Here is a 56,321-nt window from a genome sequence, read left to right on the forward strand (position 1 = left end):
ATTTAATCCTTCCATAGCTTTGTTGTAATCTACAAACTCCCATTTTATCTTTTTATTATCCTTTAGTTCTTCTACAATTTCATTTCCATAGTTAACCTTATCTCCATCCTTTATACTTCCTTTATCTAGGTTAACTACAGCAACTGGCATCCTATCAAGTTTACTATACGGATCCCAGAAGGCATAAAGGTATAAGAAGCTATAAAGTAGTGGCATTAAAGATACTACCAATAAAGCAACCCGATTGAACCTACTTGTAAAAAGCCTTTTTAAGTCATTTTTTGCAATCTTTAAAGCTCTCACATATTTCACCTCCCTATTTATACTCGTTAGTATAATAATATAACTTTTGTACTGACTAGTCAATATATTTTTGTACTGGTTAGTTTAAATTTATGTGAACATTTTATGAATATATGTACAATAAAAAAAAAGATGAACATTCGTTCATCTTTTCCCTATACCCCTCATCATAAATTCAATTGTCTCTTCAATCATATCATTTGTGTCCATATCCTTATGTATTAAACTATATACAACTGTTGATGCCATTACTCCAAAGAAATTAAATGCCTTTACCTTTATATCATTTCCATCAATAAGCCCTGCATCTGCCGCTTCCTTTAAATAACCCTCTATCAGTCTAAAGTATCTATTTAATATTTCTCTAAGCTGGCTTTGTCTCTCCTCATCTCCCCACATTTGACTTAATATTGTTTTAAAGAATTCTATGTATTTGATAACTAAATCTAACTGTACTTTGCAAACCATTCTCAATTTTTCTATAGGGTTATCAAGATGTTTAGTCCTATCAACTATCTCATCCTCAACCATCTTTAATCCTTCATCTATTATAAACCTAAATATATCCTCTTTACTTTTAAAATGGTAATACAATGTACCCTTTGCTACACCTGCAGTTTCTGCTATTTCATCCATAGTAGATTTATGATATCCCTTTTGTGAAAAGGCCTTTATTGCTGCTTCAAATATTATTTTTTTTGTCTTATTCATATGCTCACCTCTCCCTAAGTATTCCAAAATTTATTATTGCATATTTTTTTAAATTAAACAATATAGTATAAAATTTTTTATTTTTCTTATTGTTATTTATTTAAATGGCATTAAATATACTTTACTAGATAAATATAGGGGGATAATATTTATGCTGCTTTTCATTTTTTACCTAATTTTTTATATTTCATTGTATACAAAAGAAGTTTATTTATCTAGAACCAATTCCGAAGTCATATCCTTATGTAAAACTGACTACAAAATTAATTCTGAAAACAAGATAAATGATTACATAGAAGATGATGTTTACATAAAATATATTTATGACAAGTTAAAATCAAGCAAACAAACAAATTCCCAAAACACTAACTTAAAACCTAAAAAAAATAGAGAAAAGATAATATACCTTACCTTTGATGATGGACCAAGTAAATTAACATTAGATGTACTTAAAGTTTTAAATCAATATGACATAAAAGCAACATTTTTTGTAGTTGGAAACAATGTTAAAGTATATCCTGAAGTTATAGTTAAACTTAAAGAACATGGACATGCTATAGGTCTACATTCATACACCCATAATTATAAACACATCTATGCTAATTACCAAAACTTCATTGATGAAATGATAGCTACTCAAACACTTATATATAACATAACACAAGAGAAAGTAGATATAATAAGGTTTCCCGGTGGTAGCTACAAAAGATTAAATAAAGATTTTTATTGTGAATTAAAAAAATACAACTTTAAGATTTATGATTGGAATATTTCAAGTCAAGACGGTATTAGCTCACAATCTGATGAAGATACCATTTTAAAAAGCGCAACAGAAAATAGCTCTCGATCAAATATTATACTGCTTATGCACTGCAGAGAAACAGATAAAAAGACACTTCATGTTCTTCCTAAAATTATTGAATTTTATAAAAGCAAAGGCTATAAGTTTGAAACAATAAATCAATCAACACCAGAATATATTTTTCCTTTTAAGTAGGTTTTAACCTACTTTTTTTGTAACAAAAATTCATTTTTATACATAGATTATTATTAGAAATACATTAATTCGACAAGAAAGAAGGTGAATACATGGATATATCAAATTTATTATCAGTATGTCCAACAGGTCAACCAACAACTACTAATACTTGGGCATGGTTTATTATACTTTTAATAATATTAGGGTATGGAAATCAGGGATATGAATGCTCATGTAGAAGATGCAGAAGAAGAAAACATCGCAGATGCTGTAACGACTTCTTTGGTGGAGACGCTCTATTTGCACTGCTAATCTTAGCATTGATATTCCTGCTTTCCAAATCCCCATGCACCAACACCACAACAACTTGTTAATATTCTATAGGTAAAGGGGGGTTTGCCATGTCAAAGAAATGTTGTGGTCTTAACAATATGTGCAGCTTGATCATCCTACTTCTCATCTTACTACAATTCGGTAGAAGAGGTGGCGGCTGCCAACATCATGACGGTCCAGTAGACTTCATGGGAGCTAATACTACAATTGACAACAGCGTACTATTCGTTATTGTACTCTACTATCTAATTTGCTGCGGCTGTGGCAAGAAATGATGATATGCTGCTAATATTAGAAGCATGTGGGGATGGCTAACCATCCCCATACATAGAAATTAAAGGAAGTGATTAGATGGGTCATCATAAAAAGCATCACAAACATAAACATCAAAACGAAGATTTAAATCAACTCGATTTAAATAATGTCGATATGTCTCAAATTCAAAACATAATGCAGAATATAGACATGAACCAATTAAATTCCTTACTATCCAATTTAAACATTCCAAAACAGAATAATAATTTAACCAATTTAAATTACCCTCAAAATAATGTTATAGCAGTTTTATCTGCATTAAAACCCTTCTTACCAGAACACAGATGTATGATCATCGATAGGATTATAGAAAGCCTTTCAAACATAACATTTTAAACTTGCTTATAAATACTCATAAATTTTATTTATTAAAAACCCCATGAATGGATTTTTACATTTAAATCCATCCATGGGGTTATCTATTTTTTATTGCATTAAAACTGGATTTACAATTTTAAGAGCAATTATAACAATAGTAGAGGTTAAATTAAATATAAAATGATTTAAAACAGCAGCACGATATCCATACTTTTCATATAAAATACAGTTCATAATTCCCAATGAGAAGGTTCCAATAGAACTGGCAATATTAAAATGCAATATCATAAATAATACACTTGTCAATACTGCTGAAAGTGTTTTACCAATTTTTTTGCTAAACCCTCTATAAAATATATGTCTAAACACATATTCTTCTAAAAATGGAGCAAACAAAACCGTTATAAGTGATAACCAAATAACCCTTCCCCAACTGCCTTCATAAAACATTTTAACAACATCTTGTGACTCAGGATTTATTCCAAATTTCATTAAAAGAATAACAAATAGAGCTGTAACTAATAATATTATAAATTTAAACGTTATGCTATACAGAACTATTTCAAACTTTTTACTGCCTATTGGTTTAGTTAAATTATCTCTATAATCACTCTGCCTTTTATTATGCCAGTGTAAAATCAACATAACTAAAATAAATGGAGCTAAATTTTGAGTAAATATTGTTAATGCCATATAAATAATAAATATTATAAATGACACTAATTTATTAGCTCTTTTTAATATCCTCCTTCTAAATGCAATAAAGGGAGGTATGGCTAAAAAAGTTAGTATTATTAAATCCTTTAACAAATCAACTAATTTTATATTATTCATATTAATCCCCCATATATTAAAATTAACTAAAGCTGCCCTTAATATTATATTAAAAAGGGCAGCTTATTATAACTTTATTCAACAATACCACAGGTAGATTTTATAACTTCCCAAAGTTCTTCTTTGCCCCTTCTTGTTTCAGAAGAAAATAATATAAATGTTTCATCCTGTGTAAGCTTTAATGCTTTCTTTATTACAGGTACCTGCTTTGCTATTTGATTGTTGCTTAATTTGTCAGACTTAGTAGCTACTACAACTACCTTCTTTCCTGTTTGTCTCATCCATTCTAACATCAATTTATCATCCTGTGTAGGTTCATGCCTTATATCAACAAGCAATATGACTAATTTTAATTCATCTCTAGAATTGAGGTACCCCTCTATCATGCTACCCCATTTCTTTTTTTCTTCCTTTGATACCTTTGCATATCCATAACCAGGTAAATCCACAAGATAAAGGTTATCATTAATATTGTAAAAATTAATAGTTCTTGTCTTACCTGGTTTACTACTTGTTCTAGCTAATGATTTTCTATTTACAAGAGTATTTATTAATGAAGACTTTCCTACATTTGATCTTCCTGCAAAGGCCACTTCAGGATAACCTGTTGTTGGGTATTGCGATTTTAATGCTGCAACACATTCTATTTCTGCCTTTCTTATAATCATAGGCTACCTCCTTAGTGCAATATCTAGCACTTCCTCAACTCTCTCTACAAATTTAAATTCTATTTTTCTTTTTATGTTTTCAGGTATCTTTTCAATGTCCTTTTTATTATCCATAGGTAATATAACTGTTCTTATACCTGCTCTATATGCAGCTAGTGTTTTTTCTTTAACTCCACCTATTGGAAGAACCCTTCCAGTAAGTGTTATTTCTCCCGTCATAGCTACATCACTTCTAACTGGTATTTTAGATAATGCTGAAACCATTGCAGTAATCATAGTAACACCTGCTGATGGTCCATCCTTTGGAACTGCTCCCTCTGGCACATGTATGTGTATATCTGTATTTTTATAGAATTCTTCATCTATGTTGAATTCTTTTGCATGTGCCCTTACAAAGCTATAGCCTGCTCTTGCTGATTCCTTCATTACATCTCCTAATTTACCTGTTAATTCAAGCTTTCCGCTTCCAGCCATAGGTATCACTTCAACAGGTAGAGTATCTCCACCATAAGCAGTCCATGCTAAGCCCATTACTACACCAATTTGATCCTTTTTATTCATTTCTTCGTACTTATACCTTGGAATACCAAGATATTTACTTAAATTTTGTTGAGTGATTTTAATCCTTTTATCACCCTTTTCAAGTAGCTCAATAGCAGCCTTTCTACATATAGTTCCGATTTTTCTCTCAAGGTTTCTTACTCCTGATTCTCTTGTATATAGATTTATTACATCCTTTATTGCCTTATCACTAATACTTAATATTCCCTCTTTTATTCCATTTTCCTTCATTTGTCTTGGAATTAGATAATCTTTGCATATATGGAGCTTCTCTTCATCAGTATAACCTGACAATTCAATAACTTCCATTCTATCAAGAAGAGGTCTTGGAATTGTATCTAGAGTATTTGCTGTTGTTATAAAAAGTACCTTAGACAAATCAAATGGAAGTTCTAAATAGTGATCTCTGAAGCTATGATTTTGTTCTGCATCTAAAACCTCTAGTAGTGCATCTGCAGGATCACCCTTAAAATCTGAACTCATTTTATCTATTTCATCAAGTAGGAATACAGGGTTTTTAGAGCCTGCCTGCTTCATTCCATTTATTATTCTACCTGGCATTGCACCAATATATGTTCTTCTATGCCCTCTTATTTCAGCTTCATCTCTTACTCCTCCAAGAGACATTCTAACAAATTTTCTTCCCAATGAATTTGCAATTGATTTTGCAATAGATGTCTTACCAACTCCTGGAGGACCAACTAAGCAAAGAATTGGACCCTTCATACTTTTATTTAATTTAGTCACAGCAAGATATTCAAGTATTCTCTCTTTTACATCTTCTAAACCAAAATGTTCCTTTTCAAGTACTTCTCTAACCTTCTTAATATCATCTTCATCCTTTGTTTCCTTACTCCATGGAAGATTTACAACCCAGTCCAAATAAGTTCTTATAACTCCTGTTTCTGGAGACTGAGCCCCTAATCTCTCCATTCTTGAAAGTTCATATAACGCCTTTTCCTTTGCTTCCTTTGGCATTTTAGCCTTTTCTATTTTCTTTTTATATTCCTCTATTTCAGCCTGTATTCCATCTCTATCTCCAAGTTCCTCTTGTATCACCTTAAGCTGTTCTCTTAAATAATACTCTTTTTGCATTCTATCAATCTTTTTCTTAACCTTAGCACTAATTTTTCTTTCTATCTTTAAAATTTCTATTTCTCTAGCTAAAATCTCAAGAAGTTTTGTAAGCCTTTCCTTTGGTTCAATTGCCTCAAGTAATTCTTGTCTATTTTCCTGCTTAATAATTAAATAAGATGTTATTACATCTGACAATTTACTTGGATCATCTATATCTATAACTGTTGCTAATACATCTTCTGGAATTGTTGGATTTAAAGATATGTACTCCTCAAACTCATCTATAACCTGTCTCATTATTGCCTCTATTTCTACATTTACATTTACCTTCTTTTCTTCAAACACTAAAGCCTTAGCCTCAAAATAAGGCTCTGTCTTTGTAAATTCAAGTACCTCTGCTCTATTTAAACCCTCTACTAAAACCCTAATGCTGTCTCCTGGAAGTTTTAGTATCTGCTTAATCTTTGAAACTGTTCCGATTTTATATATATCATCAAAAGTTGGGTCCTCTACCTTTAAGTCCTTTTGTGTAACAAGTAGTATTGTTTGATCATTAACCATTGCCTCTTCAAGTGCTGCAATGGACTTCTGTCTTCCAACATCAAAATGTAAAACCATATGAGGAAATATTGTCAGTCCTCTTAAAGGTATAAGAGGTAACTTTACTTCTGTCATAGTTTCAACTCCTTTCTAGGACGTTTCAATTAATATATTATAACCTATAATATACAATTTTTTCAACTTATCTTTTACTTTATACAAAATTAAAGGTATGCGAGCAGTTTGCATACCTTTAAAATTCATTTATAAATTGCTTGCAGTTAATATTCCATAGTCTGGTGTATCTTTATCTATTATAATCTTTTTGTTTTCGAACAATATAGCATGTTCTATAACCTCTGTTATAAATTCAACAGGAACAATCTCTATATCATAATCTTTAAAACTGTCTTGGTAATTATCCTTTGGTATTAAAACCTTTTTAACACCTGCTCTTTTTGCAGCCTCAATCTTTGCTAGTATTCCACCTACTGGCTTTACAAAACCTCTAATAGATACCTCACCTGTCATTGCAACTTCATTATTTATAGGAAGTTTTGTTATTGCACTGTATATTGCAGTTGTTATAGTTACACCAGCAGAAGGCCCATCAACTGGCATTCCACCTGGGAAATTTACATGTATGTCATATTGACGCGTATCAATATTAAAACATTTTCTTAAAACAGTCAACACATTTTCAACTGAACCTTTTGATGTACTCTTTCTTTTATATTTCTTACCATAGCTTCCTGTTTCCTCTTCATCAATAATTCCATTAACCACAAGCTTTCCTGTAAATCCATCCTGCTTTATTGCAACTGCCTCTACTTCTAATAAAGTTCCCATATTTGGACCATATACAGCAAGCCCATTTGCAAGTCCAATTTGAGCCTCTGGTTCTATCTTTTTATCTGGCCTTGGGGAATAATTTCCACTCTCTATTACCCACTCAACATCTTCTACAGTTATCTCTTTTCTTTTTTCATTTATAGCTATTCCTCCTGCTATTTGTATTATATTAACTGCTTCTCTACCATTTGTTGCATATTTACTTACCAGTTTTGCTGCATCTCTTTGAATTTCAAAACCACCTTTTTTTGCTGCATTTAATGAAATTTTTTCTATTTCATCTTGGGTAAGAGCCCTAAAAAATATTTCAACGCATCTTGAACGAATTGCAGGTGGTATATCCTCTGGATTTTTAGTGGTTGCACCAACTAATCTAAAATCAGCTGGTAAACCATTTTCAAATATATCTCTTATATGTACAGGTATATTGGGATCCTCTGATGAATAATATACGCTATCTAGGAATACCTTTCTATCTTCTAAGACCTTTAGAAGTTTATTCATCTGAACTGGGTGTAGTTCACCTATTTCATCTAAAAACAATATACCTCCATGGGCTTTAGTTACTGCACCAGGTTTTGGCTGTGGTATTCCTGCAACTCCAAGAGGTCCTGCACCTTGGTATATTGGATCATGGACAGAACCAATAAGAGGATCTGCTATCCCTCTATCATCAAATCTTACTGTTGTTGCATCTACTTCTACAAACTTTGCATCTGATTTAAATGGAGAAAGAGGGTTCTTTTTTGCTTCTTCAAGCACAAGCCTTGCTGCTGCTGTCTTACCAACTCCAGGTGGTCCATAAATTATAACATGCTGAGGATTTGGACCACAAAGTGCTGCCTTTAGGGCCTTTATTCCTCTCTCTTGACCTACAATATCTTCAAATGTTGTTGGTCTAGTTTTTTCTGAAAGTGGTTCTGTTAGACTAGTAGTTCTCATTTTGTATAGCTTTTCTAACTCCTTCTTACTCTCCTTTTCAATATATACTTTACTGCTCTGTTGATTTTTTAGAGCATTATAAAAATAAAGTCCTATTATAGCAGTAAAAATTAAGTTTACTATTACCAGCAGCTGAGAAGCATATGCCATATTATCCCCTCCTTTGTTTACATATAGTATGTGTTTATAGAATCTTTTTATTCAAAAAAAAGAAAAGTGGCTAAATTTAGCCACTTTCTTAGGAAACAATTTCATTTTTTAGTTTATTTTTTTTAGCAGCTGTCTTCTTTACCTTTTTTAGATTTTCTCCAACTATTAATGTAGGTGGTTGCTTTTTCTCTACAGTATCAAGAGTAACTATACATTTAGCAATATCATCTCTAGATGGTATCTCAAACATTATGTCCATCATTATCTCTTCTATTATTGCTCTTAATCCTCTTGCACCTGTTTTTCTCTTTATAGCCTCATCTGCTATTTTATATAGCGCTTCCTTTTCAAACTCTAACTCTACACCATCTAGTTCAAGAAGCTTTTGGTACTGCTTAACAAGTGCGTTCTTTGGCTCAGTTAAAATCCTAATTAGTGCTTCTTTATCTAGCTGATCAAGAGTAACAACAATAGGAACTCTTCCTACAAACTCTGGTATCATACCAAATTTTAAAAGGTCCTCTGGAAGAATATTCTTTAGAAGCTCTCCAACATTCTTTTCTTGCTTACTCTTAATCTCAGCACCAAATCCCATTGCATTTGTATGCATTCTCTTTTCAATTATTTTTTCAATTCCTTCAAATGCTCCACCACAAATGAAAAGTATGTTTGTAGTATCTATTTGTAAAAATTCTTGATGAGGATGCTTTCTTCCTCCTTGAGGTGGAACATTTGCTACTGTACCTTCTAATATCTTAAGTAATGCCTGTTGAACACCTTCACCTGAAACGTCTCTTGTAATAGAAGGATTATCTGACTTTCTTGCTATCTTATCAATTTCATCTATATATATAATTCCTCTTTCTGCCCTTTCAATATCATAATCAGCATTTTGAATAAGTTTTAGAAGGATATTCTCAACATCTTCTCCAACATATCCTGCCTCTGTTAAAGTAGTAGCATCTGCTATTGCAAATGGAACATTTAAAAGCTTTGCAAGTGTTTGGGCAAGAAGAGTTTTTCCAGATCCTGTTGGACCTAAAAGAAGAATGTTACTCTTTTGAAGTTCAACATCCTTATTCTTAAGTTTTGGCATATTTATTCTCTTGTAATGGTTGTATACAGCAACAGAGAGTGCCTTCTTGGCCTCCTCCTGACCTATTACATATTGATCAAGATATTCCTTAATCTCCTTTGGCTTAGGAAGATCTGTATATTCAACTTCTTGTTCTTCAAATAATTCTTCCTCTATAATTTCTGAACAAAGCTCTATACATTCATCACATATATATACCCCTGGGCCTGCTATTAGCCTTTTTACTTGTTCCTGAGTTTTTCCACAGAAGGAACATTTAAGTTGTTTTTTGTCATCTAATTTTGGCATTTTTACACCTCGCATTACTTACTCTTCTTTGTTATAACATCATCTATAATGCCATATGCCTTAGCTTCCTCAGCTGTCATGAAATAGTCTCTTTCTGTATCTCTTTCTATTTTATCTATCGGTTGACCTGTTCTTTCACTTAATATTTCATTTAATCTCTTCTTTATTCTTAAAATATGTTCTGCATGAATTTTAATGTCTGTTGCCTGACCACGAGCACCACCTAATGGTTGGTGTATCATAATTTCACTATTTGGCAATGCAAATCTCTTACCCTTAGCTCCTGCTGCAAGTAAAAATGCTCCCATTGATGCTGCCATACCAACACAAATAGTTGAAACATCAGGCTTTATGTACTGCATTGTATCATAAATTGCCATTCCTGATGTTATTTGACCACCAGGGCTGTTTATGTATAAATAAATATCCTTATCTGGATCTTCTGCTTCTAGGAAAAGAAGCTGTGCTACAACTAAACTTGCTGTTTGATCATTTATTTCATCTGATAAAAATATAATTCTTTCTTTTAATAGTCTTGAATAGATGTCGTAAGATCTTTCACCCCTACTAGTTTGTTCAACTACTATTGGTACCAAACTCATAAACATAACCTCCTTTTAATGAAGGCTAGCAGATGCTAGCCTTTAATATATTATTCTATTATATTGCTATTGTTAACAAGAAATTCAACAACCTTATTATTTACTATTTCTTCTTCAATCATATATCTTTCAGTCATTAAAATAGCTTGCTTCATCTTTTCAACATCATCTTTTGAATACATCTTTGCTATTTCTTCTGCTCTATTTTGAACTTCTTCTTCTGTTGCTGAAATGTTTTCTGCCTTAGCAATTGCTTCAATTACTAGGTTAATCTTTACTCTCTTTTGAGCTACTTCTTTAAAATCATTTCTTAGTGTTTCCATTGTTATGCCTAACATATTCATGTAGCTGTTTATATCCATTCCTTGATATCTTAATCTGTAATCAAGGTCCTTTATCATGTAGTCTATTTCATTTTCTATCATAACTTCTGGAATTTCAACTTCGCAAGCTTCTACTGCCTTTGTTAATACTTCTTCTTCTAAATCTCTCTTTGCTCTTTCTTCATTTTCTTTTTGTAACTTAGCTCTTATATCATTCTTTAACTCTTCTAATGTATTGAATTCTGAAACTTCACTTGCAAATTCATCATCTAACTCTGGAAGAAGCTTTACCTTTATTTCCTTTACAGTTACCTTAAATAGAGCTGGCTTTCCTTTTAACTCTTCAGCATGATAATCTTCTGGGAATGTAACATTTACATCAACAGTTTCTCCTACTTTTGCACCTACTAGTTGTTCTTCAAAACCTGGTATAAAAGTTCCTGAACCAATAGTTAGATTATAGTTGTCAGCCTTTCCTCCTGGGAAAGCAACACCATCTACAAATCCTTCAAAGTCAATAACTGCTATATCACCATTTTCTACTGTTCCTTCTTCCTTTGTAACTAGTCTTGCACTTCTTTCTCTTAATACATTTAATTCAGCTTCAACATCTTCATCAGTTACTGGATATTCAATCTTCTTTACTTCTATTCCCTTATAGTTTCCTAACTTAACTTCAGGCTTTACAACAACTTCTGCAGTGTAAACAAAATCTTCTCCCTTACCAATCTTAACTATGTCAATAGTTGGTCTATCTACTGGTTCAATGTTGTTTTCCTTAATAGCAGCTGGATATGTTTCATCAAGTATGTAGTTTACAGCATCTTCGTAAAATACGCCTTCACCATAGTACTTTTCTATTATTGCCTTTGGAGCCTTACCTTTTCTAAAGCCTGGAACATTAAATCTTGAAGCATTCTTCTTATAAGCCTTCTCTACAGCTTCATTGAACTTTTCACTTGGTACAGTTATTTCAAGCTTTACTTTATTATTTTCTAATCTTTCAACTTTAGTATTCATTTTATTTCCTCCTATCAAACTATATTTATACTGCATTTATAATGTACCTACTCTATTGAAAATTACAGCTTAACATTGTAATAATAACATAATTAAATTTTATATTCAATAGCATTAATAAATAATTTGACCATTTGATACCTTAGCGATTATTTTATCATTTGATCTTTGTAAATCTACTTCATTTAATATTTCCTCATCTGCACTATTTAGTAAATCTATATCATAATACTTTGAAGCATTAAAAACTCTAAATCCTATGAAATTGCCCTCTCTATCAAAGATATCAACCATGTCTAATAAAAGTGAAGCTGCCTCATCAAAGGAATAATTTCTGTCAATATCCTTTAAATTTGAATGATTTATTTTTTTTAAATTTGATTCTTGTTTTTCTAAGTATAAACTTACAACGTCATGCACTCTATCATAATACACCTTCAAGCTATCACCTACACCATTTATTTTGTTATCTCCTTACATTATATCCAATTTATAATAAAAATTAAACACCCTTTATTATTTTTTTATCTCTAAATTTAATCCGTCACTTAAAAATACAACATCACCAGCTTCATCGGTTCTTAAAACTTTAATCCCATACTTCTTCATAAGAAGCATAGTTTCTTTATGTGGATGACCATAGCTGTTATCCTTACCAACTGATATTACAGCAAACTTTGGATCAACTGTCCTAATAAATTCCTCCGAACTTGAAGATGAACTGCCATGATGTCCAAGTTTTATCACATCAGCTTTTACATCAAATCCTCTTTTTAACATCTCGCTCTCTGAAAATTTTTCTGCATCCCCCATAAAAAGAAAGGTATTATTTCCATATTTTAATTTTACAACAGCAGAATAATCATTTAGATCCTCATAGTAGCTGCTATTAGGTGCTAAAAATTCAACTTCAACATCACCAACATTAAATTTTATACCTGATTTTGCAGTTTTTATTTTTAAATTTTTGTTCTTTATTTCATTCATCATGTTGATAAAAGTCTTTGTGTTTGTTGTAACCTTTGGCATATAAATTTCCTTTATATTAAAGTTCTTTATAACATCATCCATATTACCAATATGATCTTCATGTGGGTGAGTTGCAATTAACACATCAATATCTTTAACTCCATTTTCATTTAACTTATTCATTAATGTTTCTTTTACACTATTTGAACCTGAATCAATCAAGATAAATTTGTTCTCTTTTGTTCTAATTAAAATTGCATCACCCTGACCAACATCTAAAATTGAAACCATAAGCTTATCATTGGTACTTGTATTGCTCTCAACCCCTATTATGCCACAGGATGAAAATAAAATTAACAAAGCAAACAATAGTATATAAAATACTTTTTTCACATTCTATACCCCCAAATTCAACATATATTCATAACTTTTAGATATCTCCTCTACTTCACCAAAGTTATCCCTATATACTTCAATTATAAATTGGCAGTTTTTATTAAATTTTAGAACCTCCTCTACTGATCCCCTAATATCATAGTTTCCATATCCAGGTAATAGACAGTCACATTTTTCATTTGAATCAGAGACATGTACATTTACAATCCTATCTTTGAAGACATTAATATATTCCTCAACCCTTCTTCCACTTCTTAATGCTTGTTTAAAATCTAAAACAAAATACAAATCTTCCTTCATAAACCCTATAACTTCTTCAATAAACTTAGGATTTGACCCCATACACCACGATACATTTTCCCATGCAAGTGCTATATTATATTCTGATGCTACTTTACACAGGTAATCCATAACCTTAGCTGTCCATTGTGCATCTTTAACCTGTTTGTTGTTTCTCTCTCCATGAAAGACATAATACTTTGCTCCAAGCTCCCTAGCTGCATTACATGCAAGCCTGAATTTTTCCTCCATCTCAAGTCTTCTTCTTTCATATTTATCAAATAAATATGGCTCAAAGGGAGATGGAAAGGGATGTATAGTATTTATTTTTAAGCCACTTTCATCCATGCCTTTCTTTATAGCCTTTAAATAATCTCCTGTCATCTCAGAAGCTGATTCAAAAAACACTTCGCATAGCTCAAATCCAATATTCTTAATAATCTTTAATGTTTCTTCAGTATATACTTCAGGATAAAAACATGCAGTTGAAATACCAAATAACATAATTTCCTCCTAAATTTTTTGTTATAAATGTATATTTGCCCAAATTTGAGGCAATATTAATTAATGTGATGAATAAGTTAAAAAAGGCAATCCCAATCTCCTGTTTGTTAACTCCTGTTTCGTTCTGTTTTAATGCTGCCAAATTTAAAAAGGGGTTGCCTTTTTTATTGTCTAAAATCAATTTATTTTTCTTAATTTATTACTTCCCTTCTCTAATATATATACCCTTTCATCAGATATAATTCTTAATGCACCCTTTTCGTCATATCCATCATACTTTATGTTATTTATATCATTTGAGAGTTCAGCTATTCTCTTAGCTCCTTTTCCATTATAATCTGCATACCATAGAAATATACCTCGTTTTGTTGCGTAATATGGAAGTCTAGTTAAAAAAACAATCCTATCATCAGAAGTAAAATGTGGTTTTTGAGCCCAAATGTAATCCTTATTTCTTTGAATAACCTTATCCTTAACAAATACATAATTTGTTACCTTTAGACTCTTTATAGTAATATCCTGAAAATTTCCATTTTCATCGCATACTATAATATTTTGATTTTCCTTATCATCAAAAACTATTTTCTTTCCATCAGTTGATATATCATAATCTACAGCTAACCCCTCAGTTTTAACCTCTATAAAAACTTTGTTACTATTTTCCTCTTTATATACTACTCTAAACTTTTTTTGAGTATCAGAAGTATATATGTATTCTTTTAATACTTCTTTCTTTTTATTTTCATTATTTGTTGGAACATTAATGTTGTTATTATTTTTTGCTTCTTTATTTGTTTCTTCTTTTTGTTTTTTAGGAACTTTTATTTTGTTTAAGAAGCTTATTTTTTCTTTAATATTAAATGTTATTCCTCTTTTATTTAAATGATATTTTGTATAAAAAAATCCAGCTGATATCAATATTAATATTATCAAAGCTATGTTTATTCTTCTTCTTCTCATCTGTTCTTCATAGTTTCTACTAAAAATACTTGGTCTACCCAAGGCTAATCTCCTCCTTATTTATGTTCCATCATTAGCTATTATACCCTAATTGATAAATAAAAAAAAGCCTTCAAATGAAGGCTTTTTGGTGGGCCATCGGGGACTCGAACCCAGGACACCCTGATTAAGAGTCAGGTGCTCTACCAACTGAGCTAATGGCCCATATTGTATCTTTCTGGTGCGCCCAGTAGGACTCGAACCTACGACCTCCAGATTCGAAGTCTGTAACTCTATCCAACTGAGCTATGGGCGCACTGAATTGCGCCTAAAAAATAAAAAAACTGGTGCGCCTTGAGAGATTCGAACTCCCGACACACGGCTTAGAAGGCCGTTGCTCTATCCAGCTGAGCTAAAGGCGCATATCATGGAGCGGGTGATGGGAATCGAACCCACACAACCAGCTTGGAAGGCTGGGACTCTACCATTGAGCTACACCCGCATATTATGGAGCGGGAAACGGGACTCGAACCCGCGGCATTCACCTTGGCAAGGTGACGCTCTACCAACTGAGCTATTCCCGCATACATGGTGCGGGCGGAGGGACTTGAACCCCCACGCACTGGGCACTAGATCCTAAGTCTAGCGCGTCTGCCAATTCCGCCACGCCCGCATATTATGGTGGGCCATCGGGGACTCGAACCCAGGACACCCTGATTAAGAGTCAGGTGCTCTACCAACTGAGCTAATGGCCCATATGTATTTAAACTCAGAACTGGTGAGCCACCGGGGAATCGAACCCCGGACACCAAGATTAAAAGTCTTGTGCTCTACCGACTGAGCTAGTGGCTCATATGGCTGGGCAGGCTGGACTCGAACCAGCGAATGCAGGAGTCAAAGTCCTGTGCCTTACCGACTTGGCGACTGCCCAATAGTTGGGGTGGATAGTGGGACTCGAACCCACGACCTCCAGAGCCACAATCTGGCGCTCTAACCAACTGAACTATACCCACCACATGGTGCGCCTTGAGAGATTCGAACTCCCGACACACGGCTTAGAAGGCCGTTGCTCTATCCAGCTGAGCTAAAGGCGCATATTATGGAGCGGGTGATGGGAATCGAACCCACACAACCAGCTTGGAAGGCTGGGACTCTACCATTGAGCTACACCCGCAAGTGGTCGGGGTGACAGGGATTGAACCTGCGACCTCATGGTCCCAAACCACGCGCGCTCCCATCTGCGCCACACCCCGACTGACATAATAAAGTATAATACATATTTTTTATTTCGTCAATACCTTTTTTTAAATGTTATTTTTTACTCTATTGTAAATCTTATGGTATTAACTTCAACTTCTCCATCTTCTTTAATTTCAAGGAGTGCCGCACCTGGCATCCCATCACGAGGGCGTGAAGTACTTCCTGGATTTATAAATAAAACGTCTCCTTCTCTTTCTATCATTTGAACATGTGTGTGTCCAAACAAAACGATGTCGACCCTTTCTTCAAGAGCCTTAAGATATAATTTTAACACATTATAATACACATCATACCTATGTCCATGCACTAAAAGAAGCCTTTTTCCATTCACTTCAATAATCTTTTCATACTTTACATCTTTACCATAGTCATTATTCCCACAAACATACTCTATAGGTTTTTTATATTTCTCATTGACTTTTATAACATCATTAAAATGATCCCCAAGATGAACAATCATATCAAACTCACCTAATTTGCTTAAGGCCCTATCTAAAGAATACAAATTCCCATGTGAATCACTGACCACAGCAATTTTCAAAATTTGTTCCCCCCTACGCTCTCTTATTAAAATAATCTTCCAACAGTCCTTTTAAGTTTTCTAAAGCCCTTGCCCTATGACTTATTTTATTTTTTTCCTCCTCCGATAGTTCAGCAAATGTTTTGTCAAGTTCAGGTACAATAAACAGTGGGTCATATCCAAAGCCATTTGTACCTCTTGGTTCTTTTGAAATTACACCCTCAACCGTTCCAACAGATTTTATAACTTCGCCTTCCTTTGTTATTAAAATCATTGTACAGACAAATCTTGCCCCTCTTTTATCATCTGGCATATCCTTTAAAAGCTCTAATAGTTTTTCATTATTTTTTTTATAATTACATTCTTCTCCTGCAAACCTCGCCGAATATACTCCAGGTGCATTATTTAGTGCATAGACTTCTAAACCAGAATCATCTGCTAAAACTGCTTCTTTAGTTATATCGTATATTGTCTTTGCTTTTTTATAGGCATTCTCCTCAAATGTTGTTCCATCCTCGACAATTTCTATACTAATTCCTGCCTCCTTTAAAGAAACCGCCTCAATACCAAGGGGTTTTAGTATCTCCTTAATCTCCTGTACTTTGTGATTGTTGTTGCTCGCAACTATCAACCTCATCATTTATTTCCTTCCTTTCCCCTATTCTATTCCCATCTATTCCTAATACTTCTTTTTGTAGTGTGAAAATCTTCTTAAGACCTTCTTCTGCTAATTCTAATAATTTATTTAATTCTTCCTTAGAAAAAGGCCTATCTTCTCCTGTACCTTGTATTTCTATGTACTCATCTTTATCTGTCATAACAATATTCATATCAACTTTTGCACTTGAATCCTCTTGATAGCATAAATCAATCATTGGAACATCATCAACTACTCCAACGCTTATTGCTGCAACATAGCTTTTAATTGGATAAACTTCAAAATTTATTTCTTTATCAAGCTTATTCACTGCATCAACAAGGGCAATAAATGCACCAGTAATTGATGCTGTTCTTGTTCCACCATCAGCCTGAATAACATCACAATCAATCCAAATAGTTCTTTCTCCTATAGCTTTCAAATCAACTACTGAGCGTAGTGCACGTCCTATTAGCCTTTGAATTTCCACAGTTCTACCATCAGGTCTTCCTTTACTTACTTCTCTTGGCTTGCGTGTTTGAGTTGATCTTGGTAACATACCATATTCACAAGTTATCCATCCCTCTCCTGTTCCCTTTAAAAATGGTGGAACTTTATCTTCAAAGGAAGCTGTACATATAACCTTTGTATCCCCAAATTCAACTAAAACAGAACCTTCTGCGTATTTTGTATAGTTTCTAGTAATTTTAATAGGTCTTAATTCGTTAAATCCTCTTCCATCAATTCTCATAGATATCCTCCTTAAGACTTACCTTATAAATTTCATCTGAGTAGGGCTGATTTAAAATCTCTATATTACCATTTGTTTCAATAATTCTTTCACATTCAATAATTTTCCCAACAACCTCAGCATTAATACCATTTTCCTTAAGTTTTGTACATAGGCCTACCCCGTCTTTACAGGTTATCACCATACAACCACTTGAAATTAGTCTATATGGATCTAAATTTAATACTTTACAAATATCAATTGTCTCCTTCAAAATTGGAATATTTTCTTTAATTATGTATATTCCTTTACCTGCTGCTTCAGCAATTTCCCAGAGTGCACCTAATACTCCACCTTCAGTTACATCATGCATAGCTGTCACACCAAACTCCGATGCTATTTGTGAAACCTTAAGGACACTAATATCTTGTAATAAATTTTTAGCTTTCTCTATTATATCACTACTTAAAGATTTCTTTAAATAATTTTCGTATTCATGTGCTATTATACTTGTTCCCTCAAGTCCTGCATACCCTGTTAAAATAACATCATCACCTATTTCTGCACCACCTGTTTTAATAAATTTTTCTCTTTTACCTTTTCCTATAGCTGTTACTGAAACAACAACTCTATTTACAGCATCAGTAATCTCCGTGTGCCCACCTAAAACATCAATTCCAAACCTTTCACATGTATTATTAATCTCTTCTATAATCTTTTTTATATCATCTACATTTGTATTAGGTGGAACTAATAATGTTACAAGTATTCCTATTGGTTTTATTCCCGATGACGCTATATCATTTATATTTATATTAACAGCTAACTCACCAATATTTTTTGTAGCAGCTGTTATAGGATCCGTAGTTAATACACAAACATCACTACCAAAACTAATAGCTGCACAATCCTCCCCAAGACTTGGTCCAACCAATACATCTTCATTTTTTATTTTAAATCTATTAAGCACAATTTCCTTTAATATGTCGTTTGGAAGTTTACCAATATCCATAAAATCCCCTCCTAAAGCTTCTTCTATAATTATACAGTTTTTATATGTAAAATTACAAATTATTTTTATTTTTTTAAGCACTTACCATGTCCACCTTTCATAATATATATATAAAGAAAACTTGATGGTGGTGAATTCATGGAAAATAACAGCGATTTATTATTACAGGTAGGCGACGCAATCAAAGATCTTAAAACCTTCAGTGAGATTTCTGTACTTAATATTTGCCTGTTATCAGGATGTGGGATAATTAAAGATTCTGATGATAATACTGTTGAAAAAATATTTAAGCATTCCGACGGAAGCCTACACCAGCTTTTTGACAATACTGTAGTATTACAATGTATATATAAAAAAGCAAAACCTGTGTTTTTAGTTCCTACTGAAGATAATATAAACTATGGTATATACATGTGGGATTATTCTAGCTTTAACAAGTCAATAAAGGTTGAAACTCAATGCTACGCTATTTTATCTATGTTAAAGCTAGCTGAAAAATATGTAGAAATATATCCTCATCTATCTCAGCTTTTGATCTATTGTTCATCAGAGCTATATGAATTTTTAAGTAGTTTTATGCGGGATGAAAATGGATTGTTTGTAGATGTTAAAAATAAAACTAAAAGCTATGACGATAAAATTAACCTAAAAATAAATAAAAATAATATTAAATTAGCAAATCAACTACTAGTATTTAATGCACTTTTATATTTAACAAAGTTATATAATAGCGAAATTTATAAAAAATATTCTAAGGAATTAAATATTGAAAGATATAGGTCAGAGATATCCAATATATATGCCTTTCTATCTAACTCCTTAGATCAAATAATAAGTCTTCCTTCAAGACAGCTAGCTCAATATATAAACATACTCTCTGATTGTATTGAACTTGATGAGGATAATGAAAGAATTGAGGACTATAAAGAAACTATAGCACTTCTATGCGATGAGCTTATAAATAGAATCAAAGCAAATGGTGAAGTTGAAAAGGGAGAAAATAATTTTATACCTGTCTCCTTCTATACAAATATAAGATGTGCAAATGCTTTAATAAATGGCTATAAATCGTCACAAATAGTTAAATTCCTTGATTTCTCAAAAAAGATTTTTGAGTATGTCCTATCATACTATAAGGAGGACCTTTCACTATTTATCAAAGATTATGACGATAAAATTAGCATATCAATTCGAGATATTGCTGAGACATTAAAACATTTAGAACAGATGTATATAATAAATAAAACAGAAAAATATCTAGATATGATTTTAAACTTCTATAATAAAGCAGTAAAAACTTCAAATATAATGCAAAACGATATAATTGTAACGCGCGACTTTGAAAAGCTTTTTGAAAATATGAATGTAACAACAAAACCACCTGTACTTTTAAGAAGTGTTAGATTTAACAACAAAAATATATTACAAGTTAAACCTTCTAAATATGTTAATAATCAATATGCTCTCTACAGTTCATATATTTTCTTAAATTTATTTGAAGCGCTAGATTAAAAGTTCTGTTTTGTAACATACTAAAGATAAGGAGGGGATTATTTATGACAAATATTAACTGTTCGGCCAATTGTGTACATGAGAAAAACGGAAAATGTACACTAAGCCACATTAGTATTATTGTAAATGCAATAGGACATGGCACCGATTGTGCCTATTATACACCAAGAAACGAGACTCCTCCTGAAAAATAAAAAGCCCACATTAAGTGGGCTTTTTAAATTACTTTTGAATGTAAGCCTTGTCAAAGAATACGAATCCAAGTGGTGACTTGTGTACATCCTTTACATAATCCTTCATACATACAACGTTTACATAGTAGTAGATTGGAATTACTGGCATATCTGCCATTAGGATGTCTTCAGCTTCATGCATTAATTGAATTCTCTTTATTGGATCTGCTTCTCTCTTAGCAGCGTCAATCTTCTTGTCATATTCTGGATTCTTGTATCCAGCATCGTTTTGTCCGCTGTTTGAAGTCCACATATCAAGGAATGTCATTGGGTCCATGTAGTCACCTATCCAACCATGTCTAGCAATTAGGTAATCCTTATTATGTCTTGTTGTTTGGAATACCTTCCATTCTTGGTTAGTTAGTTCTACTTCGATACCTAGCTTTTCCTTCCACATAGCTTGAATAGCTTGAGCAATATTTTGGTGTCCTTGTGATGTGTTATATGTTATAACAAGTTTTGGGAATCCTTGTCCGTTTGGATATCCAGCTTCAGCAAGTAACTTCTTAGCTTCTTCTACATCGCCTTCAGCCTTGTAGTAATCCTTGTTCTTAAAGTCTTTGCCATCTTGCATTATAATACTGCTTGGAACAAATGAAGTTGCAGGTTCTTGTCCTGCCTTTGTTACAGTTTCAATTAGAGCCTTTCTATCTATTGCAAGAGCAAGTGCCTTTCTAACTCTTACGTCCTTTAGAGCCTTAGCAGCTGCTGGGTCAATCTTTTCTGCCTTATCTGAAACGTTAATTACATAGAAATAAGTTCCAAGATATGGATACTTCTTAGCTATACCCTTGCTTAATAGGTCTGGAATTTGTTGTGTTGGTGGAGCTTCAATAAAGTCTAATTCTCCTGATTGGAATGTAGCAAGAGCAGCTGTTTGATCTTCAATCATTCTCATTTCAATTCTTGATAGCTTAACGTTAGCTGCATCATAGAAGTTTGGATTCTTTTCAAGAACTATTCTATCCTTTTGCTTCCATTCAACTAGCTTAAATGGACCATTTCCAATGTATGTTTCTGGCTTAGTTGCCCATGTATCCTTATTAGCTTCAACAATGTCCTTTCTTACTGGCATTAATGTTGGGAATGCAGTAAGTGATAGGAAGTATGGTGTTGGGTATTCTAATGTTACTTCTAATGTATAATCATCAAGAGCCTTTACTCCAACATCTTCAGCCTTTGCCTTACCAGCATTGTAAGCTTCACCATTCTTTATGTAATATAATTGATATGCATATTCTGCAGCAGTTTCAGGAGCTAATGCTCTCTTCCATGCATATTCAAAATCATGAGCAGTAACTGGCTTTCCATCTGACCACTTAACATCTTTTCTTAAATAGAATTTGTAAGTCATACCATCAGCTGAAACATCCCACTTTTCTGCAACACCTGGAATTGGCTTATCTTGGCTGTCTAATCTTGTTAAGCCAACAAATGTGTTTACGATTACTGTTGCACCATCGATTGCACTGTTAAGTGCTGGGTCTAGAGTCTTTGGTTCTGAGCCTAGGTTGTATCTAATTACCTGCTCAGAAGTTTGGCCTGACTTAGCGCAGCCTGCAAATAGTGAAACTGAAAGCACTGCAGTTAGCGCCAAAGTCAATAGCTTAGCTGCTTTCTTCCTTAACATTTTCATTCCTCCCCTTTAATATAGTTTTAATATAATTTTATTATCTTTCGGCAGCATTTATGCTGCCGAAATAAACATAATATTAATATAAATGACAGGCAACAAAGTGTCCCCCACCTACATCTTTAAATACTGGTTCTTGTTCACTACATATTGGTTTTGCATATCTACATCTATTTTTAAACCTACATCCAGGTGGTGGATCAATTGGTGAAGGTATTTCACCCTCTAGAACTATTCTCTTCTTCTTTGCTGATTCATCTGGATCTGGTATTGGTATCGCTGAAAGCAATGCTTGTGTGTATGGATGTAGAGGTTTAGTATATAATTCATTGCTTTCTGCTAATTCAACCAACTTTCCAAGGTACATAACTCCAACCCTATTTGATATATGCTTAACCATTGATAAATCGTGTGCTATGAAAAGGTATGTTAAACCTAAGTCTGCCTGCAAGTCCTCAAGCATGTTTACAACCTGTGCTTGAATTGAAACGTCAAGTGCTGAAATTGGTTCGTCACAGATTATAAACTCAGGTTGAACAGCAAGTGCTCTTGCAATACCTATTCTTTGTCTTTGACCTCCTGAAAATTCATGTGGATATCTACTTGCATGTTCACTATTTAATCCTACTCTATTTAATAAATACTGTATTCTTTCTTCTCTTTCCTTTGGACCCATAAGTTTATGGATATCTATTGCTTCACCAATTATGTCACCAACAGTCATTCTAGGGTCAAGTGAAGCATATGGGTCTTGGAAAATCATCTGCATCTTCTTTCTATATTCAAGCATTTGTTTATCACTAAACTTTGCAATATCAACACCATCATATATTATTTGACCATCTGTTGGTTCATATAACTTGATTATTGTTCTACCACAAGTTGTCTTACCACAACCTGATTCACCAACAAGACCTAAAGTTTCACCTTTATTTATAGTAAAGGATACATTGTCTACTGCCTTTAAATAATGAGCTGTTTTATTAAAAAGTCCCTTCTTTATTGGAAAGTACTTCTTTAAATTTTTTATCTCTAAAAGAGGCTTATTCATCATAGGTCCCCCCTTCTTATTGGTGCTTCAACCTTTGGTGCATCCTTATGATTTAACCAACATGCTGCTTTGTGTCCTTCTCCAACTTCAAATAGAGGAGGCCTGTGTGTCATACAAATTCTCATTGCATATTGACATCTTGGTGCAAATGGACAGCCTGCAGGTGGCTTTAGAAGGTCAGGTGGTTGACCATCTATTGGTTTAAGTCTTTCTTTAACAAGATTCTTTGGATTTGGAACACTATTTAATAATCCCCAAGTATATGGATGCTTTGGATTATAGAATATATCCCTTGTTGAACCTGTTTCTGCTATAAGACCACCATACATAACATTAATTCTACTGCAAAGGTCTGCAACAACACCAAGGTCATGTGTAATTAATATGATTGAAGTATTTATTTTTTGCTTTAATTCCTTCATAAGCTCTAATATTTGAGCTTGTATTGTAACATCAAGAGCAGTTGTTGGTTCGTCTGCTATAAGTAGCTTTGGTTCGCAAGCTAGTGCCATTGCGATCATAACTCTTTGTCTCATACCACCTGAAAACTCATGTGGATATTGGCTCATTCTGCTCTTTGGGCTTGGAATTCCAACAAGCTCAAGCATGTGAACAGCTCTTTCAAATGCCTTTTCCTTTGTCATTTTTTTATGTTTTATAAGAGGTTCCATTAATTGATCCCCAATTGTTAAAACAGGGTTTAATGATGTCATTGGATCTTGGAATATCATTCCTATTTCATTTCCTCTTATCTTTTGCATTTCATTTTCTGAAAGCTTTGCAAGATCTCTGCCTTCAAATAATATTTCACCTTCAACTATCTTACCATTGTCAGCAAGTAGTCTCATAACTGACATCATTGTAATACTTTTTCCACTACCTGATTCTCCAACTATACCTAAAGCTTCACCTTTATCTAAATGAAAGCTAACTCCTCTTACAGCTTGAACTTCTCCCACATGTGTAAAAAAGGAAGTTCTTAAGTTTTTAATTTCTAGCAATCTCTCCATCATGTTACCCCCTAACTACTTACGCATCTTTGGATCTAGAGCATCTCTTAGACCATCTCCAAGGAAATTAAATGCAAGTATTGTAAGTGATATTGCAAGTGCTGGGAACAATAATTGGTAAGGATATAATAAGAATCCTTCCAATGCCTCTGATGCTAAAGTTCCCCATGAAGCCCTTGGAGCTGAAACCCCAAGACCTATAAAGCTTAAGAATGATTCTGTAAATATTGCTGATGGTACAGATAGCGTAAGTGTTACTATAATTGGTCCCATACTATTTGGAACTAAGTGTCTTAATAATATTCTTGAGTTGCTTGCTCCAAGTGTTCTAGCAGCAAGCACGAACTCCTGTTGCTTTAATGCAAGAATTTGTGCTCTAACTATTCTTGCCATTGAAAGCCAATATGCTATTGCAAGTGCAATTAATATACTTGTTAAACCTGGTTTAAATATAAGCATTAATAGTATTACGTATATCATCATTGGAATTGAGTATAGTATATCTACTATTCTCATCATTACTAAGTCAACTTTTCCACCAAAATAACCTGAAATACCACCATATAAAACTCCAATAACTAGGTTTAATATACTTGCTGCATATCCTACTACTAATGAAATTCTTGCACCATAAAGTATTCTTACAAATATGTCTCTACCAAATAGGTCTGTACCAAACCAGAATTGCTTATTTGGTCCTAAATTTGATTTAGTTAAATCTTGTGTTGAATAATCTATGTTTCTAAAGTATTTAAATAGTGGTGGTCCAAATATAGCTAAAAGTGTAATAAAGATTACAAAGTATAAACCAAACATTGCAAGCTTATTTTTCTTCAATCTTCTCCAAGCATCTTGCCAATATGTTTCGCTTGGTCTAACGATTGTATTTAAATCCTTTTCACTATCAGGAACTCTTTCAAACATCTCCTTAGTTATTTCCATTTCCATCTAAATCACCCCTTATGCCTCTAGTTTAATTCTTGGGTCAATTACAGCATATAATAAATCGACGATTAAATTACATATAACAAGAAGGGTGCTGTAGAATACTGTTATACCCATAATCATCATGTAGTCTCTATTTGTAATACTTGTTACGAACTCTCTACCAAGTCCTGGTATTGCGAAAATCTTTTCAATTACGAAACTACCTGTTAAAATACCCGCAACAAGCGGTCCTAAATAAGTAACAACTGGAATAAGTGCATTTCTTAAAGCATGCTTATAGATTACAACATTTTTTGAAAGTCCCTTTGCCTTTGCTGTTCTTATATAGTCTTGTCTTATAACATCAAGTAAACTTGAACGAGTAAGTCTTGCTATAAAGGATAGTGAATATCCACTTAAAGCTAATGCTGGCATTATCATGTACTTAGGTCCTGAAAAACCTGTTGGTGGTAATACTTTAAGCTTAACTGCAAATACATACATTAAAAGTATTGCTAGAACAAAGCTTGGTACTGTTACTCCAAGTGTCGCTAAAACCATAACAAAGCTGTCTTGCCACTTTCCTTGATTTAGTGCAGCAACAACTCCAAGATAGATACCTAAAATTAATGAAAATATTATTGAAACTACCCCAAGCTTTGCTGAAGCTGGGAATGAGTATTTTATAATTTCATTAACAGTTTTACCCTCATATTTTAATGTTGGACCAAGTTCTCCTCTACTTAAATTCTTTAAATACATAACGTATTGTTGATGTATTGGCTTGTCTAAGCCGTATTTTGCTTCAAGATTTGCTTTAATTTGAGGTGGTAAAGGTTTTTCACTGTCAAATGGCCCGCCTGGTAGCGCATGCATTAAAAAGAATGTTGCAGTAATTACTACAAACAGTGTTATAATGCTGGCTACCAATCTCTTGATGATGTAGTTAATCATTTCTCTCTCCTCCTTTAAATAATGTTCCCCCTAGTAGGTCAAGTCWAGTCATTTTAAATAAATATTAAAACAAAACCTAAAAAAAATCAATAAAATTTTTTGTATCTTGTGACACTTGAATTTAACAGTAACCATTCTTTCTATTTTGTAATTAAATTATACTACATTTTTTTATAATATCCTTCTGTATTTTTCTGTAAATTTTAGAAATTATAATCGTTACCGAAATTTGTTAATATGTATTATTGCATATAAATTATTTTTATGCAATACATTTGCTAAATTTTACGTTATTTTTATGTATAAATATACTGTTTAATAAATTTATAAATTAAAATATTTCATATTACGAATTGTTAATTTTTCTTAAAATTTTTAATTTACAGTAAATGAGTCTTGTTCGTGTATCTGAATATTTGAAATTATGTATAAAAATAAAAGATAGGGTGTTCATACCCTATCTTTTTTGCAACTCTTCTTCCACTAGTTTGTTGACAAGTTGAGGATTTGCCTTTCCCTTTGAAGCCTTCATAACTTGACCTACTATAAATCCCATAGCCTTTGTCTTTCCTGCTTTGTAATCTGCAACAGATTGAGGATTTTCATCAAGAACCTTATTTACTATATCTCTTATTGCATTTTCATCTGAAATTTGAACCATTCCCTTTTCCTTAACTATCTTTTCAGGATCATCGCCTGATTCAAACATATCCTTAAATACCTTTTTTGCAATTGTACCTGTAATAGTTCCATTGTTTATAAGTTCTATAAGTTTTGCTAAATGTTTTGGTTGAACTTTAATATCCTCAATGCTCATTTCTCTATCATTTAATGTTCTTAGAACTTCACCCATTATCCAGTTACTTGCATCCTTTGGTGAAGCACCTTCTTTAACAACGTCTTCAAAATACACTGCAAGTGCCTTTGATGATGTAAGTATTGATGCATCATACTCTGGAAGCCCATATTCACTTATATATCTTGCCCTCTTCTTATCTGGTAGTTCTGGAAGTGTATTTTTTACATTTTCTATCCATGCATCATCAACCACTAAATATACCATGTCTGGCTCTGGGAAATATCTATAATCATGGGCCTCTTCCTTACTTCTCATAACTACAGTTTCGCCCTTTGCTTCATCCCATCTTCTTGTTTCTTGAACTATTTTTTCTCCTCTTTTTATTGCCTCTATTTGCCTTTTAATTTCATATTCTATAGCCTTTTCTACTGCCTTAAAGGAGTTCATATTTTTTATTTCTGTCTTTACTCCAAATTCAGTTGATCCCTTTGGTCTTACTGAAACATTTGCATCACATCTTAAGGAACCTTCCTCCATCTTACAGTCCGAAACTTCTGTGTATTGAAGTATTGCCTTTAAGTTCTCTAAATACATCTTTGCCTCTTGAGGAGTTCTCATATCTGGCTTTGAAACAATTTCAATAAGTGGTACACCAGAACGATTAAAGTCAACGTATGTGCCATCTTCTCTATGTAGTGCTTTTCCTGCATCTTCTTCAATATGTATTCTTTGAATTCCTATTCTTTTTACTCCCTCATCTGTTGTAATTTCTATATAACCGTTTGTACAAAGCGGAGTTTCATCCTGTGTTATTTGATAATTCTTTGGACAATCTGGATAGAAATAATTCTTTCTTGCCATATATGTTTCTTTATTTATTTCGCAATTTAAAGCAAGACCTGCCTTCATTGCATATGTTACAACTTCTTTATTTAAAACAGGTAAAGCACCTGGAAGTCCCATACACACAGGACAGCAGTGGGTATTCTGTTCTCCACCAAACTCTGTTGTACAGCCACAGTAAATTTTTGTTTTAGTTGAAAGTTCAGCATGAACTTCAAGTCCAATTATAGCTTCAAACTCCATTTTTACACCTCCCATTAGATGCTTGGTCTAACCTTTGAAAATTCTGTTTCTCTTTCAAAGGCATGACCTACCTTAATTAGTGTTCCCTCATCAAAGTAATTTCCTATAAGTTGCATTCCTACAGGAAGCCCTCCAACAAATCCTGCAGGTATTGATATTGCTGGAACTCCTGCAATATTTATTGGAACTGTATAAATATCTGATAGATACATTTCAAGTGGATTATTTGATTTTTCCCCAATCTTAAAGGCAACAGTTGGTGAAGTTGGAGTAAGTATTACATCAACATCTTCAAAGGCCTTTTTATATTCGTTGATAATTAATGTTCTAACCTTTAGAGCCTTTTTATAATATGCATCATAATATCCTGCTGAAAGTGCATATGTACCAAGCATTATTCTTCTCTTAACTTCATCTCCAAATCCTTGGCTTCTTGATTTTACATAAAGATCAACTACATCTTCAAATTCTTTAGCTCTATATCCATATCTTATTCCATCAAATCTTGCAAGATTTGAGCTTGCCTCTGAACTTGCAAGAATGTAATAAACTGCAAGGGCATACTTTGACATTGGAAGGCTTATTTCTTTAATCTCTGCTCCAAGCTTTCTTAAAACTTCAATTGCATTTTCTATTTCTTTTCTTACATCATCATTTAAACCTTCTGCAAAATATTCCTTAGGTATACCTATCCTTAACCCCTTTATATCTTTATTTAAATACTTTGTATAATCTTCAACTTCCTTTTTTGCACTTGTTGAATCCATTTCATCATATCCTGCAATTGCCTTTAAAACATGTGCACAGTCCTCAACATCCTTTGTAAATGGACCTATCTGATCTAGGGATGATGCAAATGCAACAAGTCCATATCTTGACACTCTACCATATGTTGGCTTTAACCCTACAACACCACATAAAGATGCAGGCTGTCTTATTGATCCACCTGTATCTGAACCTAGTGTATAATATGCTTCTCCTGCTGCAACAGCAGCTGCAGAACCACCTGATGAACCTCCTGGAACCCTTTCTAAATCATATGGGTTTCTTACCTTCTTAAAGGCTGAATTTTCTGATGAAGAGCCCATTGCAAACTCATCCATATTAAGCTTTCCTAAAATAACAGCATCGTTTTGTTTTAAAAGCTTTGTAACGTGTGCATCATATGGTGCCACAAAATTTTCAAGCATCTTTGAGGCACATGTAGTCTTTAAACCTTCAACACATATATTATCCTTTATTGCCATTGGAATTCCTGCAAGAAAGGAAACCTCTTCGCCTCTTCTTATCTTTTCATCAACTTCCTTAGCCTTATTTATAGCGCCCTCTTCATCTATTTGTAGAAATGCACCTATCTTATCATCAATCTTATTTATTCTATCTAATGCATTTTTTGTTAGCTCAACACAGCTAACTTCTCCTTTATTTATAAGCTCTCTAATCTCATGTATTGTTTTAGTATGCACCTATATCCCTCCTATTCTATAACCTTTGGTACCTTTACAAACCCCTCTTGAGCATCTGGGGCATTTTTGAGTAGAGCTTCTCTATCAAAGGATGGTTTTACAACATCTTCTCTTAGAGCATTTTCTACTCTATATGCTCCTATACTTATTTCTACATTTTCAGTGTCAACCTCTTTTAGCATCTCAACATAGTTTAAAATACCATTTAAATCCTCTGTAAATTTTTGCTTTTGTTCTTCTGTAAACTCTAGTCTTGCTAATTTGGCAACGTACTCTACATCACGAATAGTAACTGACATGTAAACACCTTCCCTTCTTAATAAATTCCTAGTATCAAGAAAATTAAAAGTAATGCCCCTAAAATAAAGCTTATATAAAAATTATTTTTAGTATAACAAACCTCTTCATTGTGTCTGCAGTTTATTCCCCAAAGTATTAATGACACTGCAAGAGAAATTTCAAGTGGGACAAATGTTGAAAATTTACTTATATACACTATACCAAAGGAAACGATAATGGTAAATATTGAAATTATCCCCGTAATGCTAAAACTGACCCACATAATAAAATCTAAAAGCCTCATATCAATACTCCTTCATTAATCATTTTCTCAAAGTCCTCTTCGGATATAATCTTAACTCCAAGTTCTTGTGCCTTCTTTAGCTTGCTTCCAGCATCTTCTCCACAAAGTAGATAGTTTGTTTTTTTAGAAACACTTGAAGACACTTTACCTCCAAACCTCTCTATAAGATCACTAGCTTCATTTCTTGTATATTTTGATAATGTTCCAGTTAGTACAAATGTTAGTCCTTTGAATAAGTCTGATTGAGTGTTATCATCCTTTGCATAAAAATTCACTTCAGCTCTTCTAAGCTTTTCTAATAATGACCTATTATGCTCTTCTTCAAAGAAGGCTACTATACTTTTAGCCATTTTATCTCCAACTTCTTCAACTTGAATTAGTTCTTCATATGTTGCATTCATTAAAGCATCAATGCTTTTAAAATGCTTTGCTAAATTTTTAGCCGTTTTGCTTCCAACATATCTTATACCTAATGCAAATATTAACTTATCTATGTCATTTTGCTTTGAATTTTCTATTGCTTTAAGTAGATTTTCCGTTGACTTTTTACCCATTCTTTCAAGCTTTACCACATCATCAAAATTTAAATAGTACAGATCTGCTGCATCTTTAATTAACCCATTATCAATCAAAAGTGCCACAATCTGAGGCCCTAGCCCCTCTATATTCATTGCATCCCTTGAAGCAAAATGAATTATACTTCTTTTAATCTGTGCAGGACAGGACATATTTGTACATCTTAGGGCAACTTCCCCCTCTTCCCTTACAACATCTCCACCACACTCAGGACATTTTGTAGGCATCTTAAATTCAACTTCATCTCCATCTCTATCTTCAAATACAACTTCAACAACCTCTGGTATTATATCTCCTGCCTTTTGAATTATTACACTATCTCCAATTTTAATGTCCTTCTGCCTTATATAGTCTTCATTGTGCAGTGTAGCTCTTGATACTGTTGAACCAGCTATTCTAACTGGCTCTAAAATTGCAGTTGGGGTTATTGCTCCTGTCCTACCTACTTGCACAATTATATCAATAAGCTTTGTCTTCTTCTTTTCTGCAGGATATTTATATGCAACTGCCCATCTTGGAGCCTTTGCTGTTTGACCTAACTTTTCTCTATCCTTTAAGTTGTTTACCTTAACAACTATTCCATCTATATCAAAAGGAAGTTCACCTCTTGTTTCTCCAAGTTCCTGTATAACCTTAATTACTTCTTCAACATTTTTACAAACAATTCTCTTAGGACTTACTTTAAATCCAAGTTCTTTTAAAAATTCAAGAGCCTCTGAGTGTTTTTCAAACTCCTTACCTTCTATTCTTTGTATATTAAAAATAAATATATCAAGTTTTCTCTGGGCAGTAACCTTAGGATCAAGTTGTCTTATTGAACCTGCAGCTGCATTTCTTGGATTTGCAAATAGAGGTTCTTCCATTTCCTCCCTCTGTTCATTTAGCTTTATAAAAGCTTCCCTTGGCATATAAATTTCGCCTCTTACTTCAAGTGGAAGTTGATAATTTATCTTAAGTGGAACACTTTTAATCGTTCTAACATTTGCTGTTACATCCTCTCCAACTATACCATCTCCACGTGTTGCAGCAGTTTTTAATAAACCATTTTCATAGCTCAAGCACACAGAAAGACCATCTATCTTAAGCTCAACTACATATTCAACATCAGGAACTTCATTTCTAACCCTTCTATCCCAATCCTTTAACTCTTCAAAACTAAACACATCCTGAAGGCTAAGCATTGGTACATTATGTCTAACTTCCTTAAACTCCTTTAAAGGAGCTCCACCAACCCTCTGGGTTGGGGAGTTTTCATCAAAGTATTCTGGATGTTGCTTCTCTAACTTTTCAAGCTCCTTCATTAGCTTATCATATTCTGCATCAGAAATTTCAGGATCGTCCAAAACATAATATCTATAGTTGTGGTATTCAATTATTTTTCTCAATTCCTCTATTCTTGCCTTAACATCCTCCATAAAATCACCTCATCATATTTTTTCAAGGGGTGCAGTAGATGCAAGTAAGTTTTTTACTCCAACTTTATCAAACTCAACAGTAATCATTTTATCTGCTGCAATTTCCTTTACTGCCAAAACCTTTCCTACTCCAAATACTTTATGTTTTACTAAGTTTCCTATCTCAAAATTAGTAGTTTGTTTGTTAACGCTAGTTTTTTGAACAATAGGATTAGAATTTATTTTGTTAACAGTTGTTATAGTTTTTCTTGGTACTTGATATTCATCATAGCCATATACTCTATTAAAGCTCATCTTTTTTGGCGTTATATCATCCACTAAGTGTTCAGGTATCTCTTCAATAAAGCTGGATACACTGTTAAACATTGTTCTTCCGTACATTAATCGTGATTGAGCACAAGTTAAATAAAGTTGCTTTTTAGCTCTTGTTATACCAACATAACATAACCTTCTTTCTTCTTCTAGCTCATCATTATCGTCCTTTGCTGAAAAATGAGGGAATATTCCTTCCTCCATACCTGCTATAAATACAATATTAAATTCAAGTCCCTTTGCAGTATGAAGCGTCATTAATGTTACTGCATCTGCATTTTCAATTTGATCCTGATCTGATACAAGTGCAATTCTCTCTAAAAATGCTGCTAAACTCTTATCTTCACTCTGTTCTTCAAACTCAACAGCTGCAGATTTAAATTCATTTAGGTTTTCTATTCTATCTTGACTCTCCTTGGAGTTGTCCTCTAAAAGTTCTCTAATATATCCTGTTGTATCAAGTACTTCATTGATTAGGTTTGAAACTGTCATTCTATCTTTAGTTACAATAAAATAGTTCATCTGGCTTATAAATTTCTCTATTGCACCTGCTGCACGCTTATTAATTCCTTCTATATTGTTTACTTCTAAAAGTGCAGTATATAAACTTATATCCTTTTCATTTGCATATTCCTTTACCCTATCAATAGTAGTTTGACCTATTCCCCTTCTTGGAACGTTTATTATTCTTTCAAGGCTTATACTATCTAAAGGATTATTAATAACCTTAAGATATGCTAAAATGTCCTTTATTTCCTTTCTATCATAGAACTTAAGCCCTCCAACCACTCTATACGGAACAGAGGATGTAACAAAGGCTTCTTCTAGAATACGCGACATAGCATTTGTTCTATAAAGAACAGCAAAATCAGATAAACTTCTTCCCTCTTGAACTAGCCTTTTAATCTCTTGAACAATAAACACTGCTTCTTGTTCTCCAGTCTCAGCTTTATAAAATTTTATATTTTCTCCATGCTCATTTTGTGTCCAAAGCCTTTTTTGTTTTCTCTTTTCATTATTTTGTATTACATAGTTTGCAGCATCTAGTATCTTCTTTGTACATCTGTAGTTTTGCTCAAGCTTTATTATCTTAACTTCAGGAAAGTCCTTTTCAAATTCTAGTATATTCCTTATATCTGCACCTCTCCAACCATATATTGAATTATGAACAACAACATCATTACAAATATATTGTCTATAATATTCAACAGATAGATCATATACATAACCTTTATAGTGCTCAAACTCTACACTCTCAACAATATCTTCAACAATTTTCCCATTTTCAAAAACTGCTATACTCATAGTTGGTCTTAAGTGTGAAAATGGCATAAATCTTAAGCTTTCATTTTCTGTTAACTTTGCTCTTCTTAAAATTTCAAAATCTCCATCTGTTTGTTGAAGCCTTTTTACAAAATCTTCAGCATCATCATATACTTTTCGTTCTGTTTCTATTCTCCATGTATTTCTTTGACCATCTCTCACACAAAAGCCTTTACTTATAAACTTTTGTTTTACATCTTCTCCAGATGTGTTTAATGAAATTCTATGTCCATAATATCCATCTTTATAGTATCTATATCCTGAGAAAAAGTTTAAATTTATTATCTTTCTAACAGTTCCTCCCCTTATTACTGCATTAGGCATATGATGAGGGTACTCTTCAAATAATAAGTTTTCCTTCATCAATTTTTCTGCTCTTGTATAGGTATCTATCTCCTTATATAACATATCAACTTGCTGTTGAGTCATAGCCATATTTCTTCCTAATGTATGGAAAACTACAGTTGGTATACCATACTTGATTGAAAAATATTGTTCATAATATGTGGCTTCTTTTTTATCTTTACATACCTTTAATATCCACATTTTATCTCCATGTTCTTGATTAATACGAACTAACATTCCATTTACTATTTTTTCATCTCTTGTTCTTGAACCCTTAGTTTGACCTATTCTATATCCCTTACCCTTTTTATACATTAAATACACAATATGATACTCTGAAGAAAAATTTAAATTCGCAAAAGTTAAATGGTTAGGCGTAGCTTTTATTACTCTTCCACCTTTGGTAGTTACTTTAACTACCACTCCATCATATTCTTTCTTCATAACTTTACTTACATTACCTTCACCAATTTGTCCATTTCCTGCGGCACAAATTACACTTTCATTCTCATTAATTTGTTCTATGTTTTTGTACCCATTACTTGTTAGAACCATTTGGCCTTCAAGTAGGCACTGGTCATCATCGCCAACGACACAAAGATTTCTGTGCTCCTTTGCAAGAATATTTACAAACTCATATTGAGCCCTATTTGTATCTTGATATTCATCTACTAAAATATATCTAAATTTTCTTCTATAATAATTTAAAACATCTTGATTTTGCTTAAATAACTTTACAGTAAGCATTATTATATCGTCAAAATCAAGTGCATTATTCTTTTTTAACTTCTTCTGATACAGCTTATATATATTAGCAAGGTTTCTTGTTTTAAAGTCCATACCATATCTGCTGTAGTAAGTTTCTGCATCCATTAGTTCATTTTTTAATGAACCTATTTTAGATAATATATCCTTTGGTGGCATAGCCTTTTCATCTATATTTAATTCCTTTAGGCACTCCTTAACTATCTTTTCTTGATCACCATCATCATAAATAACAAAATCTTTATTATAACCAATTTTATCTATATCCTGCCTTAAAATTCTTACACAGGCTGAATGGAAGGTGCTTATCCAAATATTTTTAGCATCATCTCCAACAAGCTGAATTATTCTCTCCTTCATCTCCTGTGCAGCTTTATTTGTAAATGTTATTGCCAAAATATTTCCTGGATATACTCCATTTTCTATTAAATTTGCAATTCTATATGTTAATACCCTCGTCTTACCACTACCTGCACCCGCAAGTATTAAAAGAGGTCCCTCTAAAGTTTCAACTGCTTCTCTCTGTTCCCTATTTAAAACGCTTAAATCTAACATGGTCTAATATTCCTCCCAATATAACTTCAATATTATAGATTATACCATTAATTTAAATTTGCTGCTACTTATCAAACTGTTTTACAATTTAAAAGGGCAGCCTATGCTACCCTCAATTATTTCTGTTTTAATTTATCAAAAACAATTTTATACCCATCTTGTCCATAATTTAAGCTTCTATTTACTCTACTTATGGTTGCTGTACTTGCACCTGTTGTTTCAGCTATATCAATATATGTTTTCCTTTCTAGAAGCATCTTTGCAACCTGAAGCCTTTGGGCCATTGCCTGAAGTTCATTTATTGTGCATAAATCCTCAAAAAATCTATAACATTCTTCAAGTGTCTCTAATTTTAATATTGCATTAAATAAATAATCCATCTCTTCACTTTTTAACTTTGAAATATATTCCTTCACTCATATCACCTCATTAAAATTATTCATATTAAATTATAGCATAAAAAAGAGGGATTTTGTCCCTCTACTTTTTTACTGCATTATATAAAAGTTGTACCTCATCATCTGTAAGCTCTCTACACTCACCAAGTTCAAGACTATCATCTAATTTAAGTGGACCCATCTCAATCCTTTTAAGATACACTACCTTTTTACCTACTGCTTCAAACATTCTCTTGACTTGATGATATTTACCTTCATATATTACAAGTTCAATCTCTGATATTTCATCCGACTTTAGTATTGTAAGTTCTGCAGGCATAGTTTTATACCCATCATCTAAAACTACACCCTCTTTAAATTTTTCTACATCTTCCTGTGTTACTACTCCTTTAACCTTTGCATAGTACTTCTTAGGCACATGTCTCCTTGGTGAAAGAAGCAGATGATTTAACTCTCCATCATTTGTTAAAATAAGTAGCCCTTCAGTATCCTTATCTAACCTACCTACAGGACTTGGTTTAAAAATTTTAAATTCATCTGGAAGTATATCTACAACTGTTTCATCAAAATCATCTTCTGTCGCACTAATAACACCCTGAGGTTTATTTAACATAACATAGATGTACTTTTTATATTTTAATACCTCTCCATCAACCTCTATGGTATCATTTTCAGGATCTACGTGAACAGAAGAATCCTTTACAATATCTCCATTTACTAAAACAAGCCCTTTTTTACAAAGTGCCTTTACCTCTTTTCTTGTTCCATACCCCATGTTTGCAAGAACTTTGTCTAATCTCTCTTTAGCCATTTGTAACCTCCATATTTTTTCTTTGAATTAGTAGTGATATAAAGAGGTTTGCAACAACAACCTTAGGCATAAATACAGCTAAAAGCCTTCTAAATCTCTTTATTTCTTCCCCCTCCTCCATACCTGGTGAGAAGGATAATAAAAATTTTGCCTCCATATAGACCTTTTTCATTTCTCTATCAAATTCAATTTCATTTTTACTTAAAATCAACTTCTTAAGCCCATTTACATATTCATTAAAATCACTGCTTGTTTTTATATCAATATAGGTATTATAAATTTTTTCTATGAGCTCATCTAGTTCATATACCCTTCTTCTTTCTATTGAAAGCTGTTCTGCTGTAATTTCTGCCATAGCTAATATTACACTATCTGCTGTTAAATTGGAAGGGGAATATTGCTGAATTACCCTTAATATTTTATCTATAATTAATTTTGAGCTTTTATTTGGTCTGCCCCACTCTAGTCCTAAAAATTTATATAAATTCTTTAAGTCCTCAGTATTAAGCCTACCAATATACTTGCTTCCTAAATTTAAATTATTGTTTTTAATATAGTATTTGTATCCTGTTAACTTATTAAACACCTTTAATGTATCTAAATATCCAACTTCTATGTTAATTTTTGATTTTTCACTATCAAAACTTAAAGTTCTTCCTAGATCTTCTGAGTTCTTGATCTTTATTATATTACAGTCCTTATATTTTGTTCTTTGTGTAACCCCAATGCCTGAGACATCAACAACAATTATATCTTTAATACCTTTTTTTCTCATCATAGAAACTGGTATATTATTGTATACACCGCCATCTATAAACTTCTTATTATCTATTTCATGGGGCTTAAAAGCAGGAAAGCAAGCACTTGCAAGCAAGTAGTCCTTGAGTTTACCATATGGTATCTCCTCTTTAAATACCTCAACAGGTTTAAAATCTGAAAGTGAAAATGTAACTAACCCAAAATCTATATCTGAATTTCTTATTTTATCTTCATCAACAACCTCATCTATAAGCATCTTAAGAGGTGTTACATCTAACCCTCCAGACTTTATTGCTGCCTTTATGTTTCTAATTTTATTTGTTATCTTATTCTCCCTTTCCTGAGAAGCTGCAATTTCTCCCTCTAGTTTAATTACTGTATCCATAGTAATACTTGTCCAAATTTCAATTGCTTTATCAAACTCATCTTGAACAATTAATGCACCATTTAAAGCCCCAACGGAAGTACCACATACAGCACATATCGGAATATTAAGCTCCCTTAAAGCCTTCCAAACACCTATTTCATATCCCCCTTTTGCTCCTCCACCACCTAAAACCAAACCATATGCCATATAACCACCCCTTACAGCTTCTTATACTGCTCATAGTTTCTTAAAACTTTATTTACATAATTTCTTGTCTCACTTGGCATCTTGCTTATTTCTTCAACCGTATCTACACCAAGTTTCTTCATTCTACCTATACCGCCATTATATGCAGCAAGTGCTAGCGCTTTGTTACCCGAAAAAGTATTTAAAAGACTTCTTAAATATCTTGTACCCCCATCTAAGTTTTGAAGCGCATCATAGGGATCTACTCCTAAAGAATCAGCAGTCTTTGGCATAAGCTGCATAAGTCCAATAGCACCTGCCCTTGATACTGCATTTTGATTAAAACCAGACTCCTGCTTAATAACAGCCTTAATTAGCTCCTCTTCTACCCCATATTTTTTTGAAACTTCCTTTATTGCTTCATCTAAATCTTTAGATACATCCTTAAATTTATTTTCATTATTTAAATTTATATCCTTCATTTGAAAAGCTTGTCCATTTGATATATTTGAAGTTTCAAGCATTTTGTCAAGTATAGCCCCAAATAACATACCTGTTTGTTCATTACTTGATGCATAGGTTGATTGCAATAAATATGCAGCAAGTATCTGTACTATTTGTTCTGTTCTCAATGCTATCACTCCTTTATAAATATTATAACATATCATTTTGACAAAATATAAAAAATAATATTACATTTTATTGCATATTTTTCCTTTTTTCCTTATGCATAGTTTTAATGCAAAAAACTAATAATAATACAAAAATAATTTCGGGGGTGATAGAGTGAAGATTGAATCAAATGGACAATATCCAATAATTGAACATACAAACAATGCACTTCTTTGGCCAGAGACTATAAAAGGTGGAATTGACTTGATAGATACTTATGAAATATCATCTGTTCCTAAGGACCCAGATACACCTATGGATAGTATTGATGTGTTAAAAAATAAAGGGTTAATACCTTAAATATTAAAAGCCGCATAAATGGATTTATAAAAGGCTCCTTTCATATTAGTAATCTTAATGCCTTAAAGTCCATTTACGCGGCTTTTTACAGTTTTATATATAAATTTTTATCAGATTAATATCATCACTAATAAATGTGCAACTATTCCAGCTACTAAACCTCCTATTGTGTGGGAAAGTATTGCTTTATTTGTAAGCTGTCTGCTCTCTAGTGCATCCATCATAGCAACGTGAGTTGATAGATATCCACTCCAGCACATTCCCATTGCTGTAAATACTGCTATTTCATTTACCCCAATAAGTCCTGCTTGTAAGAACTTTGGTACTAGTCCAATTGCAGCACCAACAGAACCAAGTGCAGTAATTGGGAAAGCTATAGCCTCAGGTGACTTAAATCCTAAAAGTGGCTTTAAAATGAAGTTAATTTTACTTCCAAGCCAAGGTAGAACAGGAACTCCTTCATATGCAGCACCAGTATAAACTCCTCCCTTTGGTGCATTTGTAAGCATCATAACAAGTGTACAAATTACAATAACTCCTGGTATAATTGATAAGCCCATCTCAACACCAGTTTTTCCACCATCTAATATTGCTTCAAGTCCTCTTTGAAATAAGCTTCCACTTCTTATTTCTCTATACTGAGTTAAATCTACTCCCTCTTCTCCCTCATATGCCATCTTTTCAGTTCCATATTCCTTTTTAGTAAAGTGCATCATTAGTCTTACACTTACTATACTTCCAACAACTGCGCCAATATTTCCAATAACTGCAGGTAAGAAAAAGCTTTGGCCCTTTGGAGCTTGAGCTATCATAAATGTAGTAACTATAAGTCCCATTCCAAAGGCTGTTCCTAAATTAGTTAATGCTGGTATTTGATATTTCTTAAAATATCTAGTAAATCCTTTATCCTTTGCTAAAGTAATTATAGCTGGATTATCTGACAGATAAGTTGTTATTACTCCTATGCTGGCTGCCCCTGGCATATCATATAAAGGTTTCATTAAAGGAGACAAACTCCTATTGATTAAAGCAACAACTCCAAATTCAGTCAAAAGTGCCCCAAAGGCTCCAGCTAAAACTGCTATCGCCATGATAAAGAATACTGTGTTGATAAGTAGATCATGGGCTGTTTTCATCATTGTGCTGAACATATTAGCAAGTCCCATAACTCTTGCTAAAAATGTAAAGCATACTGCAATGATTCCTAAAAAGATAAAAGATTCTGAATTAATTGCCTTAACATACTTCTTTTGCACAATATCACTCCTTGCCATTAATTTTTGTTACCCCCAAAAGTCATAACAAGTGTATTTTAACATATATATGTACTTAATTTAAAGAAAAAAATTAACCTAAGCATAAAACTTAGGTTAATCTAACATAATAATCTCTTCTCTTTTTAAAATTTTATCTTGCTTAATAAACCTATTTAAAAATAAAAATCCTATTAAAATAACAAATGTTGTAACTATCCCAGCCTCTGGTCCAAAGGCTCCTCCTGTTATTATGTTATCTTTAATATTTGAAACTGTTATTATTCCATCTGTTGCTTTACCGCTTACTGAAAGTCCAAATATATTACCCTGGAAGAAGTTCCATGTAACATGATATCCAATTGCCATCATTATATTCCCTGTTTTCAAAGTCATATATGCAAATAAAACACCTACAAGGAAAATATTAAAAAGTCCAAACAATTTTAAATTAGGATTAAATATATGAAGAAGCGAAAATATTATTGATGAAACAACAACAGCAAACTTTTCTGAATTGTATTCCTTAAGGGTATAAAGACAATATCCTCTACTTAATAGTTCTTCATTGATAGCAACTAAAACAAATAATATAAAATCTAATAACAAATATAAAGAAAAGTTAAATCCTCTCTCCACAGTAATATTTCCAGTTAACTTAAAAATAATGAAAACAGCAGTCATAGATATCGCACCTAGAAATAACCCTATTAATAGATCCTTTATACTTTTGCTGTTTAGTCTAAAACCTATATCTCTAACCTTCTTTTTATCAACAAGCTTAAGTACCATAACAACTGCTAAAATTACCGAAATCATTGCTAAAAAACTAATAACCATCTTCATTGATGGATCTTCTGTCAAATAAGTTTGTATTGACTCATTAGTTCTATCTGTTCCTGTTATAAAATCTTTAACCCCTAAAAATAAAGATCCAGCAACTCCAACCAAAATACCAGATATAATTTGAAACACAAAACTTAAAAATAATACCAACGAAATTCTCCACCCTGACCTTACTTTGCCATATTTGTTTTTTAAAAGACCCATCCTTATCCCCCTTTATTCTAATCATTGAGTTAATAATATAACAACCTTATTGTTAAATCAAGTAAATTTTGGTAAAAAATTATTACAATGATAATAGATTATTTCTTAATAAATTTAATTAATAAATTGTTGCCCTTTATATATGTATGTGATAAACTATTTTAAGAAAATTATGTAAAAGGGGGAACAAAATGAAAAAAGCTATATCAATAATTCTAACTTTAATTTTAATAACCCTAAGCCTTTCTGGATGTATCTCTAAAACTAATACTGCCGAAACAAATAAATCTATTACTAGGCAGCCAGAATGGATAAAAAACTCTGTTATCTATGAAGTAAATATAAGACAATATACTAAAGAAGGAACATTTAAAGCATTTAAAGAGCATCTTCCAAGGCTTAAGGATATGGGGGTTGATATTCTTTGGTTTATGCCAATCTACCCAATTTCAGAAAAAAATAGAAAGGGTACACTAGGATCCTACTACTCAATAAAGGACTATAAGACGGTAAATCCTGAATTTGGTACACTAGAAGAATTTAAAGAACTTGTTGATGAGTGTCACAAAATGGGGTTTAAAGTTATATTAGACTGGGTAGCAAACCACACAGGGTGGGATCACGTTTGGATTAAAAACAAGGATTGGTATCTAACAGACAGCAATGGCAACATAGTTCATCCTCCTGGAACCGACTGGACAGATGTTGCACAGTTAAACTACAAAAATGAAGAAATGAGAAGTGCAATGATTGATGCAATGGTATTTTGGGTAAAAGAGGTTGGAGTTGATGGATATAGATGCGATGTTGCAGGAAGAATTCCTGTAGATTTTTGGGAAAAGGCAAGGGGAGAGCTTGAAAAAATAAAACCTGTTTATATGCTTGCAGAGGATGAAGGAAATAGAGATTTCTTAAATAAAGCTTTTAACAGCAACTACAACTGGAGGCTTTTACACCTTATGGAGAGCATAGCAAATGGAAAATCTGACGCCTTTGGAATAAGACGTTTTGCTGAAAACTTTGATAAGATTTATCCAAACGGAAGCTTTCCAATGAACTTCATTACAAACCACGATGAAAACTCTTGGAATGGAACAGAGTTTGAAAGGATGAAGGATGCTGTTAATGTAATGGCAATGCTGACCTTCACACTTCCTGGAATTCCTCTTATATACTCTGGACAAGAGGCTGGCTTAAATAAGAGGCTTGAGTTTTTTGAAAAGGACGAGATAGATTGGAAAAACTATCCTATGCAAGACTTCTATAAAAATTTAATAAGATTAAAAAGGGAAAACAAAGCCCTATGGAATGGAGAACACGGGGGAAGTATAAAATTCATAGATGTGAAAAATGATAACGTTCTTGCCTTTGTGCGTGAAAAGGATGGAAATAGAGTTTTAGTCTTTGCAAATCTTTCAGATAAGAGCTTCAATTTAGAGGTTCCACTAAATGAATATGCTGGAAAATATACAGATTTTTATAGCAACACTAAAACAACCTTAAAGAAAACTACATCTGTTGAATTTACTCCTTGGAGTTACAAAATATACATGATTAATAAATAAAAGGTGCACCGCACCTTTTATTTATATATCTCTCCTATAATGCATCCCATCAAACTTTATCTTCTTTATCTCCTTATAAACCTTCTCCCTTGCCAACTCTAAATTATCTGCAACTGCTGTTAAGGATAAAACGCGTCCTCCGTTTGTATAAAACCTTCCACCTTCTAACTTAACACCAGATATAAATATATCTACGTCCTCAATAGACTCAAGCCCATATATTTCATCACCTAAAACTGGAGATAAAGGGTATCCCCTACTTGATAATACAACGTTACAGGAGGCTCCATCTATCCACTCAAGTTCACATTCATCCAATCTTCCATCTAATGTTTTTAAAATAACCTCTACCAAGTCACTCTTTAAAAGAGGTAAAATTGCCTGTGCCTCAGGATCTCCAAATCTTACATTATACTCAAGAAGATATGGACCATCCTCTGTAATCATTATTCCAAAGTAGATAAAACCTTTATAGTCTAAATTTTCTTCCCTAATACCTAAAAGAGTCTTTTCCATTATATCCTCTTTAAATTTTTCAAATACATCCTCTGTAACATACATGTTAGGTGCAACAACACCCATTCCTCCTGTGTTTGGCCCCTTATCATTATCCATAAGTCTTTTATGGTCCTTTGCTGAAACAAAGGGCTTTATACTTTTTCCATCGGTTATACATATAATTGAAGCCTCAACTCCCTTAAGATACTCCTCTATTACAACCCTTTTACCAGAACCTTTAAATAAATCCTGTACCATAAAGCTAAATAGGGTATCCTCTGCCTCATCCTTACTACTGCAGATTACAACTCCCTTCCCCTGTGCTAGTCCATCTGCCTTTATTACAACAGGATATTTAACCTTGTCTAAATACCCTTTAGCTTCTTCAAAATCATCAAAAACCTCATAGGAGGCTGTTTTTACTCCATATCTTTTCATAAACTCCTTTGCATAGGCCTTACTTCCCTCAAGAAGTGCTGCCTTTTTACTTGGACCAAATATCTTAATTCCATTTTCTCTAAATCTATCTACAGCACCAAGCATAAGATACTTTTCAGGTCCTACAACCACTAAATCTATTTCCTCACTCTTTGCAAAGTTTATTATATCATCTAAATCCTCAAGGTCTATGTTTTGGCATTTATCCTCCATTAACGTTCCTACATTACCTGGACATACATATACCTTAGTAACTAAAGAGCTCTCTGCTATTTTCTTAGATAGTGCATGCTCTCTTCCACCCGAACCTAAAACTAAAACCTTCATAAAATCACCTCAGTGTTTAAAATGTCTTACTCCAGTAAACACCATTGAAATGCCGTACTTATTACATGCATCTATGGACTCCTTATCTCTTATTGAACCTCCTGGCTGCATAATTGCCTTTATGCCATACTCCTTTGCCTTTTCTACAACATCCTCAAAGGGAAAGAAGGCATCTGATACAAGGCAGGTAGCTCCTTTTCCTCTCTCTAATGCCTGACAGGCTGCCCATATTCTATTTACCTGCCCTCCTGCAATTCCAACAGCCATTTTATCTTTAACAACTACAATAGCATTAGATTTTACATACTTTACAACCTTCATTCCAAAGAGCATATCCTCCATCTCTTTGTCTGTTGGCTTTTTATCTGTTACATATCTAAATTCACTTACTAATTTATTATCAACATCCTGAACTAAAATTCCACCATCTACACTTACATACTCTAAATTATCCTTTGGTGTTGATAATGCCTTTATAACCCTTAAGTTCTTCTTCTCCTTCAAAACTAAAAGGGCATCCTCATCATAATCTGGTGCTATAACTATTTCTAAGAATATCTCAATAAGTTTTTCAGCAGTTCTTTTATCTACCCTTCTATTTAGTGCTACAATTCCTCCAAATATTGATATCCTATCGCACTCATAGGCTTTACTATAGGCATCAAAAACATCCTTTCCAACTGCAACACCACAAGGGCTGTTATGCTTTACTGCACAGCAGCAGGGCTCATCAAACTCACAAACAACCTTCCAAGCTATATCCATATCCTTTAGGTTATTATAGGAAAGCTCCTTGCCATTTAATTGTTCAAAGTCCTTTATAGCCCCTAACCCTACTGTCTTAGTATAGTAGGCTGCCCTTTGATGTGGGTTTTCGCCATACCTTAGATTCATAGATTTTTTATAGGATAAGGTTAGATATTCTGGGAAATCGTCCTCAAGAAGATAGTTTGAAATGGCTGCATCATAGGCAGATGTTAAGTTAAATACCTTTCCTGCAAGGTATCTTCTCTTTTCTAATCTAACATCTCCATAGTTTAAAATCTCATCCATAACCATTGAGTAATCCTTAGGATCACATACAGGGACAACGTATTTGTAATTTTTAGCAGCAGATCTTAACATCGAAGGACCACCTATGTCTATAAACTCTATCTTTTCTTCATCAGTTAAATCTTCCTTTACCTTTTCAAAGAAGGGATATAGGTTTACAACAACAAAATCGATATATTCTATGCCTCTTTTCTTTAATTGCTCAACATGTTCCTCATTATCCCTTACTGCCAAAAGCCCTGCGTGAACTACAGGGTGAAGTGTCTTTAGCCTTCCATCTAATATTTCATCAAATCCTGTAATAGCACTTACTTCAACTACATCTATTCCCTTTTCCTTTAAATATCTATAGGTTCCACCTGTTGAAACTATCTTTACGCCTCTATCCTCTAAAAACTTTGCAAACTCATAAATTCCTTCCTTATTATATACACTGATTAACGCCCTCATAATCCACCTCCAATTTTTTTATAGCCTCCACTATGGCTATATGCTCTTCCCTCTGAACCTTCTTCTTTATGTCTTCAATTTTATCCTCACAATCCACAGCTACAGTCCTTTGAAGTATTATTCTTCCTGTATCTACTCCCTCATCAACAAAATGAACCGTACAACCTGTTATTTCTTCTCTATTATCTAAAACCGCTCTATGCACATTATCCCCATACATCCCAACTCCTCCAAACTTAGGGAGTAGGGAAGGATGAAGATTAATTATCCTATCCTTATATTCCTTTAATATATCTCCCTTTAATATGGATAAAAATCCTGCCAACACTATAAAATCCGCTCTATTTTTAACTATTTCATAGATCTTGTCTGAAAGATCATCCCTATAGGCCCTTCTATCTAAGATATGCGTCTCTATTCCCTTTTTACTTGCCCTCTCTATAGCATAGCACTCCCTGTCTGCTATTACTAAAATAACCTTTGATTTTATCTCATCCTTTTCTATTGCATTTAGTATGGCCTCAAGGTTTGTACCACTTCCTGATACTAGGACGGCTATCTTAAACATACCCTTCCACCGCCCTTTATAACTTCTCCTATTATATATGCCCTTTTGCCACCTTCTTCTATTGTTCTTACTACCTCTTCAGCTTCATTTTTATCCACACAAACCACAAAGCCTATTCCCATATTAAAGGTTCTATACATTTCAATTTCCTCTACTCCTCTTTGCTGAATAAGTCTAAATATATCAGGTATCTCATAGCTATCCTTATACACCACTGCATCAAAATCTCCCTTAAACATCCTTGGAATGTTCTCTAAAAACCCACCACCTGTTATGTGGGCCATTCCTTTAACTTTAAATTTATCTAAAATAGAGAGAACATCCTTTACATAGATATTAGTTGGAGTTAGAAGAACATCTCCTATCCTTTTATCCTTAAATGGTTCCTCAAGATTAGTAAAAATTTTTCTTATCAAAGAGTATCCATTGCTATGGCACCCTGAAGACTCTATTCCAACAAGTAAATCTCCCTCTTTTATACTACTTCCATCTACTATTCTATCCTTCTCAACAATTCCTACACAAAATCCTGCAATATCAAATTCTCCATCCTTATAAAACCCTGGCATTTCTGCAGTCTCTCCACCAATTAAACTACATCCTGCCAAAATACAGCCATCCTTTATTCCCTTTATAACATTAAAGGCATCCTCTGCACTTAACTTACCACAGGCAAAGTAGTCAAGGAAAAATAGAGGTTTCGCACCGTGACATAAAACATCATTTACACACATCGCAACGCAGTCTATACCGATTGTATCTAATTTTTTCATATCTATTGCAATCTTTAGTTTTGTTCCAACGCCATCACAACCTGATACCAAAACAGGATTTTTATAATTTTTAATCTCAAAGAGGGCACCAAATCCTCCAACACCCTCAAGAACTCCATCTGTATAGGTTTCCTTAACCATTCCCTTTAGCATTGAAACCAGTCTGTTACCTTCATCTATATTAACACCAGCATCACAGTATCTCATATCACTCTTTCCTTTCAAACATAAATTTATCTGCCTCATATGGGGCTGAAACAGGATAAATACCATTAAAGCATCCTAAACAAAAGCTCTTTGACTCAAGTGCATCTAAAAGTCCCTCCATACTTAAAAATCCAATGCTGTCTGCACCAAGTTCTCTTCCTATTTCCTCCTCACTTAAGTTTGAACCTATGAGTTGACTTCTTCTTGGTGTATCTATACCAAAATAGCAGGGGTACTTTACAATAGGAGATGCTATCCTTACATGTACCTCCTTAGCACCACTTCTTCTTAAAAGTTCAATTAACCTCTTCATTGTTGTTCCACGCACTATGGAGTCGTCCACCAACACTATTCTTTTTCCTTCTATATTTACCTTGAGTGGATTTAACTTCATAGAAACAGCAGCTTCTCTTAACTCTTGAGTTGGTGCAATGAAGGTTCTCCCTACATATTTATTCTTAACAAAGCCTATTCCAAAAGGAATTGAAGAGGCCTTTGCATATCCTACTGCTGAGTGGGTTCCTGAATCTGGAACACCAACTACCATATCTGCTTGACAGGGCTTTTCTTTAAAGAGGTTTTCACCAGCCTTAACCCTTGACAGATAAACATTTATTCCATCTATTGTACTATCTGGCCTTGCAAAGTATATATATTCAAAGGAGCAGGTCTTAAGGGATGTTCTCTCTATCATCTTGTAGCTTCTAAGTCCATCTTTGTCTATAACAACTATTTCACCGGGTTCTACATCCCTGTAAAACTCACCACCTACCGCATCTATTCCACAGCTCTCTGAAGATAAAATATAGTCATCTCCAAGCCTTCCGATACAAAGAGGTCTTATACCATTTGGATCTCGTACTGCAATTAGCCTATCTTCAGTTAGAAGAAGAATTGCATAGGAACCCTTTACTGCCTGAATTGCATCAAAGCAGGCTCTTTCTATTCCCTTTTTATAACCCCTTGCAATTAGGTTTAATACAACCTCAGAATCAATAGATGTTTGAAATATACATCCTGCCTCCTCTAAAAGTTCCCTTATAATATCTGCATTTACTAAATTCCCATTATGGGCAATTGAAATGCTTCCAAGCTTATATTTACTCAAAAGGGGCTGTGCATTTTGAATATTGGAATCTCCTGTTGTTGAATACCTAACATGTCCTATTGCAGAATATCCTACCATATTATCTAAATCTTCTCTCTTTAGAGCATCACCAACAAGCCCCATCCCCTTTTTTAAATGTACTGCCTCACCATCTGAATAGGCTATTCCTGCACTCTCCTGTCCTCTGTGCTGAAGGGCATAAAGCCCATAGTAAACTATCTCCCCTACATTCTTTTTTTCCCTTGAGTATATTCCAAATACTCCACACTCTTCTTTAAACTTATCTAATCCATAATACATGGAAGTTCCTCCTTCCAAACTCTCTTTAAATCAAGAACACTTTTATCTATAACTTTTCTACCATTTATATTAACTTCAATGTTTTTATCCTTTGTCTCTCCTATAACCTGTGCAAAGACTCCATATCTTTTAAATTCAGTAATTATTTCATCTGCATACTCCTTTTTTGCCGATAAAATAAACCTTCCTTGACTTTCAGAGAATAGGAATATATCCTCCCTTAAGTCTGTATTTATATCTACCTCTACCCCTATTTCATTTTTAAAGGCACACTCACAAAGTGCTACAATCATTCCACCTTCTGATATGTCGTGGGCACTTTTTACTAAGCCTCTATTTATAAGATTAATAAGGCATTCTATAGTATTTTTTTCAACCTCAGGAAAACACTTTGGAACATTACCTAAAACCTTACCGTGTATCGTCTTTAAATATTCACTTCCGCCTATTTCATTTAAGGTTTCTCCAACTAAAATTACTGTATCGCCTAATTCTTTAAAATCAATTGTACAAGCATTATTTTTATTCTCTAATAGTCCAACCATTCCTATTGTTGGGGTTGGGTATATTCTTGTTTTGTTTGATTCGTTATAAAAGCTTACATTACCACTTACAACTGGTGTGTTTAAAACCCTACTTGCTTCAGTTATACCTAAAATAGCCTGCCTAAATGTATAGTAAACCTCTTCATCCTCTGGATTTGCAAAGTTTAAACAGTCTGTTATTGCAATTGGTCTTGCACCTGTTGCTGCTATATTCCTTGCCGCCTCACATACGGCTATCTTTGCACCTTCATAGGGGTCTAAATAGCAGTACCTTGAATTGCAGTCAACCGTTAAAGAAATTGCCTTATCAGTTCCTTCAACCACGACAACAGCAGCATCGCCACCAGGCTTTACTATTGTGTTTGTTCTAACCATATGGTCATACTGTCTATAAACCCATTCCTTTGAAGCTATGTTTTCTGATTTTAAAACTTTAATTAAGGCTTCGTTTAAATCCTCTACTTCTTCTATGGTATTTATGTCTAAATATAGTTCATCTAAATATCTAGGCCTTCTATATGGTCTTAGGTTTGCCTTTGCACCATCACCTAAAAGTTCAACTGGCACACAACCTACTACCTCATCGCCTACTGTTACAGTTAAATTTTTATCGTCTATAATCTCTCCAATAACTGATGCATTTAGGTTCCACTTTTTAAATACCTTAAGTATCTCCTCTTCATATCCCTTTTTAACAACAAATAGCATTCTCTCCTGTGATTCTGAAATCATAATCTCCTCAGGAAGCATATTTTCTTCCCTTGTTACAACCTTTGAAACATCTATTTTAATTCCACATCCACCCCTTAGGGCCATTTCACAGCTAGAGGAGGTAAGTCCTGCTGCACCTAAATCCTGCACTGCAACTACATATTCCTTATCCATAAGTTCAAGGCAGGCCTCAAGTAGTAGCTTTTCCATAAACGGGTCTCCAACCTGAACAGCTGAACGCATAGCCTCAGACTCCTCTGTTAAATTACAGGAGGCAAAGCTTGCACCACCTATTCCATCACGCCCTGTTGTATGGCCAACTAATATTACACTGTTTCCAACACCTTGGGCTATTGCTCTTTTTAGCTTATCCTTCTTTATTATTCCTACGCTCATTGCATTAACAAGAGGATTATCGCTATAGCAGTCATCAAATACAGTCTCTCCAGCAACTGTTGGAATGCCAACTGAATTTCCATAATCTCCAATGCCCTTTACAACTCCTCTAAAAAGTCTCTTGTTTCTTTCATCATTTAAGTGTCCAAACCTTATAGAATTTAAGTTTGCAATTGGTCTTGCTCCCATTGTAAATATATCTCTTAATATTCCTCCAACTCCTGTTGCAGCCCCTTGATATGGCTCTAATGCTGATGGATGATTGTGACTCTCTATTTTAAACACAACAGCCAAACCATCTCCTATGTCTACAGCACCAGCATTTTCACCAGGGCCCTGTAACACTCTTTCTCCCTTTGTATTAAAAAGTTTAAGTAGAGCCCTTGAGTTTTTATAACTGCAGTGCTCTGACCATAAAACTCCAAACATAGATAGCTCTAAATCATTTGGTTCTCTATTTAAGCCTTCAACTATCCTTTTATATTCCTCCTTTGTTAAACCTACCTTTTCGTATCTATTCATTTTCACAAACCTCCTTAAGCTTTAGGCTCATTGCATTAACTTCCTTTTCCATTCCTTCTTTATATTTTGAAAGCTTTTGTGCTATTTTTTCATCACTAATTGAAAGCATCCTTAAGGCAAGTAGTGCTGCATTTTCTGCCCCTCCTACTGCTACAGTTGCAACAGGTACTCCCTTTGGCATTTGTACTATTGAGAGAAGTGAGTCAAGCCCCTGAAGTTTTGACACAACTGGAACACCTATTACAGGAAGCGTAGTTAGGGATGCAACCATACCTGGAAGATGTGCCGCTCCCCCTGCCCCTGCTATAATTACCTTAACTCCTCTGTCCTTTGCTCCTTTTGCAAACTCAAACATCTTATCAGGAGTCCTGTGGGCTGAAACTACATCTATTTCATAATCAACTTCAAACTCCTTTAATACTTGCTCTGCTCCCTTCATAGTCTCATAGTCTGAAATACTTCCCATTATTATTGCAACAGATGCCATATTAACATCCTCCTATAAATTCAAACTCCATATTAGAAAGTCTTTTTATACCCTCTTCTAAGTCATCACAAAGATAGGTTATATGCCCCATCTTTCTTCCTCTTTTAACATCCTTCTTACCATATAGGTGTAAAAAGAGTCCTTCTATATTTAAAAGTTCTTCTATATTCTTTAAATAATAATCTCCCTCAATATCTTTATCTCCAAGTATGTTTCTCATTACTGCCTTTGAAATTACTCTTGTACTTCCTAGGGGAAGATTTAGGATACTTCTTATGTGCTGTTCAAATTGACTTGTTATGCAAGATTCAATTGTATGATGCCCTGAATTATGGGGACGTGGTGCTATTTCGTTTATATATACTCTTCCTTTTTTATCAAGGAACATCTCTATGCAATATATACCAAAGTCTCCTATTGTCTCTATAAACCTATCTGCAATTTCATATATTTTATCTTCAGTCTTCTTATCTATCCTTGCAGGTGAAATGCTAATATGAAGTATTCTATTTTTGTGGATATTTTCAACTGGAGAAAAGTGTTTTACCTCTCCCCTTTTATTCCTTGCAACAAGTATTGATATTTCCTTTTCAAAGTCGATTAGTTCTTCTATAAAAAACTCATCCTTTATATTTGAAACTATGCTTTTTAGGTGAGATGCGCTTTCTATTAAAATATTACCCTTTCCATCATAGCCTCCCCTTGAAAACTTAAGCATACAAGGGAAACTGTCTATTTTATCTATTTCATCCTTCTTATAAATCTTTGGTACATTAAATCCCTTTTCCTTTAAAAAGAGCTTCTGTTTTAGCTTGTTTTGTATAATTTGGAGGGTGTTTGAGGATGGTATAACCTCTCCACCTCTTTTTTCTATCTCCCTTAAAAACTCTACTGATATGTGCTCAAACTCATAAGTTATAACATCACATAATCCTATAAACTCATCTATTTTACTTAAATCATCATATCTTGAAACTATCTGAAAATCTGAAACCTGACTTGCTGGTGAATGAGATGTTGGATCAAGTATTACAACTTCAAACCCCATCCTCTTTGCCTCAAAGGAGAGCATCCTTCCAAGCTGTCCTCCACCTACTATCCCAATCCTCTTCATATTATGCCTCCTTAAAGTAGGCAATTATTGAATTGAAAAGCTTTAATCCATCTTCACAACCAAGTAACTTATCCTGTGCCCTCTCTGGATGAGGCATCATACCAAGTACATTTCCTTTTTTATTTACAATACCTGCAATATCATATACAGAACCGTTTGGGTTGTTTTGATATCTAAATACTATTTGGTTATTTTTTATAAGCTCCTTTAAACCGTCATCATCTATATAATAGTTACCTTCTCCATGGGCTATTGGAAAGTTTACGACATCGCCTTTGTTGAAAAGATTTGTGAAAGGTGTTGCATTGTTTTCTACTATTAAATTGCAATCACTACATATGAAATTTAGATTTTTATTTCTAAGAAGTGCTCCTGGAAGTGCCTTAAGCTCTGTTAATATCTGAAATCCATTGCATATTCCTAAAACAAGCTTTCCCTTTTCAATGTGTTCATTTATATTTTCAAGTGCCCTTGCAAACCTTGCAATTGCTCCACATCTTAAATAGTCTCCATAGGAAAATCCACCTGGAAGAAGTATTAAATCCTCATCATCTATTTTTTCATCGTGCCATATATATTTAACTTCAACATTGAGCCTTTCTAAAACCTTATAGGCATCTATGTCACAGTTTGAACCTGGAAAAACTATAACCCCCGCCTTCATTCTATCACCTCAAACCTTACAGAATAGGTTTCAACTTCAAAGTTTACAAGAAGCCTTCTGCACATCTCGTCTATCTTTTCGCGGGCTGCCTCTATTTTATCCTCCCTCAATACCACCTCAATGTGCTTTCCTATTCTAACATCCTCAGCATAAAGTCCAAGCTTTTCAAGTCCCTTTTTAACTGCTGTACCCTGTGGATCAAGTATACTCTTTTTTAGGGTAACATCTATATATGCCTTAATCATCTTAATTCCTCCAATCTCTTTAATATTTCCCTATATCCTTCTACTACATTACCTAAATCCTGTCTAAACCTATCCTTGTCATATTTATATAAAGTCTTCTTATCCCAAAGCCTACAGGTATCTGGAGATATTTCATCTGCAAGTAGAATCTCACCATTACACCTTCCAAATTCAAGCTTAAAATCAACCAATATTATACCTATTTCATCAAACATTTTAGTTAATATACTGTTTATCTTTAAGGCTGTTTCGTATATATATTTAAGTTCTTCCTTTTCTACTAATCCAAGTGCAAAAGCGTGGTAGTCATTTATTAGGGGATCTCCAAGAGAATCGTTTTTATATGATATTTCAAGAATTGGCTCATTAAACTTTTGTCCTTCCTTAAGACCTAGTCTTTTTACTATACTTCCTGCTGCATAGTTTCTAACAATAACCTCAAGGGGAACTATATTGACCTTCTTGACAAGCTGTTCTCTTTCTGAAAGTTTTTCAATGAAGTGAGTATTTATGTTATTCCTTTTTAATTCTTCAAATATTATTGATGATATGCTGTTGTTTAGTATTCCTTTATCGAATATTACATCCTTTTTTAATCCATTGAAGGCAGTTGCATCGTCTTTGAAGTAGACAATTAGCTTATCGGCATCTTTAGTCTCATACACCTTTTTTGCCTTTCCTTCATAGAGCATATTTAACTTTTCCATATTAACACCCCTTATATTTGAAATTGAAGTCCAGAGCATTTTGCTCTGGACTTTTAAATTAATGAGGGAGAAGTGCAAATCTTATTATGAAAAGAATTGCAAGAACATATACGGCAGGATTTACCTCTTTAGACTTGCCTGTAACTATTTTTACTATTGGATAGAATATCATACCTGCTGCTATACCATTTGCTATACTGTAGCTAAATGGCATAACTGCAATTGTAAAGAATGCTGGAAGTGCTTCTGTAAAGTCATCAAAATTTATCTTAGTTATAGCACCCATCATTAGGGCACCAACGATTACAAGTGCTGGAGCTGTTGCCTCTGCTGGAACTATTCCAACAAGACCTGTAAAGAACATTGCAAGTAGGAACATAACTCCTGTTGTAAAGGCTGTAAGACCTGTTCTTCCACCTTCTGAAATTCCTGCAGTTGATTCAACGTATGTTGTTACTGTACTTGTACCAAGCATTGCACCACAAGTTGTTGCAATGGCATCTGCAAGAAGTGCCTTGTTCATATTCTTCATCTTTCCATTTTCATCAAGTAGGTTTGCCTTTTGAGCAGTTCCAACAAGTGTTCCAATTGTATCAAACATATCAACTAAGCTGAAGGAGATAACAACCATAACAACACTCATTAGAGCACCAACTACTCCTGCTTGACCTAATCCTAAAAGTCCCTTAAAGTCCATCTTCATAAATGTTGGAGCAACTGATGGAGGAGCAGAGATTAGCTTAACACCCTCTATGTTTGTTATTCCCATGGGAATTCCTATTATTGTTGTAGCTATTATTCCAATTAGAATTGAACCTTTAACGTTTTTTGACATTAGTATTGCTGTTATTGTAATTCCAATTAGAGTTAAAAGTGCGTGCTTATCTGTAAAGCTTCCAAAACCAACAAGTGTTGCAGGGTTATCAACTATTATGCTTCCACTCTTTAAACCAATTAGTGCTATGAAAAGTCCTATACCACCTGAAATTGCAAGCTTTAGATTTTGTGGAATTGCATCAACTATCTTTTCTCTAAGAGATGTTACTGTCATTAGTATGAATAGAAGTCCTGATATAAATACTGCTGCAAGAGCTTGTTGCCAAGTATAGCCTAATGTTAAACAAACACTAAATGTAAAGAATGCATTAAGTCCCATACCTGGTGCTTGTGCAAAAGGAACATTTGCATAAAGTGCCATTATGAATGTACCTATTGCTGCTGATATACATGTTGCTGCAAAAACTGAAGCAACAACTGGGTCATTTATTGCATTAAGGCTTGCTGCTGCATCACCTAATGCATTTTGGCTGTTCATACCTGCAAACTTTAGTATATTTGGGTTAACAAATATGATGTAGGCCATTGTAATAAATGTTGTAATACCTGCTATAATTTCTGTTTTTACTGTTGTGTTGTTTTCTGAGAGTTTAAATAGCCTCTCAAGAAGTGATACATTTTCTTCTCTTCTTTGAGTTATATCCATAATCAAAACCTCCCTTAAAAAATTATCACCCTGACTTACCATGAGTAAGTCAGGGTGATAGATATGCTAATATAGACATAGCACTGCCCGACTCACTCATAGTCGGAGAATTTACGGTTCTCCGGTAGAGACTCCCGAACCATATTATCGGGATTATATGAGTGACTTATGAAATTTACACTATTATATTAACACCATATTTCGCCATAGTCAATATATTTTTTGTTGTTTTTACTTAATTATTCGGCATAAAATAAGTCGATTTTATTATTGTTTAAACATTGTTCGTTATATAACGAAATTTACTATTGTTTAGTAAGTAAAACTTTCTCAAAACTTGCAGTCATAAAATTTAATGTATTGAAAAAGTTATTTTTTGATTTTAGCACAAATAAAATATTAGTGCAAGAAGAAAGTTACATATAGTACAAATCTTAAATTGCAATATTAAATGCAACACCCCTGTGAAAAATCATGTAGAATAGGACTGACAATAGTCAAAATCAGCCTTAAGCCCATCTTAATAATAACAGGAGATGGAGTGCATGGGTTTGTCAAGGGCTGCGTAGCAGGCGGAGCTTTACCCTTGATAAACCACAAGCGACATCTATAATATTCAAAATATGGGATTAAGCAATCTTCGATAGTCTTCATAAAAATA

General features: G+C 33.5%; 52 protein-coding genes, 13 tRNA genes, 2 pseudogenes and 1 riboswitch (1 of these 68 running past the window's edge). Of the genes and pseudogenes, 6 read left to right on the forward strand and 61 right to left on the reverse strand.

What is annotated here, in order from left to right; translation table 11 throughout:
* On the reverse strand, nucleotides 1-303 hold the start of the coding sequence (locus TCEL_RS08960) for a YhgE/Pip domain-containing protein (RefSeq protein ID WP_018663342.1). The gene continues 2,202 nt to the left of window position 1, outside the view; only the first 303 of its 2,505 coding nucleotides appear in the window; it begins with the start codon at nucleotides 301-303; the stop codon falls past the left edge of the window.
* Between the two features lie 144 nt (nucleotides 304-447).
* The gene (locus TCEL_RS08965; protein ID WP_018663344.1) at nucleotides 448-1,014 is read right to left on the reverse strand and encodes a TetR/AcrR family transcriptional regulator; all 567 of its coding nucleotides are present in this window, start codon (nucleotides 1,012-1,014) and stop codon (nucleotides 448-450) included.
* Between the two features lie 151 nt (nucleotides 1,015-1,165).
* Here TCEL_RS08965 and TCEL_RS08970 point away from each other — a divergent pair, with 151 nt between their 5' ends.
* The 3 genes from TCEL_RS08970 (at nucleotide 1,166) to TCEL_RS12870 (ending at nucleotide 2,977) form a co-directional block, all read left to right on the forward strand.
* Entirely contained in the window at nucleotides 1,166-2,011 is an 846-nt protein-coding gene (locus TCEL_RS08970) for a polysaccharide deacetylase family protein (protein ID WP_018663346.1), read from the forward strand.
* A gap of 92 nt (nucleotides 2,012-2,103) precedes the next feature.
* On the forward strand, nucleotides 2,104-2,367 hold the full coding sequence (locus tag TCEL_RS13520) for a hypothetical protein (RefSeq protein WP_018663347.1): 264 nt from the start codon (nucleotides 2,104-2,106) through the stop codon (nucleotides 2,365-2,367).
* Nucleotides 2,368-2,677: 310 nt separating this feature from the next.
* Nucleotides 2,678-2,977: a hypothetical protein gene (locus TCEL_RS12870; RefSeq protein ID WP_051150553.1), complete on the forward strand. Its 300-nt coding sequence runs from the start codon at nucleotides 2,678-2,680 to the stop codon at nucleotides 2,975-2,977.
* A gap of 90 nt (nucleotides 2,978-3,067) precedes the next feature.
* Here TCEL_RS12870 and TCEL_RS08985 read toward each other — a convergent pair whose 3' ends face one another.
* The 28 genes from TCEL_RS08985 to TCEL_RS09120 form a co-directional block, all read right to left on the reverse strand.
* A complete protein-coding gene (locus TCEL_RS08985) occupies nucleotides 3,068-3,793 on the reverse strand; it encodes a CPBP family intramembrane glutamic endopeptidase (protein WP_018663349.1) in 726 nt (241 codons plus the stop codon).
* Between the two features lie 74 nt (nucleotides 3,794-3,867).
* Nucleotides 3,868-4,461 carry a ribosome biogenesis GTP-binding protein YihA/YsxC gene (gene yihA, locus TCEL_RS08990; RefSeq protein ID WP_018663351.1) on the reverse strand — a complete coding sequence of 198 codons (594 nt, stop codon included), beginning with the start codon at nucleotides 4,459-4,461 and terminating at the stop codon, nucleotides 3,868-3,870.
* A gap of 3 nt (nucleotides 4,462-4,464) precedes the next feature.
* On the reverse strand, nucleotides 4,465-6,774 hold the full coding sequence (gene lon / locus TCEL_RS08995) for an endopeptidase La (protein WP_018663353.1): 2,310 nt from the start codon (nucleotides 6,772-6,774) through the stop codon (nucleotides 4,465-4,467).
* 129 nt (nucleotides 6,775-6,903) lie between these two features.
* Complete coding sequence (lonB, locus tag TCEL_RS09000) at nucleotides 6,904-8,583, reverse strand: ATP-dependent protease LonB (protein WP_018663355.1); 1,680 nt, start codon at nucleotides 8,581-8,583, stop codon at nucleotides 6,904-6,906.
* A gap of 88 nt (nucleotides 8,584-8,671) precedes the next feature.
* Nucleotides 8,672-9,967 (reverse strand): ATP-dependent Clp protease ATP-binding subunit ClpX, encoded by a 1,296-nt coding sequence (gene clpX / locus TCEL_RS09005; protein WP_018663357.1) that lies wholly within the window; start codon nucleotides 9,965-9,967, stop codon nucleotides 8,672-8,674.
* Nucleotides 9,968-9,981: 14 nt separating this feature from the next.
* Nucleotides 9,982-10,569 (reverse strand): ATP-dependent Clp endopeptidase proteolytic subunit ClpP, encoded by a 588-nt coding sequence (gene clpP / locus TCEL_RS09010; RefSeq protein WP_018663359.1) that lies wholly within the window; start codon nucleotides 10,567-10,569, stop codon nucleotides 9,982-9,984.
* A gap of 50 nt (nucleotides 10,570-10,619) precedes the next feature.
* Nucleotides 10,620-11,912 (reverse strand): trigger factor, encoded by a 1,293-nt coding sequence (tig, locus tag TCEL_RS09015; RefSeq protein WP_018663361.1) that lies wholly within the window; start codon nucleotides 11,910-11,912, stop codon nucleotides 10,620-10,622.
* Nucleotides 11,913-12,026: 114 nt separating this feature from the next.
* Nucleotides 12,027-12,353 (reverse strand): hypothetical protein, encoded by a 327-nt coding sequence (locus TCEL_RS09020; RefSeq protein ID WP_018663363.1) that lies wholly within the window; start codon nucleotides 12,351-12,353, stop codon nucleotides 12,027-12,029.
* Between the two features lie 75 nt (nucleotides 12,354-12,428).
* Nucleotides 12,429-13,274 carry a ComEC/Rec2 family competence protein gene (locus tag TCEL_RS09025; protein WP_018663365.1) on the reverse strand — a complete coding sequence of 282 codons (846 nt, stop codon included), beginning with the start codon at nucleotides 13,272-13,274 and terminating at the stop codon, nucleotides 12,429-12,431.
* Nucleotides 13,275-13,277: 3 nt separating this feature from the next.
* Complete coding sequence (locus tag TCEL_RS09030; protein ID WP_018663367.1) at nucleotides 13,278-14,060, reverse strand: sugar phosphate isomerase/epimerase family protein; 783 nt, start codon at nucleotides 14,058-14,060, stop codon at nucleotides 13,278-13,280.
* 177 nt (nucleotides 14,061-14,237) lie between these two features.
* A complete protein-coding gene (locus tag TCEL_RS09035) occupies nucleotides 14,238-15,062 on the reverse strand; it encodes a hypothetical protein (RefSeq protein WP_018663369.1) in 825 nt (274 codons plus the stop codon).
* Nucleotides 15,063-15,148: 86 nt separating this feature from the next.
* Nucleotides 15,149-15,224 (reverse strand) — tRNA-Lys (locus tag TCEL_RS09040).
* A gap of 14 nt (nucleotides 15,225-15,238) precedes the next feature.
* Nucleotides 15,239-15,315, reverse strand: a tRNA-Arg gene (locus tag TCEL_RS09045).
* A gap of 29 nt (nucleotides 15,316-15,344) precedes the next feature.
* Nucleotides 15,345-15,421: transfer RNA gene (locus TCEL_RS09050), tRNA-Arg, on the reverse strand.
* A 6-nt stretch (nucleotides 15,422-15,427) separates the two neighbouring features.
* Nucleotides 15,428-15,501: transfer RNA gene (locus TCEL_RS09055), tRNA-Gly, on the reverse strand.
* A 6-nt stretch (nucleotides 15,502-15,507) separates the two neighbouring features.
* Nucleotides 15,508-15,583 (reverse strand) — tRNA-Gly (locus tag TCEL_RS09060).
* Between the two features lie 5 nt (nucleotides 15,584-15,588).
* Nucleotides 15,589-15,672, reverse strand: a tRNA-Leu gene (locus TCEL_RS09065).
* A gap of 6 nt (nucleotides 15,673-15,678) precedes the next feature.
* Nucleotides 15,679-15,754, reverse strand: a tRNA-Lys gene (locus TCEL_RS09070).
* Between the two features lie 21 nt (nucleotides 15,755-15,775).
* Nucleotides 15,776-15,851, reverse strand: a tRNA-Lys gene (locus TCEL_RS09075).
* Between the two features lie 3 nt (nucleotides 15,852-15,854).
* A tRNA-Gln gene (locus TCEL_RS09080) sits at nucleotides 15,855-15,930 on the reverse strand.
* A 5-nt stretch (nucleotides 15,931-15,935) separates the two neighbouring features.
* Nucleotides 15,936-16,012, reverse strand: a tRNA-His gene (locus TCEL_RS09085).
* A gap of 4 nt (nucleotides 16,013-16,016) precedes the next feature.
* Nucleotides 16,017-16,093 (reverse strand) — tRNA-Arg (locus TCEL_RS09090).
* Between the two features lie 6 nt (nucleotides 16,094-16,099).
* Nucleotides 16,100-16,173: transfer RNA gene (locus tag TCEL_RS09095), tRNA-Gly, on the reverse strand.
* A gap of 3 nt (nucleotides 16,174-16,176) precedes the next feature.
* Nucleotides 16,177-16,252 (reverse strand) — tRNA-Pro (locus TCEL_RS09100).
* A 65-nt stretch (nucleotides 16,253-16,317) separates the two neighbouring features.
* A complete protein-coding gene (locus tag TCEL_RS09105) occupies nucleotides 16,318-16,800 on the reverse strand; it encodes a metallophosphoesterase (RefSeq protein ID WP_018663371.1) in 483 nt (160 codons plus the stop codon).
* Between the two features lie 13 nt (nucleotides 16,801-16,813).
* A complete protein-coding gene (locus tag TCEL_RS09110) occupies nucleotides 16,814-17,419 on the reverse strand; it encodes an XTP/dITP diphosphatase (protein WP_040683803.1) in 606 nt (201 codons plus the stop codon).
* The gene (rph, locus tag TCEL_RS09115) at nucleotides 17,367-18,167 is read right to left on the reverse strand and encodes a ribonuclease PH (protein WP_018663373.1); all 801 of its coding nucleotides are present in this window, start codon (nucleotides 18,165-18,167) and stop codon (nucleotides 17,367-17,369) included. The genes TCEL_RS09110 and rph overlap by 53 nt, the downstream gene beginning before the upstream one ends.
* Nucleotides 18,157-19,158 carry an AIR synthase family protein gene (locus TCEL_RS09120; protein ID WP_040684006.1) on the reverse strand — a complete coding sequence of 334 codons (1,002 nt, stop codon included), beginning with the start codon at nucleotides 19,156-19,158 and terminating at the stop codon, nucleotides 18,157-18,159. Before TCEL_RS09120 ends, rph begins: the two co-directional genes overlap by 11 nt.
* Before the next feature lie 138 nt (nucleotides 19,159-19,296).
* Here TCEL_RS09120 and TCEL_RS09125 point away from each other — a divergent pair, with 138 nt between their 5' ends.
* On the forward strand, nucleotides 19,297-20,670 hold the full coding sequence (locus TCEL_RS09125; RefSeq protein ID WP_018663376.1) for a hypothetical protein: 1,374 nt from the start codon (nucleotides 19,297-19,299) through the stop codon (nucleotides 20,668-20,670).
* 222 nt (nucleotides 20,671-20,892) lie between these two features.
* Here the strand turns inward: TCEL_RS09125 and TCEL_RS09130 are convergent, their stop codons facing one another.
* The 17 genes and pseudogenes from TCEL_RS09130 to TCEL_RS14240 form a co-directional block, all read right to left on the reverse strand.
* Entirely contained in the window at nucleotides 20,893-22,533 is a 1,641-nt protein-coding gene (locus tag TCEL_RS09130) for a peptide ABC transporter substrate-binding protein (RefSeq protein WP_018663378.1), read from the reverse strand.
* Nucleotides 22,534-22,615: 82 nt separating this feature from the next.
* Nucleotides 22,616-23,587: an ABC transporter ATP-binding protein gene (locus TCEL_RS09135; RefSeq protein ID WP_018663380.1), complete on the reverse strand. Its 972-nt coding sequence runs from the start codon at nucleotides 23,585-23,587 to the stop codon at nucleotides 22,616-22,618.
* Nucleotides 23,587-24,597 carry an ABC transporter ATP-binding protein gene (locus TCEL_RS09140; protein ID WP_040683805.1) on the reverse strand — a complete coding sequence of 337 codons (1,011 nt, stop codon included), beginning with the start codon at nucleotides 24,595-24,597 and terminating at the stop codon, nucleotides 23,587-23,589. The genes TCEL_RS09135 and TCEL_RS09140 overlap by 1 nt, the downstream gene beginning before the upstream one ends.
* A 15-nt stretch (nucleotides 24,598-24,612) precedes the next feature.
* A complete protein-coding gene (locus tag TCEL_RS13525; protein WP_040684007.1) occupies nucleotides 24,613-25,539 on the reverse strand; it encodes an ABC transporter permease in 927 nt (308 codons plus the stop codon).
* 18 nt (nucleotides 25,540-25,557) lie between these two features.
* Nucleotides 25,558-26,478 (reverse strand): ABC transporter permease, encoded by a 921-nt coding sequence (locus TCEL_RS13530; protein WP_018663383.1) that lies wholly within the window; start codon nucleotides 26,476-26,478, stop codon nucleotides 25,558-25,560.
* Between the two features lie 457 nt (nucleotides 26,479-26,935).
* Nucleotides 26,936-28,363: an Asp-tRNA(Asn)/Glu-tRNA(Gln) amidotransferase subunit GatB gene (gene gatB, locus TCEL_RS09155; RefSeq protein ID WP_018663384.1), complete on the reverse strand. Its 1,428-nt coding sequence runs from the start codon at nucleotides 28,361-28,363 to the stop codon at nucleotides 26,936-26,938.
* A 14-nt stretch (nucleotides 28,364-28,377) separates the two neighbouring features.
* Nucleotides 28,378-29,829, reverse strand: a complete 1,452-nt coding sequence (gene gatA / locus TCEL_RS09160; protein ID WP_018663386.1) for an Asp-tRNA(Asn)/Glu-tRNA(Gln) amidotransferase subunit GatA — start codon at nucleotides 29,827-29,829, stop codon at nucleotides 28,378-28,380.
* An 11-nt stretch (nucleotides 29,830-29,840) separates the two neighbouring features.
* Entirely contained in the window at nucleotides 29,841-30,128 is a 288-nt protein-coding gene (gene gatC, locus TCEL_RS09165) for an Asp-tRNA(Asn)/Glu-tRNA(Gln) amidotransferase subunit GatC (protein ID WP_018663388.1), read from the reverse strand.
* Nucleotides 30,129-30,145: 17 nt separating this feature from the next.
* Nucleotides 30,146-30,412, reverse strand: coding sequence for a hypothetical protein (locus TCEL_RS09170; RefSeq protein ID WP_018663390.1), 267 nt, complete (start codon nucleotides 30,410-30,412; stop codon nucleotides 30,146-30,148).
* Entirely contained in the window at nucleotides 30,409-32,403 is a 1,995-nt protein-coding gene (ligA, locus tag TCEL_RS09175) for an NAD-dependent DNA ligase LigA (protein ID WP_018663391.1), read from the reverse strand. Before ligA ends, TCEL_RS09170 begins: the two co-directional genes overlap by 4 nt.
* A gap of 12 nt (nucleotides 32,404-32,415) precedes the next feature.
* Nucleotides 32,416-34,698 carry a 3'-5' exonuclease gene (locus tag TCEL_RS14230; protein WP_341348981.1) on the reverse strand — a complete coding sequence of 761 codons (2,283 nt, stop codon included), beginning with the start codon at nucleotides 34,696-34,698 and terminating at the stop codon, nucleotides 32,416-32,418.
* A gap of 60 nt (nucleotides 34,699-34,758) precedes the next feature.
* A pseudogene (locus TCEL_RS14300) lies at nucleotides 34,759-34,944 on the reverse strand (Hint domain-containing protein); the annotation flags it as partial.
* Between the two features lie 6 nt (nucleotides 34,945-34,950).
* Nucleotides 34,951-35,703, reverse strand: a pseudogene (locus tag TCEL_RS14115) (ATP-dependent helicase); the annotation flags it as partial.
* 116 nt (nucleotides 35,704-35,819) lie between these two features.
* Nucleotides 35,820-36,119 carry a YerC/YecD family TrpR-related protein gene (locus TCEL_RS09185; RefSeq protein ID WP_018663394.1) on the reverse strand — a complete coding sequence of 100 codons (300 nt, stop codon included), beginning with the start codon at nucleotides 36,117-36,119 and terminating at the stop codon, nucleotides 35,820-35,822.
* A 64-nt stretch (nucleotides 36,120-36,183) separates the two neighbouring features.
* Nucleotides 36,184-36,912: a pseudouridine synthase gene (locus TCEL_RS09190; protein WP_018663395.1), complete on the reverse strand. Its 729-nt coding sequence runs from the start codon at nucleotides 36,910-36,912 to the stop codon at nucleotides 36,184-36,186.
* Nucleotides 36,905-38,245: a patatin-like phospholipase family protein gene (locus TCEL_RS09195; protein WP_018663396.1), complete on the reverse strand. Its 1,341-nt coding sequence runs from the start codon at nucleotides 38,243-38,245 to the stop codon at nucleotides 36,905-36,907. The genes TCEL_RS09190 and TCEL_RS09195 overlap by 8 nt, the downstream gene beginning before the upstream one ends.
* An 11-nt stretch (nucleotides 38,246-38,256) precedes the next feature.
* Nucleotides 38,257-38,856 carry a lytic transglycosylase domain-containing protein gene (locus tag TCEL_RS14240; RefSeq protein ID WP_018663397.1) on the reverse strand — a complete coding sequence of 200 codons (600 nt, stop codon included), beginning with the start codon at nucleotides 38,854-38,856 and terminating at the stop codon, nucleotides 38,257-38,259.
* Between the two features lie 154 nt (nucleotides 38,857-39,010).
* Between TCEL_RS14240 and TCEL_RS09205 the strand changes: the two genes are divergently transcribed.
* Entirely contained in the window at nucleotides 39,011-39,196 is a 186-nt protein-coding gene (locus tag TCEL_RS09205) for a hypothetical protein (RefSeq protein ID WP_018663399.1), read from the forward strand.
* Between the two features lie 110 nt (nucleotides 39,197-39,306).
* On the opposite strand, the gene TCEL_RS09210 is transcribed toward TCEL_RS09205, so the two are convergent.
* Both TCEL_RS09210 and TCEL_RS09215 read right to left on the reverse strand, forming a co-directional pair.
* Nucleotides 39,307-40,470 carry a CD0519/CD1768 family membrane protein gene (locus TCEL_RS09210; RefSeq protein WP_018663400.1) on the reverse strand — a complete coding sequence of 388 codons (1,164 nt, stop codon included), beginning with the start codon at nucleotides 40,468-40,470 and terminating at the stop codon, nucleotides 39,307-39,309.
* 96 nt (nucleotides 40,471-40,566) lie between these two features.
* Nucleotides 40,567-41,499 (reverse strand): CPBP family intramembrane glutamic endopeptidase, encoded by a 933-nt coding sequence (locus tag TCEL_RS09215; protein WP_018663403.1) that lies wholly within the window; start codon nucleotides 41,497-41,499, stop codon nucleotides 40,567-40,569.
* A 191-nt stretch (nucleotides 41,500-41,690) separates the two neighbouring features.
* On the opposite strand from TCEL_RS09215, the gene TCEL_RS09220 reads away from it, so the two are divergent.
* A complete protein-coding gene (locus TCEL_RS09220) occupies nucleotides 41,691-43,064 on the forward strand; it encodes an alpha-amylase family glycosyl hydrolase (RefSeq protein ID WP_018663405.1) in 1,374 nt (457 codons plus the stop codon).
* 21 nt (nucleotides 43,065-43,085) lie between these two features.
* Here the strand turns inward: TCEL_RS09220 and purD are convergent, their stop codons facing one another.
* The 12 genes from purD to TCEL_RS09280 are packed head-to-tail and all read right to left on the reverse strand — an operon-like array spanning nucleotide 43,086 to nucleotide 55,660.
* Complete coding sequence (gene purD / locus TCEL_RS09225; RefSeq protein WP_018663407.1) at nucleotides 43,086-44,327, reverse strand: phosphoribosylamine--glycine ligase; 1,242 nt, start codon at nucleotides 44,325-44,327, stop codon at nucleotides 43,086-43,088.
* 9 nt (nucleotides 44,328-44,336) lie between these two features.
* A complete protein-coding gene (gene purH / locus TCEL_RS09230; protein WP_018663408.1) occupies nucleotides 44,337-45,830 on the reverse strand; it encodes a bifunctional phosphoribosylaminoimidazolecarboxamide formyltransferase/IMP cyclohydrolase in 1,494 nt (497 codons plus the stop codon).
* Nucleotides 45,805-46,398, reverse strand: coding sequence for a phosphoribosylglycinamide formyltransferase (gene purN, locus TCEL_RS09235; protein WP_018663410.1), 594 nt, complete (start codon nucleotides 46,396-46,398; stop codon nucleotides 45,805-45,807). Before purN ends, purH begins: the two co-directional genes overlap by 26 nt.
* Complete coding sequence (purM, locus tag TCEL_RS09240) at nucleotides 46,386-47,378, reverse strand: phosphoribosylformylglycinamidine cyclo-ligase (RefSeq protein ID WP_018663412.1); 993 nt, start codon at nucleotides 47,376-47,378, stop codon at nucleotides 46,386-46,388. The genes purN and purM overlap by 13 nt, the downstream gene beginning before the upstream one ends.
* A gap of 1 nt (nucleotide 47,379) precedes the next feature.
* Nucleotides 47,380-48,786, reverse strand: coding sequence for an amidophosphoribosyltransferase (gene purF / locus TCEL_RS09245; RefSeq protein WP_018663414.1), 1,407 nt, complete (start codon nucleotides 48,784-48,786; stop codon nucleotides 47,380-47,382).
* Nucleotides 48,771-50,960, reverse strand: a complete 2,190-nt coding sequence (gene purL / locus TCEL_RS09250; RefSeq protein ID WP_018663416.1) for a phosphoribosylformylglycinamidine synthase subunit PurL — start codon at nucleotides 50,958-50,960, stop codon at nucleotides 48,771-48,773. The genes purF and purL overlap by 16 nt, the downstream gene beginning before the upstream one ends.
* Nucleotides 50,953-51,447 (reverse strand): 5-(carboxyamino)imidazole ribonucleotide mutase, encoded by a 495-nt coding sequence (gene purE / locus TCEL_RS09255; RefSeq protein WP_018663418.1) that lies wholly within the window; start codon nucleotides 51,445-51,447, stop codon nucleotides 50,953-50,955. The genes purL and purE overlap by 8 nt, the downstream gene beginning before the upstream one ends.
* A 1-nt stretch (nucleotide 51,448) precedes the next feature.
* Complete coding sequence (locus TCEL_RS09260; protein WP_018663419.1) at nucleotides 51,449-52,561, reverse strand: 5-(carboxyamino)imidazole ribonucleotide synthase; 1,113 nt, start codon at nucleotides 52,559-52,561, stop codon at nucleotides 51,449-51,451.
* Between the two features lies 1 nt (nucleotide 52,562).
* The gene (purQ, locus tag TCEL_RS09265; RefSeq protein WP_018663421.1) at nucleotides 52,563-53,225 is read right to left on the reverse strand and encodes a phosphoribosylformylglycinamidine synthase subunit PurQ; all 663 of its coding nucleotides are present in this window, start codon (nucleotides 53,223-53,225) and stop codon (nucleotides 52,563-52,565) included.
* Complete coding sequence (gene purS, locus TCEL_RS09270; RefSeq protein ID WP_018663423.1) at nucleotides 53,222-53,470, reverse strand: phosphoribosylformylglycinamidine synthase subunit PurS; 249 nt, start codon at nucleotides 53,468-53,470, stop codon at nucleotides 53,222-53,224. The genes purQ and purS overlap by 4 nt, the downstream gene beginning before the upstream one ends.
* Complete coding sequence (gene purC, locus TCEL_RS09275) at nucleotides 53,467-54,177, reverse strand: phosphoribosylaminoimidazolesuccinocarboxamide synthase (protein ID WP_018663425.1); 711 nt, start codon at nucleotides 54,175-54,177, stop codon at nucleotides 53,467-53,469. Before purC ends, purS begins: the two co-directional genes overlap by 4 nt.
* Nucleotides 54,178-54,235: 58 nt before the next feature.
* Nucleotides 54,236-55,660: an NCS2 family permease gene (locus TCEL_RS09280; protein WP_018663427.1), complete on the reverse strand. Its 1,425-nt coding sequence runs from the start codon at nucleotides 55,658-55,660 to the stop codon at nucleotides 54,236-54,238.
* Between the two features lie 79 nt (nucleotides 55,661-55,739).
* Nucleotides 55,740-55,841, reverse strand: a riboswitch (purine riboswitch).
* Between the last annotated feature and the right edge of the window lie 480 nt (nucleotides 55,842-56,321).

The sequence above is a fragment of the Thermobrachium celere DSM 8682 genome, assembly GCF_000430995.1.
Taxonomy (GTDB): domain Bacteria; phylum Bacillota; class Clostridia; order Clostridiales; family Caloramatoraceae; genus Thermobrachium; species Thermobrachium celere.

Excerpts from the sequence above, each read along its gene's own strand:
- TCEL_RS08965 (WP_018663344.1), bottom strand. The coding sequence starts at position 1,014 with ATGAATAAGACAAAAAAAATAATATTTGAAGCAGCAATAAAGGCCTTT.
- TCEL_RS08970 (WP_018663346.1), top strand. The coding sequence starts at position 1,166 with ATGCTGCTTTTCATTTTTTACCTAATTTTTTATATTTCATTGTATACA.
- TCEL_RS13520 (WP_018663347.1), top strand. The coding sequence starts at position 2,104 with ATGGATATATCAAATTTATTATCAGTATGTCCAACAGGTCAACCAACA.
- TCEL_RS12870 (WP_051150553.1), top strand. The coding sequence starts at position 2,678 with ATGGGTCATCATAAAAAGCATCACAAACATAAACATCAAAACGAAGAT.
- TCEL_RS08985 (WP_018663349.1), bottom strand. The coding sequence starts at position 3,793 with ATGAATAATATAAAATTAGTTGATTTGTTAAAGGATTTAATAATACTA.
- yihA (WP_018663351.1), bottom strand. The coding sequence starts at position 4,461 with ATGATTATAAGAAAGGCAGAAATAGAATGTGTTGCAGCATTAAAATCG.
- lon (WP_018663353.1), bottom strand. The coding sequence starts at position 6,774 with ATGACAGAAGTAAAGTTACCTCTTATACCTTTAAGAGGACTGACAATA.
- lonB (WP_018663355.1), bottom strand. The coding sequence starts at position 8,583 with ATGGCATATGCTTCTCAGCTGCTGGTAATAGTAAACTTAATTTTTACT.
- clpX (WP_018663357.1), bottom strand. The coding sequence starts at position 9,967 with ATGCCAAAATTAGATGACAAAAAACAACTTAAATGTTCCTTCTGTGGA.
- clpP (WP_018663359.1), bottom strand. The coding sequence starts at position 10,569 with ATGAGTTTGGTACCAATAGTAGTTGAACAAACTAGTAGGGGTGAAAGA.
- tig (WP_018663361.1), bottom strand. The coding sequence starts at position 11,912 with ATGAATACTAAAGTTGAAAGATTAGAAAATAATAAAGTAAAGCTTGAA.
- TCEL_RS09030 (WP_018663367.1), bottom strand. The coding sequence starts at position 14,060 with ATGTTATTTGGTATTTCAACTGCATGTTTTTATCCTGAAGTATATACT.
- TCEL_RS09110 (WP_040683803.1), bottom strand. The coding sequence starts at position 17,419 with ATGATGAGGTTGATAGTTGCGAGCAACAACAATCACAAAGTACAGGAG.
- rph (WP_018663373.1), bottom strand. The coding sequence starts at position 18,167 with ATGAGAATTGATGGAAGAGGATTTAACGAATTAAGACCTATTAAAATT.
- TCEL_RS09120 (WP_040684006.1), bottom strand. The coding sequence starts at position 19,158 with ATGGATATTGGTAAACTTCCAAACGACATATTAAAGGAAATTGTGCTT.
- TCEL_RS09125 (WP_018663376.1), top strand. The coding sequence starts at position 19,297 with ATGGAAAATAACAGCGATTTATTATTACAGGTAGGCGACGCAATCAAA.
- TCEL_RS09130 (WP_018663378.1), bottom strand. The coding sequence starts at position 22,533 with ATGTTAAGGAAGAAAGCAGCTAAGCTATTGACTTTGGCGCTAACTGCA.
- TCEL_RS09135 (WP_018663380.1), bottom strand. The coding sequence starts at position 23,587 with ATGAATAAGCCTCTTTTAGAGATAAAAAATTTAAAGAAGTACTTTCCA.
- TCEL_RS09140 (WP_040683805.1), bottom strand. The coding sequence starts at position 24,597 with ATGGAGAGATTGCTAGAAATTAAAAACTTAAGAACTTCCTTTTTTACA.
- TCEL_RS13525 (WP_040684007.1), bottom strand. The coding sequence starts at position 25,539 with ATGGAAATAACTAAGGAGATGTTTGAAAGAGTTCCTGATAGTGAAAAG.
- TCEL_RS13530 (WP_018663383.1), bottom strand. The coding sequence starts at position 26,478 with ATGATTAACTACATCATCAAGAGATTGGTAGCCAGCATTATAACACTG.
- gatB (WP_018663384.1), bottom strand. The coding sequence starts at position 28,363 with ATGGAGTTTGAAGCTATAATTGGACTTGAAGTTCATGCTGAACTTTCA.
- gatC (WP_018663388.1), bottom strand. The coding sequence starts at position 30,128 with ATGTCAGTTACTATTCGTGATGTAGAGTACGTTGCCAAATTAGCAAGA.
- TCEL_RS09170 (WP_018663390.1), bottom strand. The coding sequence starts at position 30,412 with ATGAGGCTTTTAGATTTTATTATGTGGGTCAGTTTTAGCATTACGGGG.
- ligA (WP_018663391.1), bottom strand. The coding sequence starts at position 32,403 with ATGGAGGATGTTAAGGCAAGAATAGAGGAATTGAGAAAAATAATTGAA.
- TCEL_RS14230 (WP_341348981.1), bottom strand. The coding sequence starts at position 34,698 with ATGTATAAAAAGGGTAAGGGATATAGAATAGGTCAAACTAAGGGTTCA.
- TCEL_RS09190 (WP_018663395.1), bottom strand. The coding sequence starts at position 36,912 with ATGGCTAAAGAGAGATTAGACAAAGTTCTTGCAAACATGGGGTATGGA.
- TCEL_RS09195 (WP_018663396.1), bottom strand. The coding sequence starts at position 38,245 with ATGGCATATGGTTTGGTTTTAGGTGGTGGAGGAGCAAAAGGGGGATAT.
- TCEL_RS09210 (WP_018663400.1), bottom strand. The coding sequence starts at position 40,470 with ATGGCAAGGAGTGATATTGTGCAAAAGAAGTATGTTAAGGCAATTAAT.
- TCEL_RS09215 (WP_018663403.1), bottom strand. The coding sequence starts at position 41,499 with ATGGGTCTTTTAAAAAACAAATATGGCAAAGTAAGGTCAGGGTGGAGA.
- TCEL_RS09220 (WP_018663405.1), top strand. The coding sequence starts at position 41,691 with ATGAAAAAAGCTATATCAATAATTCTAACTTTAATTTTAATAACCCTA.
- purD (WP_018663407.1), bottom strand. The coding sequence starts at position 44,327 with ATGAAGGTTTTAGTTTTAGGTTCGGGTGGAAGAGAGCATGCACTATCT.
- purH (WP_018663408.1), bottom strand. The coding sequence starts at position 45,830 with ATGAGGGCGTTAATCAGTGTATATAATAAGGAAGGAATTTATGAGTTT.
- purN (WP_018663410.1), bottom strand. The coding sequence starts at position 46,398 with ATGTTTAAGATAGCCGTCCTAGTATCAGGAAGTGGTACAAACCTTGAG.
- purM (WP_018663412.1), bottom strand. The coding sequence starts at position 47,378 with ATGAGATACTGTGATGCTGGTGTTAATATAGATGAAGGTAACAGACTG.
- purF (WP_018663414.1), bottom strand. The coding sequence starts at position 48,786 with ATGTATTATGGATTAGATAAGTTTAAAGAAGAGTGTGGAGTATTTGGA.
- purL (WP_018663416.1), bottom strand. The coding sequence starts at position 50,960 with ATGAATAGATACGAAAAGGTAGGTTTAACAAAGGAGGAATATAAAAGG.
- purE (WP_018663418.1), bottom strand. The coding sequence starts at position 51,447 with ATGGCATCTGTTGCAATAATAATGGGAAGTATTTCAGACTATGAGACT.
- TCEL_RS09260 (WP_018663419.1), bottom strand. The coding sequence starts at position 52,561 with ATGAAGAGGATTGGGATAGTAGGTGGAGGACAGCTTGGAAGGATGCTC.
- purQ (WP_018663421.1), bottom strand. The coding sequence starts at position 53,225 with ATGAAGGCGGGGGTTATAGTTTTTCCAGGTTCAAACTGTGACATAGAT.
- purS (WP_018663423.1), bottom strand. The coding sequence starts at position 53,470 with ATGATTAAGGCATATATAGATGTTACCCTAAAAAAGAGTATACTTGAT.
- purC (WP_018663425.1), bottom strand. The coding sequence starts at position 54,177 with ATGGAAAAGTTAAATATGCTCTATGAAGGAAAGGCAAAAAAGGTGTAT.
- TCEL_RS09280 (WP_018663427.1), bottom strand. The coding sequence starts at position 55,660 with ATGGATATAACTCAAAGAAGAGAAGAAAATGTATCACTTCTTGAGAGG.